General features: G+C 62.4%; 56 protein-coding genes (2 of these 56 running past the window's edge). 22 read left to right on the forward strand and 34 right to left on the reverse strand.

Annotated features, from left to right (window positions below; genetic code table 11):
- From AAD018_RS16905 to AAD018_RS16960, 12 genes are all read right to left on the reverse strand, one after another.
- Positions 1–434, reverse strand: the 5' portion of a protein-coding gene (locus tag AAD018_RS16905; protein WP_367315669.1) for a hypothetical protein. Its footprint begins 7 nt before the window's first position; 434 of the gene's 441 nt are visible here — the first part of the coding sequence; the start codon lies at positions 432–434; its stop codon lies beyond the left edge, outside the window.
- Positions 431–1,681, reverse strand: coding sequence for a Zn-dependent hydrolase (locus AAD018_RS16910; RefSeq protein ID WP_367315668.1), 1,251 nt, complete (start codon positions 1,679–1,681; stop codon positions 431–433). The genes AAD018_RS16905 and AAD018_RS16910 overlap by 4 nt, the downstream gene beginning before the upstream one ends.
- A gap of 67 nt (positions 1,682–1,748) precedes the next feature.
- Positions 1,749–3,050: an NAD-dependent dihydropyrimidine dehydrogenase subunit PreA gene (preA, locus tag AAD018_RS16915; RefSeq protein WP_367315667.1), complete on the reverse strand. Its 1,302-nt coding sequence runs from the start codon at positions 3,048–3,050 to the stop codon at positions 1,749–1,751.
- Entirely contained in the window at positions 3,051–3,401 is a 351-nt protein-coding gene (locus AAD018_RS16920) for a hypothetical protein (protein ID WP_367315666.1), read from the reverse strand. It lies immediately after the preceding gene.
- A gap of 61 nt (positions 3,402–3,462) precedes the next feature.
- Entirely contained in the window at positions 3,463–4,791 is a 1,329-nt protein-coding gene (locus AAD018_RS16925) for an NAD(P)-dependent oxidoreductase (RefSeq protein ID WP_367315665.1), read from the reverse strand.
- 169 nt (positions 4,792–4,960) lie between these two features.
- Positions 4,961–6,583 carry a DUF4166 domain-containing protein gene (locus AAD018_RS16930; RefSeq protein WP_367315664.1) on the reverse strand — a complete coding sequence of 541 codons (1,623 nt, stop codon included), beginning with the start codon at positions 6,581–6,583 and terminating at the stop codon, positions 4,961–4,963.
- Between the two features lie 198 nt (positions 6,584–6,781).
- The gene (locus tag AAD018_RS16935; RefSeq protein WP_367315663.1) at positions 6,782–7,411 is read right to left on the reverse strand and encodes an MFS transporter; all 630 of its coding nucleotides are present in this window, start codon (positions 7,409–7,411) and stop codon (positions 6,782–6,784) included.
- A gap of 118 nt (positions 7,412–7,529) precedes the next feature.
- Positions 7,530–8,306, reverse strand: coding sequence for a hypothetical protein (locus AAD018_RS16940; RefSeq protein ID WP_367315662.1), 777 nt, complete (start codon positions 8,304–8,306; stop codon positions 7,530–7,532).
- Between the two features lie 106 nt (positions 8,307–8,412).
- A complete protein-coding gene (locus AAD018_RS16945; protein ID WP_367315661.1) occupies positions 8,413–8,670 on the reverse strand; it encodes a hypothetical protein in 258 nt (85 codons plus the stop codon).
- A 227-nt stretch (positions 8,671–8,897) separates the two neighbouring features.
- Positions 8,898–10,781 carry an acyl-CoA synthetase gene (locus AAD018_RS16950; RefSeq protein WP_367315660.1) on the reverse strand — a complete coding sequence of 628 codons (1,884 nt, stop codon included), beginning with the start codon at positions 10,779–10,781 and terminating at the stop codon, positions 8,898–8,900.
- A 189-nt stretch (positions 10,782–10,970) separates the two neighbouring features.
- The gene (locus AAD018_RS16955) at positions 10,971–11,492 is read right to left on the reverse strand and encodes an SRPBCC family protein (protein ID WP_367315659.1); all 522 of its coding nucleotides are present in this window, start codon (positions 11,490–11,492) and stop codon (positions 10,971–10,973) included.
- Between the two features lie 53 nt (positions 11,493–11,545).
- On the reverse strand, positions 11,546–11,743 hold the full coding sequence (locus AAD018_RS16960) for a tautomerase family protein (RefSeq protein WP_367315658.1): 198 nt from the start codon (positions 11,741–11,743) through the stop codon (positions 11,546–11,548).
- A gap of 102 nt (positions 11,744–11,845) precedes the next feature.
- Between AAD018_RS16960 and AAD018_RS16965 the strand changes: the two genes are divergently transcribed.
- Positions 11,846–12,427 carry a TetR/AcrR family transcriptional regulator gene (locus AAD018_RS16965; protein ID WP_367315657.1) on the forward strand — a complete coding sequence of 194 codons (582 nt, stop codon included), beginning with the start codon at positions 11,846–11,848 and terminating at the stop codon, positions 12,425–12,427.
- A gap of 146 nt (positions 12,428–12,573) precedes the next feature.
- Here the strand turns inward: AAD018_RS16965 and AAD018_RS16970 are convergent, their stop codons facing one another.
- Positions 12,574–12,930, reverse strand: a complete 357-nt coding sequence (locus tag AAD018_RS16970; RefSeq protein WP_367315656.1) for a cupin domain-containing protein — start codon at positions 12,928–12,930, stop codon at positions 12,574–12,576.
- Positions 12,931–13,141: 211 nt separating this feature from the next.
- Between AAD018_RS16970 and AAD018_RS16975 the strand changes: the two genes are divergently transcribed.
- The 10 genes from AAD018_RS16975 to AAD018_RS17020 all read left to right on the forward strand — a co-directional run bounded on the left by AAD018_RS16975 (position 13,142) and on the right by AAD018_RS17020 (position 22,452).
- On the forward strand, positions 13,142–14,218 hold the full coding sequence (locus AAD018_RS16975; RefSeq protein WP_367315655.1) for a hypothetical protein: 1,077 nt from the start codon (positions 13,142–13,144) through the stop codon (positions 14,216–14,218).
- A gap of 108 nt (positions 14,219–14,326) precedes the next feature.
- Complete coding sequence (locus AAD018_RS16980; RefSeq protein WP_367315887.1) at positions 14,327–15,442, forward strand: hypothetical protein; 1,116 nt, start codon at positions 14,327–14,329, stop codon at positions 15,440–15,442.
- A gap of 120 nt (positions 15,443–15,562) precedes the next feature.
- Positions 15,563–17,185 carry an ArnT family glycosyltransferase gene (locus AAD018_RS16985; RefSeq protein WP_367315654.1) on the forward strand — a complete coding sequence of 541 codons (1,623 nt, stop codon included), beginning with the start codon at positions 15,563–15,565 and terminating at the stop codon, positions 17,183–17,185.
- A 44-nt stretch (positions 17,186–17,229) separates the two neighbouring features.
- The gene (locus tag AAD018_RS16990) at positions 17,230–19,167 is read left to right on the forward strand and encodes an AAA family ATPase (protein WP_367315653.1); all 1,938 of its coding nucleotides are present in this window, start codon (positions 17,230–17,232) and stop codon (positions 19,165–19,167) included.
- Positions 19,164–19,481, forward strand: coding sequence for a hypothetical protein (locus AAD018_RS16995; protein WP_367315652.1), 318 nt, complete (start codon positions 19,164–19,166; stop codon positions 19,479–19,481). The genes AAD018_RS16990 and AAD018_RS16995 overlap by 4 nt, the downstream gene beginning before the upstream one ends.
- Positions 19,482–19,485: 4 nt before the next feature.
- A complete protein-coding gene (locus AAD018_RS17000) occupies positions 19,486–19,803 on the forward strand; it encodes a hypothetical protein (RefSeq protein ID WP_367315651.1) in 318 nt (105 codons plus the stop codon).
- Positions 19,790–20,140 (forward strand): hypothetical protein, encoded by a 351-nt coding sequence (locus AAD018_RS17005; protein ID WP_412005311.1) that lies wholly within the window; start codon positions 19,790–19,792, stop codon positions 20,138–20,140. Before AAD018_RS17000 ends, AAD018_RS17005 begins: the two co-directional genes overlap by 14 nt.
- Positions 20,141–20,177: 37 nt before the next feature.
- Positions 20,178–21,521 carry a DUF6638 family protein gene (locus AAD018_RS17010; RefSeq protein ID WP_367315649.1) on the forward strand — a complete coding sequence of 448 codons (1,344 nt, stop codon included), beginning with the start codon at positions 20,178–20,180 and terminating at the stop codon, positions 21,519–21,521.
- Positions 21,522–21,524: 3 nt separating this feature from the next.
- Positions 21,525–21,806 (forward strand): hypothetical protein, encoded by a 282-nt coding sequence (locus tag AAD018_RS17015; protein WP_367315648.1) that lies wholly within the window; start codon positions 21,525–21,527, stop codon positions 21,804–21,806.
- 7 nt (positions 21,807–21,813) lie between these two features.
- Positions 21,814–22,452, forward strand: a complete 639-nt coding sequence (locus AAD018_RS17020; protein WP_367315646.1) for a DUF1523 family protein — start codon at positions 21,814–21,816, stop codon at positions 22,450–22,452.
- Between the two features lie 80 nt (positions 22,453–22,532).
- On the opposite strand, the gene AAD018_RS17025 is transcribed toward AAD018_RS17020, so the two are convergent.
- The 3 genes from AAD018_RS17025 to AAD018_RS17035 form a co-directional block, all read right to left on the reverse strand.
- Positions 22,533–24,872 (reverse strand): aldehyde dehydrogenase family protein, encoded by a 2,340-nt coding sequence (locus AAD018_RS17025; RefSeq protein ID WP_367315645.1) that lies wholly within the window; start codon positions 24,870–24,872, stop codon positions 22,533–22,535.
- 60 nt (positions 24,873–24,932) lie between these two features.
- Complete coding sequence (gene deoC / locus AAD018_RS17030; RefSeq protein WP_367315644.1) at positions 24,933–25,931, reverse strand: deoxyribose-phosphate aldolase; 999 nt, start codon at positions 25,929–25,931, stop codon at positions 24,933–24,935.
- Between the two features lie 76 nt (positions 25,932–26,007).
- Positions 26,008–26,853, reverse strand: coding sequence for a helix-turn-helix transcriptional regulator (locus AAD018_RS17035; protein WP_367315643.1), 846 nt, complete (start codon positions 26,851–26,853; stop codon positions 26,008–26,010).
- 128 nt (positions 26,854–26,981) lie between these two features.
- Between AAD018_RS17035 and rpe the strand changes: the two genes are divergently transcribed.
- The gene (gene rpe / locus AAD018_RS17040; RefSeq protein ID WP_367315642.1) at positions 26,982–27,659 is read left to right on the forward strand and encodes a ribulose-phosphate 3-epimerase; all 678 of its coding nucleotides are present in this window, start codon (positions 26,982–26,984) and stop codon (positions 27,657–27,659) included.
- A gap of 673 nt (positions 27,660–28,332) precedes the next feature.
- Here rpe and AAD018_RS17045 read toward each other — a convergent pair.
- Entirely contained in the window at positions 28,333–29,415 is a 1,083-nt protein-coding gene (locus AAD018_RS17045; RefSeq protein ID WP_367315641.1) for a hypothetical protein, read from the reverse strand.
- Between the two features lie 125 nt (positions 29,416–29,540).
- On the opposite strand from AAD018_RS17045, the gene AAD018_RS17050 reads away from it, so the two are divergent.
- Positions 29,541–30,215 (forward strand): response regulator transcription factor, encoded by a 675-nt coding sequence (locus tag AAD018_RS17050; RefSeq protein WP_367315640.1) that lies wholly within the window; start codon positions 29,541–29,543, stop codon positions 30,213–30,215.
- Entirely contained in the window at positions 30,181–31,155 is a 975-nt protein-coding gene (locus tag AAD018_RS17055; RefSeq protein WP_367315639.1) for a sensor histidine kinase, read from the forward strand. The genes AAD018_RS17050 and AAD018_RS17055 overlap by 35 nt, the downstream gene beginning before the upstream one ends.
- Positions 31,156–31,244: 89 nt before the next feature.
- Here AAD018_RS17055 and AAD018_RS17060 read toward each other — a convergent pair whose 3' ends face one another.
- From AAD018_RS17060 to AAD018_RS17075, 4 genes are read right to left on the reverse strand one after another with little or no spacing between them, the layout of a single operon-like run.
- On the reverse strand, positions 31,245–32,090 hold the full coding sequence (locus tag AAD018_RS17060) for an NAD-dependent epimerase/dehydratase family protein (RefSeq protein ID WP_367315638.1): 846 nt from the start codon (positions 32,088–32,090) through the stop codon (positions 31,245–31,247).
- A gap of 12 nt (positions 32,091–32,102) precedes the next feature.
- Positions 32,103–33,284 (reverse strand): NAD(P)/FAD-dependent oxidoreductase, encoded by a 1,182-nt coding sequence (locus tag AAD018_RS17065; RefSeq protein ID WP_367315637.1) that lies wholly within the window; start codon positions 33,282–33,284, stop codon positions 32,103–32,105.
- Positions 33,281–34,897 (reverse strand): hydantoinase B/oxoprolinase family protein, encoded by a 1,617-nt coding sequence (locus AAD018_RS17070; RefSeq protein WP_367315636.1) that lies wholly within the window; start codon positions 34,895–34,897, stop codon positions 33,281–33,283. Before AAD018_RS17070 ends, AAD018_RS17065 begins: the two co-directional genes overlap by 4 nt.
- Entirely contained in the window at positions 34,894–36,954 is a 2,061-nt protein-coding gene (locus AAD018_RS17075; RefSeq protein WP_367315635.1) for a hydantoinase/oxoprolinase family protein, read from the reverse strand. Before AAD018_RS17075 ends, AAD018_RS17070 begins: the two co-directional genes overlap by 4 nt.
- Positions 36,955–37,222: 268 nt before the next feature.
- Here AAD018_RS17075 and AAD018_RS17080 point away from each other — a divergent pair, with 268 nt between their 5' ends.
- Entirely contained in the window at positions 37,223–37,708 is a 486-nt protein-coding gene (locus tag AAD018_RS17080; protein WP_367315634.1) for a hypothetical protein, read from the forward strand.
- A gap of 140 nt (positions 37,709–37,848) precedes the next feature.
- Here AAD018_RS17080 and AAD018_RS17085 read toward each other — a convergent pair whose 3' ends face one another.
- From AAD018_RS17085 to AAD018_RS17095, 3 genes are read right to left on the reverse strand one after another with little or no spacing between them, the layout of a single operon-like run.
- On the reverse strand, positions 37,849–38,442 hold the full coding sequence (locus AAD018_RS17085; protein WP_367315633.1) for an Isoquinoline 1-oxidoreductase subunit: 594 nt from the start codon (positions 38,440–38,442) through the stop codon (positions 37,849–37,851).
- A 10-nt stretch (positions 38,443–38,452) separates the two neighbouring features.
- Positions 38,453–40,597, reverse strand: a complete 2,145-nt coding sequence (locus AAD018_RS17090) for a xanthine dehydrogenase family protein molybdopterin-binding subunit (protein WP_367315632.1) — start codon at positions 40,595–40,597, stop codon at positions 38,453–38,455.
- A 3-nt stretch (positions 40,598–40,600) separates the two neighbouring features.
- Positions 40,601–41,062 (reverse strand): (2Fe-2S)-binding protein, encoded by a 462-nt coding sequence (locus tag AAD018_RS17095; protein ID WP_367315631.1) that lies wholly within the window; start codon positions 41,060–41,062, stop codon positions 40,601–40,603.
- Positions 41,063–41,305: 243 nt separating this feature from the next.
- Between AAD018_RS17095 and AAD018_RS17100 the strand changes: the two genes are divergently transcribed.
- Positions 41,306–42,919: an alpha-glucosidase gene (locus AAD018_RS17100; RefSeq protein WP_367315630.1), complete on the forward strand. Its 1,614-nt coding sequence runs from the start codon at positions 41,306–41,308 to the stop codon at positions 42,917–42,919.
- Between the two features lie 3 nt (positions 42,920–42,922).
- On the opposite strand, the gene AAD018_RS17105 is transcribed toward AAD018_RS17100, so the two are convergent.
- Both AAD018_RS17105 and AAD018_RS17110 read right to left on the reverse strand, forming a co-directional pair.
- Positions 42,923–43,291: a histidine triad nucleotide-binding protein gene (locus AAD018_RS17105; protein WP_367315629.1), complete on the reverse strand. Its 369-nt coding sequence runs from the start codon at positions 43,289–43,291 to the stop codon at positions 42,923–42,925.
- Positions 43,292–43,309: 18 nt separating this feature from the next.
- Complete coding sequence (locus AAD018_RS17110) at positions 43,310–44,887, reverse strand: DUF5928 domain-containing protein (protein WP_367315628.1); 1,578 nt, start codon at positions 44,885–44,887, stop codon at positions 43,310–43,312.
- A 139-nt stretch (positions 44,888–45,026) separates the two neighbouring features.
- Between AAD018_RS17110 and AAD018_RS17115 the strand changes: the two genes are divergently transcribed.
- Positions 45,027–45,848 (forward strand): sulfotransferase family protein, encoded by an 822-nt coding sequence (locus AAD018_RS17115; protein WP_367315627.1) that lies wholly within the window; start codon positions 45,027–45,029, stop codon positions 45,846–45,848.
- Between the two features lie 144 nt (positions 45,849–45,992).
- Positions 45,993–47,588 carry a DUF4034 domain-containing protein gene (locus AAD018_RS17120; protein ID WP_367315626.1) on the forward strand — a complete coding sequence of 532 codons (1,596 nt, stop codon included), beginning with the start codon at positions 45,993–45,995 and terminating at the stop codon, positions 47,586–47,588.
- Here the strand turns inward: AAD018_RS17120 and AAD018_RS17125 are convergent, their stop codons facing one another.
- Together AAD018_RS17125 and nth are read right to left on the reverse strand one after the other, a co-directional pair.
- A complete protein-coding gene (locus tag AAD018_RS17125) occupies positions 47,589–48,581 on the reverse strand; it encodes an adenosine kinase (protein ID WP_367315625.1) in 993 nt (330 codons plus the stop codon).
- Entirely contained in the window at positions 48,578–49,246 is a 669-nt protein-coding gene (nth, locus tag AAD018_RS17130) for an endonuclease III (protein ID WP_367315624.1), read from the reverse strand. Before nth ends, AAD018_RS17125 begins: the two co-directional genes overlap by 4 nt.
- A gap of 106 nt (positions 49,247–49,352) precedes the next feature.
- On the opposite strand from nth, the gene AAD018_RS17135 reads away from it, so the two are divergent.
- Positions 49,353–50,207, forward strand: a complete 855-nt coding sequence (locus AAD018_RS17135; RefSeq protein WP_367315623.1) for a methylated-DNA--[protein]-cysteine S-methyltransferase — start codon at positions 49,353–49,355, stop codon at positions 50,205–50,207.
- Positions 50,208–50,340: 133 nt separating this feature from the next.
- The gene (locus tag AAD018_RS17140; protein WP_367315622.1) at positions 50,341–50,997 is read left to right on the forward strand and encodes an OmpA family protein; all 657 of its coding nucleotides are present in this window, start codon (positions 50,341–50,343) and stop codon (positions 50,995–50,997) included.
- A gap of 263 nt (positions 50,998–51,260) precedes the next feature.
- Here the strand turns inward: AAD018_RS17140 and AAD018_RS17145 are convergent, their stop codons facing one another.
- From AAD018_RS17145 to AAD018_RS17165, 5 genes are all read right to left on the reverse strand, one after another.
- Positions 51,261–51,827: a F0F1 ATP synthase subunit B gene (locus AAD018_RS17145; RefSeq protein WP_367315621.1), complete on the reverse strand. Its 567-nt coding sequence runs from the start codon at positions 51,825–51,827 to the stop codon at positions 51,261–51,263.
- Positions 51,824–52,348, reverse strand: coding sequence for a F0F1 ATP synthase subunit B' (locus AAD018_RS17150; protein WP_367315620.1), 525 nt, complete (start codon positions 52,346–52,348; stop codon positions 51,824–51,826). The genes AAD018_RS17145 and AAD018_RS17150 overlap by 4 nt, the downstream gene beginning before the upstream one ends.
- A 74-nt stretch (positions 52,349–52,422) precedes the next feature.
- Positions 52,423–52,659, reverse strand: coding sequence for a F0F1 ATP synthase subunit C (locus tag AAD018_RS17155; RefSeq protein ID WP_109757214.1), 237 nt, complete (start codon positions 52,657–52,659; stop codon positions 52,423–52,425).
- Between the two features lie 37 nt (positions 52,660–52,696).
- The gene (locus AAD018_RS17160; protein ID WP_367315619.1) at positions 52,697–53,482 is read right to left on the reverse strand and encodes a F0F1 ATP synthase subunit A; all 786 of its coding nucleotides are present in this window, start codon (positions 53,480–53,482) and stop codon (positions 52,697–52,699) included.
- Positions 53,482–53,817 carry an AtpZ/AtpI family protein gene (locus AAD018_RS17165; protein ID WP_367315617.1) on the reverse strand — a complete coding sequence of 112 codons (336 nt, stop codon included), beginning with the start codon at positions 53,815–53,817 and terminating at the stop codon, positions 53,482–53,484. The genes AAD018_RS17160 and AAD018_RS17165 overlap by 1 nt, the downstream gene beginning before the upstream one ends.
- A 210-nt stretch (positions 53,818–54,027) precedes the next feature.
- Between AAD018_RS17165 and AAD018_RS17170 the strand changes: the two genes are divergently transcribed.
- On the forward strand, positions 54,028–54,363 hold the full coding sequence (locus AAD018_RS17170) for an ArsR/SmtB family transcription factor (RefSeq protein ID WP_367315616.1): 336 nt from the start codon (positions 54,028–54,030) through the stop codon (positions 54,361–54,363).
- Between the two features lie 126 nt (positions 54,364–54,489).
- Here the strand turns inward: AAD018_RS17170 and AAD018_RS17175 are convergent, their stop codons facing one another.
- A complete protein-coding gene (locus AAD018_RS17175) occupies positions 54,490–55,377 on the reverse strand; it encodes a LysR family transcriptional regulator (RefSeq protein WP_367315886.1) in 888 nt (295 codons plus the stop codon).
- A 144-nt stretch (positions 55,378–55,521) separates the two neighbouring features.
- On the opposite strand from AAD018_RS17175, the gene AAD018_RS17180 reads away from it, so the two are divergent.
- Positions 55,522–55,939, forward strand: partial view of an FMN-dependent NADH-azoreductase gene (locus AAD018_RS17180; RefSeq protein WP_367315615.1) — the 5' portion only. The gene runs 158 nt beyond the window's last position; only the first 418 of its 576 coding nucleotides appear in the window; it begins with the start codon at positions 55,522–55,524; its stop codon lies off the right edge, out of view.

A 55,939-nucleotide genomic window follows, 5' to 3' on the forward strand; every position in this document is an offset into this window, starting at 1 on the left:
TGGCTCCAGTAATCGTAGAAAGCTTGAGGTTCTCGCCGCTCGGCACGGCTCCCCATTCCTCCCCAGGACCAGTTTCCGCCGGTCCGAAAGGGTCCTGGGACTAAATAGGCATCGAATTCAAGATAGTATCTGAGCGCTACTGATGCCGGCGGCTTCTCTTCTGCTCGCAATCCTTCCAGCGATTGTTGGACGTCTGACACTTCCTCAGATGTGAAGAACGCGTCATACGATTGTCCGTCGACAACAGGTCCCTGCGGTTCGTCGACGTCCACCGGCGAGAATTCCTCCACGATATCTTCGGCGATCTCACCTGCTTCCCAGCGATACCAAAACAGGTACTCGTCGGGAGATCGAGACGAAAGGAGATCGGGTACAGCACAGACTTTGGACAGATTTGTTTTGCGTCTTTGCCCCTGGATCAGTGCGTCAGTCACTCCACGATCTCCGCCGTTTCGACTACCGCGTGGAAGAGCACGTTCGCCCCGGCTTCGGCCCATTCGGGGGAGATCTCCTCGGCCTCGTTGTGGCTGAGACCGTCCACGCAGGGGCACATGACCATGGCGGTGGGGGCGACGCGGTTGATCCAGCAGGCGTCGTGGCCCGCGCCCGAGATCAGGTTCATATGCGTGAAGCCCAGCCGTTCAGCGGCATTTCGGACGGCGGTGACGCAGCCCTCGTCGAACTTGACCGGATCGAAGCCGCCGACCTTTTCGAACTCAACCGACAGACCCGCCGCGTCGCAGATGGCTTGCGCCTCTTTGCGCAGGCGGGCCTCCATATCCTCGATCACCTCCAGCTCGGGCGAGCGGAAATCGACGGTGAAGACCGTTTTGCCGGGGATCACGTTGCGGGAGTTGGGATAGACGTCGATATGACCCGCCGCGCCGACCGCGTGGGGGGCGTGGCTGAGCGCGATCTCGTTCACCTTCTCGAGGATCCGCGCCATGGCGAGGCCTGCATCCTTGCGCATCGGCATGGGAGTGGAGCCGGTATGGCTGTCTTTGCCGGTCACCGTCACCTGCGTCCAGGAGAGGCCCTGACCGTGGGTGACGACGCCGATCTCCTTGCCTTCGGCGTCGAGGATCGGACCCTGTTCGATATGCAGCTCGAAGAAGGCGTGCATCTTGCGGGCGCCGACCTCCTCCTCGCCGCGCCAGCCGATCCGGTCGAGTTCATCCCCGAAGCGTTTGCCCTCGGCATCTGTCCGGCCCTCGGCCCAGTCCTGCGCATGCACGCCCGCAAAAACGCCGGAGGCGAGCATGGCGGGGGCAAAGCGGGTGCCTTCTTCGTTGGTCCAGTTGGTGACGACGATGGGATGCCTAGTCTTGATGTCCATATCGTTGAGCGAGCGCAGGATCTCGAGCCCGCCAAGAACGCCCAGAACGCCGTCGTATTTCCCGCCCGTCGGCTGGGTGTCGAGATGCGAGCCGACATAGACCGGCAGCGCGTCGGGATCGATGCCGGGGCGGGTGGCGAACATGTTGCCGAGGCTATCAAGACCCATCGTGCAGCCAGCTGCCTCGCACCAGCTTTGAAAGAGCGCGCGGCCTTCGGCATCGGCATCGGTGAGCGTCTGGCGGTTGTTGCCGCCCGCGATGCCGGGGCCGATCTTGGCCATCTCCATCAGGCTGTCCCAGAGGCGCGCGCCGTCGATCTTGAGGTTTTCGCCGGGGGCGGGCATGGGCAGGTTCCTTCTGGGCTGGGCCGCGCTACGCTATCAGCGGGCCTAGGGCAGTCAAGCGGGGGGCTTACTCCGCAGCGCGCGCGGCCGGGTTGTTGGGGTGGGTGGTCCAGTTGGCGTAGTCCGCCTCGACCGTTTTGCCGGTGCGCGGATCGACCGTGCCGGGGGCCAGCTCCTCCATCGTGATGCAGTTCTCGACCGGGCAGACATCGACGCAGAGGTTGCAGGCGACGCATTCGGCGTCGATCACCTCGAAAACGCGGCCCTCGCCGATGCTGATGGCCTGATGGGAGGTGTCCTCGCAAGCGGCATAGCAGCGGCCGCATTTGATGCAGGCGTCCTGATCGATGCGGGCCTTGGTGACGTAGTTGAGGTTGAGGTGCTGCCAGTCGGTGACGTTCGGGACGGCGCGGCCCATGAGGTCGGGCAGGCTCAGATCCTTCTCGTCGAGATAGGTGGAGAGGCCCGCTGTCATCTCCTCGACGATCTTGAAGCCGTAGGTCATCGCCGCCGTGCAGACCTGGACCGTGCCGCAGCCCAGTGCGATGAATTCGGCCGCGTCGCGCCAGGTCGTCACCCCGCCGATGCCGGAGATCGGCAGGCCGCGCGTTTCGGCATTGCGCGCAATCTCGGAGACCATGGACAGCGCGATGGGCTTGACCGCCGGGCCGCAATAGCCGCCATGGGAGCCTTTGCCGTCAATGGTCGGCTCGGGCGCCATCAGGTCGAGATCAACGGACGTGATCGAGTTGATCGTGTTGATGAGGCTGACCGCATCGGCGCCGCCCCGATGGGCCGCTTCGGCAGGTTTGCGGATATCGGTGATGTTTGGCGTGAGCTTCACGATCACGGGCATGCGGGTGTTCTGCTTGCACCAGCGGGTGACCATCTCGATATATTCGGGCACCTGCCCGACAGCAGAGCCCATGCCCCGTTCGCTCATCCCGTGGGGGCAGCCGAAGTTCAGCTCGATCCCGTCGGCGCCGGTCTCTTCGACGCGGGGCAGGATCGCCTTCCACGCGCCCTCCTCGCAAGGCACCATGAGTGAGACGACCATGGCGCGGTCGGGGAAATCACGTTTGACGATCTTGATCTCGTCGAGATTGGTCTGGAGCGGGCGATCGGTGATGAGCTCGATATTGTTGAGGCCCAGAAGGCGGCGGTCGGCGCCATAAATCGCGCCATAGCGAGGACCATTGACGTTGACGACGGGCGGGCCTTCCTCGCCGAGGGTCTTCCAGACGACGCCGCCCCACCCCGCCTCGAAGGCGCGGCGGACGTTGTATTCCTTATCCGTCGGCGGCGCGGAGGCGAGCCAGAAGGGATTGGGGCTTTTGATGCCTACGAAATCGGTGGTCAGGTCGGCCATTCAGCTGTCTCCCTCTATCGGTACGTCGCAAATCTGAAATGCGTTCTGATACTGCCCGATATTTTCCTGATTGAAGGCCGCAACCTTCTCTTGTGTCATATCGTCAAGCGGCACATCGGCGATTGTCGACATATCCAGCATGCCGGGCAGCGTCTCGGCGAGACAATCGCAGCTTGCGCGGCACTGGGCATCCTCTTCGCCGCAATAGGCAAAGCAGGACTGGCTCAACCCGTTGGCGATGCCTCTTGCGAACCCGTCCAGATCGTCTCCGATCCTGTGCTGATCCGCATGGCTCTCGGGAGTTCCAAACGCCAGTGTCACGATGGCCAATAGCAAGACATGCACCTTCATCTGAACGCTTTCCCGGACAAAGACAGGCCCGCGGGGCGTCGTGTGGGTTGTCGGACGGAATTCATGCCGTCAGTGCCACGTGGATGCTCTCTGCCGCGTCGCGGCCTTCGGCGACGGCGGTCACAGTCAGATCGTTGCCGCCTGCGGCGCAGTCGCCTCCAGCCCAGACACCATCTAGCGAGGTGCGTCCGGCGGCGTCGACGGCGATCTTGCTGCCGTCGAGCGTCAGGCCATTGGGCGCGCCGTCGAGGCGCTGGCCGATGGCGCGGAAGATCTGGTCGGCGGCGAGGCGCAGGATCTCTCCGGTCGGGGTCAGGCCCGCCTCGGTCTGGGCCGTATATTCCAGTTCGATCTCGCGGACGGCGCCGTTGCCGTGGATCGCCTTGGGCTGGACGTTGAACATCAGGCGCACGCCTTTCGACGCGGCGAGGTCCTGTTCGTAGCGGCTGGCGGACATCCGGGACTGATCGCGGCGGTAGGCGATGGTGACGGTTTCGGCCCCGAGCAGCTTGGACTGAACGGCGGCATCGACCGCCGTCATCCCGCCGCCGATCACTACGACGTTGCGGCCGACGGGGAGCCGGGTCAGATCATCGGCCTGGCGCAGATCGGCAATGAAATCAACGGCGTCGCGAAGGCCGTCCTTGTCCTCCCCCTCTGCGCGCAAGGCGTTCACGCCCGAGAGGCCGATGCCGAGGAAGACGGCGTCGTGGCTGTCCCGCAGGGCGTCCAGCGTGATCTGCTGGCCGAGCGCATGTTCCGTCTTGAGGGTGATCCCGCCAATCTGGAGGAGCCAATCGACCTCTTCCTGCGCGAAATCGTTCGGGGTCTTATAGGCGGCGATGCCGTATTCGTTGAGCCCGCCCGGCTGGGGTTTCGCATCGTAGAGCGTCACGTCGTGGCCATGCATCGCGAGGCGGTGCGCGCACGCCAGACCGGCGGGCCCCGCGCCGACGACCGCAACCGATTTGCCGGTGGCGGGGGCGCGGGTGAAGGGGTGCTTGCCCGAGGCCATGAGCGTGTCGGTCGCGTAGCGCTGGAGGCGCCCGATCTCGACCGGTTTGCCTTCGGCCATCTCGCGCACGCAGGCCTCTTCGCACAGCTCTTCGGTCGGGCAGACGCGGGCGCACATGCCGCCTAAGATATTGGCATCCAATATGGTTTCGGCTGCATTTTCGGAATGGCCCGCCTGAATCTGGCGGATGAAGAGCGGGATGTCGATCGCCGTTGGGCAGGCCGTGATACAAGGCGCGTCATAGCAGAAATAGCAGCGGTCGGCGGCGACGGCGGCCTCGTGCGGCGCAAAGGGCGGGTGCAAGTCCGAGAAGTTGCGGGCGATGTCTTCTTCGGTGATGCGTCCGGGGGAAATGCCGGGGGCGCGCGCGTCCATTCCGTGGCTCCTCTTGCTGCGGTCGGAGTGAAGAGACTGACACAGCGGGAAAAATGTGCAAATGGTAAATATCAAGCAGGTTTAGAATTGGAGCGGCGGCCTACGAGCGGGGTACAGGTGCCCATGGAAAGGTCAGTTCTGCTGATCTTTGTGCGCTTTCTAGGCGATGTCAGACCGGCTTGAGATATCCCTGATAGCGGACGACAAGCTCTTTCGTCAGCGGTGCGTGGATGGCGACGTCGAACTGGAAAACACCATCTTTTTCCGTTTCGCTGGCGTAGCTTACAGGCAGGCTCCATGCAGGAAGCGGGATGTGACCGGGCAGGAATGCCGCTGTCACGGGCCAGCTGAGGCGGTCCGTTTGCGGGGTCAGATCGATGGCGAAGATCATCGGGCCGAAGCGTTCGGTCAGGCCGCCGGCCCAGCGCGACAGATGTGATGAGAAAGAGCGAGCCCCGAAGGTGCGGGTCCAGGTCTCTCCTGTCTCGGTGGGCGTTTTGACGACGCTGACCGGAACGTCCTCCGATGCGTCCGGAAAGCGGAAAAGCAAAGCGATCAGAAGGGGATAGAGGCCCTGGCCGCGTGTGATCGAGGCGCGGCCCTCGAACCGGCGCGGGGCGTGGACCCGGTGGCTGTCCTTGACCGCGTCAGGAAGCGTGTCGAAGGCAGGACTGAGGAGGCGCGGGATCAGCGGGGCGGTTTGCGCCGAGTGCGTTTCGAAGCGAATGGCCAGATCGGACATGGCGGCGGTGTAGTCCTCGAGCGGGCGTTCGGCGAGGGCGGGACGCGCGCCGGGCGGGATTTCGTGCAGGTGGCGCAGCAGGGTGCGGGCGGGGATGGCGGGAATGTAAGGCCCCTCCCCGGCTTCGGCGAGAAGGCTCCATGTCTTTGTTTTTATGTCGTTATCTTCGCGCCCCGTCACCGTGACGACCATCCCACCCTTGTCCGATCCGAAGGGGGCGAGGGCCTTTGCCGCAAGCTCCATCAGGCGGATGACCCAGCCGGGCATGGGCGCTTTGGTGGCCGCCCTGAGGCGGGAGATGAGGACGAGGCCGTGGTTCATGATGGGCAGTTCGAGGCCTGCGCGGAAGGTGCCGGTTTGGGCGTCGAAGGCGTCCGGGAGGAGGCGCTGGTCGGGGGTTTCGATCCACCAGCCCCAGCGTTTGAGGCCTCCGGGCAAAGTGTAGCTTTTTCGGGAGGACCAGCTGCGGAAGGGGACCGTCTGTCCGGCGATGCGGTGGGGGCGGGAGGTGCCCACCTGAGAGAGGATGCTAGCCATGACGGAGCGGCCGCGCGGGGCGCGGTTTCCTGGCAGGATCGCGGTATCTATAGTGTTGATTTTGCTCATATCTTTGGCGAGATGAGCGACGGCCGAGGAAGAGAGGGCAGGGGTGCTGGAGACGCCGGAGAGGGCGATGCATCCGGCGGTCTTTGCGGTGTCGTCAAGGGCGCTGATGCCCGCGCAGAACTCGGCGTCGTCGGAGAGGTCGAGGTAGTGGATCCCGCTTTGCAGGCAAGCGCGGGGGAGAGCGTAGGGGTCGTCTCCGTAGGCGTGGAATGGGCCTGCGGCATCGACGAGGGCATCGATGAAGAGGCCGTCCAGCGCAGAGAGGTCGGGCCCGCGATGGAGCTGAATTGCCTTTTTGTTCAAGCGTTTGGCTGTATCCCGGGCGCGCTGGAGAGAGCGGCCTGCGATCCAGACGGTGTGACCGTCGTGCGCCAGAAGCTCGGCCAGGCGGGAGCCGAAGACCCCTGCCCCGCCGAGGATAACGATGTTCAAAGACCGGTTCATGACCGCGTTGTTAAGGCGGCCAGTGGCGGATGTCAGGCGGGTTTGGACGTCTTGAGCGAATCGAAGGTAAACGCCTTTTGTTTCACCGATTTGGGCCTTCGGTATCCGGTCGGTATTGCGTCGGTATCTGGTCGGTGGATTTTCGACATGGGTCCGCGTTAACGATGCGTTCCCAGAACTGGTGGCGCAACGGGCCGATCAGGCGGTTTTTTGCGGCGCTGTCCACCTTAGGGCGAGGACAAGCGCGGCGAGGATCGAGAGGGCGGAGAGACCCGCAAGCGGAGCGAAGCCTGCCGTTTCGAAGATCGGTTTGTAGGCGGCGGTGCCCGCGAACATCGCAGCATAGGTGACGAAGCTGTTGAGGCCCATCACCGCGCCCCGGCGGGCGGGGTCGAGCGCGGTCAGGTTTCCGATCAGCAGGTTGAGCGCGAGGTGATTGGCCGCGCCCCAGATCGGGCAGACCGTCAGAAGAAGCGCGGCGGTCCCGGAGGCGAGCGCGGGCAGGATGCCGGGAATGGCGAGAGCGCGGATCGGCGAGGTCGCGGCGCGGGCGGTTTTCGGGTCCTCCGCGCGCGCCAGCTTGCGCAGACCGAGTGTCGTCATCAGGCTGGTAGCGATCAGCGTAACGTAAACGGCGCACCATCCAGCCAGATCGGCGATCAGGGCCGAGATCGTGACACCGGCCACAGGGCTAAGGGCCCAGCCGGTCAGAACCGTGCCGAGCGTCCGGCTTTCCTTCCCTTCCGGCGCGATCTGCGCAGCGAGACTGTAAACTGAAGGAAGGGCCAGACCGGCGGCGGCTCCGGCGAGGGTTTGGGCGACGATCACAGAGCAGCAAGGAGGCGACAGGGCTGGCCGCAAGGCAAATCGTCAACGCGACCAACGTCAGATAGAGCGCGCGGTGACATCTCGCACCGAAGCGATGGAGAGCACAAGGGTCAGTCTCTCACATAAGCGAGATGTCGAAATACTCTTCGAGCCATCTGATCTTTGCAATGAAGTCCTTGTCCGACTTTAACTCCCCTGCTTCTGAAGCGGTGATCCCCGGCCGCCTTTTCTGGTCGGGGGTTCGATTGCTGCCAGTGGTCTGCTCGATCGCAAGCGATGCCTCTTCTCGGGATTGCTCAAGCCCTATCGGGGCATATAGTTTCTCCTGCACCCACTGGGGGCCGTCGGACGTCACGAAGCCGTCCAGGTGAAGCGGCCGTATGTCGAAGAAATCGTCTTCGACCATTTTCTGGAGTCCGGAAATGGATGCGGATAGCCGCGTTTTGTAGTGCGGGATTGTGTAATCGAATGCTCCGGCCAGCGAATTGAAGTTCGAATAGATATTTCGCAAGCAGTAGAAATGGGTTACCGATCTATTGGACGGCCCAAACAGCGCCTTCGTGTCCTGATATGACCGTTCTATAAGAGGCTTTTTCAGCCCAACTACTTTCAAATCACCCCAGTCGACCTTGTCGTTTCGGCTGGTCTTCGAAAACAGTCGATACGCTTCAATAACGGCTTCGTTGCGGCGCTTCGCATAGCCCTTTTCCATCCGCCGACCCACGTAATTCTCATCGACCGTCTGAACGAACTGAGCGAGCATCTTGTAGGAGGTGGGATCCATTTCGCCTTGTATGCGGCATCCCGGCACGTGGTTCACAAGATTGCAGAACTGCCTTGTACCGGCCCTCGGGAAGCCGCCGATGATTACAATGCGTCGGGTCTGGGGGGGCATGGCATGACTTCGAGAACGTTCTGAACGCCTCATTAGGTCAACCGAAAGGCGTTGGGCAACCTCGACCTGCTGTTCTGTGCCCCCGCCGTCCGGCCAAGACGCCCGCCTAGTCGCGACCTTTCTTGCGATCCTCTTCGGGCAGGTTCTCCCACCACTCGGCGTAGGAGGAGTTCCAAGGCGCTTTGCGGGTTTCGTCCGGCGCGCCGTCGGTCCACCAGACATCGCCCCGTTCGCCCAGCGCTTCCTTGGCGGATTGCACGCCGTCGCGGGCTGTCTTGAGGTCATCTTCGGTTTGTGCATCCCGGACGGCGCGGCGCGCGGACATGAGCGCCTTGACGTGACCATGGCGTATGGTCTCGCTCATGCTGGGATCGGTTTTCCGCCACAACCTGCCCTTGGCGACGAAGTAGCGTCCATCCGGCGTTTCTGGAAAACTCTTATCTGACATGCCCGGAAAAACCGGCTGTCCCAGTTTAAGTTCCTTGGCCCATCCCCTTTATTTTCATAGTGCGGCAGCATGTCGCGCGGGCAGTTTGTGGGGAACCTTTCGGGTGATGGAAAAGCCCGGCGGGGTCCGCCGGGCCTGCGAGGTCAGGCCGCCCAGTCCCAGGGGCGGGTATAGTCGCCGAGCACCTTCGTGACGGCGGCATCGTCGACCTCGCCCTTTTTGGAGAGCTTGGCGACCAGTCCGCGCTTCTTGTCCTCGACCACCTCCGTCACCTCAGCGTTGAGGTTCGCCTCGGTCAGGGCGTGGTTGTAGATGCGTGTGATCGCTTTTTTGCGCAGGTCCGGCTTGAAGATCTTGCCGACAGCGGTCTTGGGCAGCTCGTCCATGATCTCCAGATATTTGGGATAGGCCGCGCGTTCGTGGATGTGGCTTTTCGCGTATTCGATCAGCTCGTCCTCGGTGACCGTCGCGCCGTCGACAAGCTCGACATAGGCGCATGGCAGCTCTCCGGCATGGGCGTCGGGCTGGCCGATGGCGCCGGCGAAGGCGACGGCCTCGTGCCCGGCCAGTGCCTCTTCGATCTCGGCGGGATCGAGGTTGTGGCCGCCGCGGATGATCAGATCCTTGGCGCGACCGGTGATCCAGAGATAGCCGTCTTCGTCCAGGCGGCCCAGATCGCCGGTGCGCAGGTAGACGTCGTGGTGGAAGAGGTCATGGTTTTTGTCGACCTCGGTATAGGTCGATCCGGCATAGACGCCGGGGCTGTCGATGCAGATCTCGCCGATCTCGTCGGTGGCGCATTCATAGGGCCCCTCGGCGGTGTGTTTGAGGATCTTGACGTTGGTATGCGGGAAGGGGATGCCGATGGAGCCGACCTTCTTCTCGCCGTCCGGCGGGTTGATCGAGACGAGGCAGGTCGCCTCGGTCAGGCCGTAGCCCTCGCAGATGGTGACGCCTGCGGCCTTTTCGAATCGCTTGAACAGCTCGACCGGGAGCGGGGAGGAGCCGCAGAAGGCGGTCGTCATCTTTGAGATGTCCGCATCGACGGGGCGCTGCATGAGGGCCGACATGGCGGTCGGCACGGTGATCATGAAGGTGATGCCGTGGCGTTCGCAGAGCTTCCAGAAGTTGTCGAAGACGCCGTCCCCCCGGTAGCCTTGCGGCGTGGGGAAGACGATATGCGCACCCGATTTGAGCGATGCGCCGAGGACGACGATGGCAGCGAAGACGTGGAACATCGGGAGAGGACACATCAGCGCGTCCTCTTCGGTGAAGAGAAGCCGGTGGCCGAGCCAGCCGTTATAGACAATGCCGGAGAACCGGTGCTGGGCGACCTTGGGCGTACCGGTGGTGCCGCCAGTGTGGAAATAGGCGGCGACGCGGTCCTGGGTCGCGTCGGGGAAGTCGAGCGTTGTGTTCTGCTTGGCGCATTCGGCGGTGAAGCTGGCGACCTTGGCGTTGTGCGAGACCGGGTTTTTAGGGCGGATGAGCGGGACGATCAGCTTTTTAACGCCGGTCAGGTAGCGGTGCAGATCGACCTCGAGCACGTGTTTAACATTGGGCGCGAGCTTGACGGCTTCAGCGGCCTTTTGCGCGACGTCGGTCTTGGGGAAGGCGCGCAGCGTGACGAGGACCTTGGCGCCCGTCTCGCGCAGGATGGCGGCGATCTGGTCGGCATCGAGCAGCGGATTGATCGGGTTGACGATCCCCGAGACCTGACCGGCCACATAGGTCACGACCGTTTCGTTGCAGTTGGGCAGAAGGTAGGCGACGACGTCGCTCTCCCCCACGCCGAGCGAGCGGAAGAGATTGGCGGCCTGGCAGACCTGCCCGTGAAAGTCAGACCAGGTCAGCGTCTCGGCCTTGTCGGTCGGACCCGAGAAAAGCTGATAGGTCACTGCCGGACGATCGGGGAACTTCGCGGCGGTTTCGCTGAGCATGGCAAAGGTCGTCTTGGGAACGTCCCGCGCCTCCCATTCGCTTTCAGCCTCAATGGAATCGCGGTCTGCGACGGACGCAAATGTCATATATATCCTCCCAAGCGGCCACTGCAGCGGCCTTGTTCTCCTCAGAGCCCAAAGTGGGTTGATTTGCCGCGCGCCGCAAGTCTGACGCCGCGAAAGAGGTGGATTGGAGTGGTGAGGGAGGTATCGAGATGTCCGCTTTGCGTGCGAGGCTGCCGTTCGATCTGGTGAGTCAAACGGCAGCTTGCCAGATCAAGCGAATGTTTCGCGAGCTTTCATAGCTTTCTTTGATGCGTCGGCCTTTACCTTGCGCAGGTGCGGCTTCCCTGTCTCGGCATAGTGTTTCAGTTCCTCAGTCGCCTCCCGCAGAACTTTGCCGAACTGCAGCTTCATCACTGGGCCCATCAGGATGCTGAAAGGGAAGGCGATATCGGCGTTGAGCTCCATGTCGACTTTGCTCTTGTTCCCGGAAGGATGAACGGTCCAGCTGTTCACAAGCCGTTTCACGAAGCCGGGCATTTTGTCACCGGTAGCAGAGTAGGCGACATGGCGTCTGTTGTCATCAAACGCTTCGATGGTCTCGGTGAACGGCCCGAGCGAGGTCTGGCACACCCGTCCCGCAACGGGAGCGGCTGGCACCTTTGGCGTTCCGGGTCGCGCATGCGAGGCGTAGACGCTCGATGCCCAATCGCCCGCGTTGGTGTAATTCGGGCCCAGAATGTCCCAGACCCTTTCTGCGGGCGCATTGATGGTGATGGTTTTGCTGATTTTCATGGTTGATCTCCTGAAGATGATGGGAGCGGGCCCAGCCCACCCCCCCTGATCGGTTAGCCGATCACATTTCCGCCCATCGCGTATCCGCCCTCGACGGTCTCCTCGATGTGCACGTTGATGTATTGCTTGATGTCGCCTTTGCCGCTGTCGGACGCGACGGTATTCAACCCATCCGTCAGCGTGCTGACGATCTCGGCCTTTTCGTCTTTGGTCCATGCGGATTTCGGAACTGTAACTCGAATAGTCGGCATGTGGTCTCCTTTGATTTCGCTGAGGTGTTGCGTTTTGCATCACATAATGTATTTTGCACCGAACGACGTATAATGCAACACATGATGTAAAATAAATTGGATATGGCCAGACCACGTAAATTTGACGAAAACGAAGCACTTCAAAAGATGGTTCAGGTTTTCTGGCGCCATGGCTTCGACGCGACCACCACAAGAATGCTGGAGGACGCCACAGGGATCGGTGTACGTGGGATCGCCAATACTTTTGGCGATAAGGAAGAGATTTTCCTCAAGGTCCTTGGCGCTTACACCGAGATGGCACGTGGGGTAGTAAAAACGGTTTACGATCCGCCGAGGTTGGAGGCCGCCCAGATATTGTTTCAGAGCCTTGCGCAAGCGACAGATGATCCCGATGACGTGACGAATTGCGGGTGCCTGATGGTAAACACCGTCTTTGAACTCGGGCGAGCCAGCCCGCGCGTCCGCGATGCCGTGGAGGCCTACCGTTCAATGTGGCGCGAGGCGTTTCGCAAAGCTGCGATTGCAGATGGAGTATCCGACCCGGATGCACGCGCGGAATTTCTCTTGGGGCTACTATGGGGCGCGCTTAGTCAAATACGCTTGATGGGGTCCACAACAGCGGCGGCACCGATGGCACAGATCGCCGTCGAGACAATCGAGGGCTGGAAGCGACAAATCGCCTGATCTTGCGGAAGATGACGACTAAGAGAGAATGCCCCTCAGTGCCAACTGCCGACATTCTTTAGCTCTGCAGCAACTTGGTAGGTATGGGCTCGAAGCGGACATTCCTGGGATTAAGAGTGATCCTCTAGGTGGTCTGGCCCCGCACCTCAAATCGAGGGTTTCGGGGCGGCCGTCGTAGGGTCTCCGGTGTTGGGGGTGCCGGTGGGTTCGATGAGGAGGATGTGGGCTTCGCCTCCGACGGAGCGGGGGCGGTGTTCGATGCCGGCGGGGACGACGAAGAGGTCTCCGGCTTTCATGGCGACGGGGCCGTCCGGCAGGTCGATTTCGATCTCGCCCTTGATGACCAGAAAGAAATCGTCGGTGTCCGGGTGGGAATGCCAGTGGAACTCGCCTTCGAACTTGGCGACCATCACGTCGTTGCCGTTGTAGGTGGCGACGATGCGGGGGCTCCAGTGCTCGTCGAATTGGGCCAGTTTGCGGGTTAGCGTGACGGGGTCGGGCATTCCTGGATCCTTTTTCGGCGCCCGTCGAGCAGAGCATGCGTAGATCCGGCGGGCAACCGGGCGGCGATGATGGTCTGTAACAGGATCCATCTTCGCCAGCGGGCTAAAATGCAACGCCCGCCCTTCAAATGCCTACTTCTTTGATGAAAAGCGCGATAACCTGCCCCATATCTCCACCCGAGGACACAGTTGCGAAGGGACGACTTTTCATATGGCCGATTTCGAGACCCAGATTAAGACCAGCCAGGCCCAGGTGGCCGAAGCGCAGAGCAAGATTTCAGAGCTGACCAGCCGGATCGAGACGGCCCGCCAGAAGATGGCGAACGGCACGGATATTTCGGTCGATATCGAGAATGCCTCGCTGGAAGATGTGCATGCGCATACCGATGCGATGAACGCCAACATCGCCGAGCTGATCATGGGTCTGGACGATGTGACGTCGCAATTCTCGAAGGATTTCGACGAGATGCGCAACAAGACGGGCTGGGAAAGCTTTGTCGGTGTCTTCGCCAAGGCCAAGGCGGAATCGATGCGTCAGGAGCGGATGCGCACCGCCTCGGTTGATGACAAGCTGCAGGATCTGATCTCGAAATCCGATACGATCGTGTCGCTGCTGCAGGGGCAGCTGGATGTGCTGAACGAGCAGAAGGTGACGGTCGAGAAGAACCTCGTCGGCACGCTCGAAGAGCGCGAGGCCGTCGTGGGCGAGCTGGAAGGGCTGCGGGCGGAAATCCAGGGCATGGATCCCAAGATTATCGAGCTGGAGAACAAGATCTCGGTCGAGCAGGATGCGGCGACGCGCACGCAGCTGGAGACCGAGCTGGCGGCGCTGAACACCAAGTACAACGAGATGGTTCAGCAGGAGCAGGTGCAGCTGGCCAAAAGCCAGACGCTGGAGCGGTATATCGAGAAGGGCAAGACCTGGACCGACAGCCTGCAGAACCAGGCGGCGACGCAGATGGTGCTGATCAACAAGCTGCAGACGGATACCAAGCAGCGCGTGGTGCTTTACGATGCGCTGACCAAGTCGCTGAAGACCGCGCAGCAGCAGGACGTGGCGCACCGGATCAACGAGATCGGCGTGCAGACGGACCAGGAAGCGCAAACGGCGATGGCCGCGATCGGATCGGCCACCAATACGCGAATGGCCGAGATGATGGAGGCGCATGAGGGCCACATGGTCTTTGCCCGCGAGATCCTCGAGGCGAAGGCCAAGGCGGATGAACGCTTTGCCCGGCGGTTCGAGAAGATCGTCGAGAAGCACGACAAGAACCTTTATGGCGGCTGAGGGCGGCGCGCCTGACCAGGGGCTCTGCCCCCGCCGCCCGGGGGGCGGCTCCCCCGAGGTATTTTTCGCAAGATGAGGACGCCCCTTGACCGTCCGGCAGAGTTCGACATGACCGATGCGTCCCAGGAGACGGCCCTGCACGACACCCGTGTGACGCGGCGGTATTTTCGCAAGTTCGAGGCGATCACCCAGCATCTGGGACGCGTCGCCGCGACGATGGAGGCGGAGGATCGGCTGTCGCGCGATGACGTGGACGTGCTGGCGCGCTATCTCGTGGGGCTGACCTATACGTTCAAGGCGCTGGGGCTGAAGTACCTTTTCGCGGGGCGCACGCCAGAGGCCTCGCAGCTGCGGATTGACCGGGACGAGAGCGGGTTTCCCGTCTTTTCGGAGCTGCTGGAGATGGCGTCCGACGCGGCGCAGGCCGAGCGGCATCTGGGGCAGGGGCGCGATCCGGAGGCTCTCAAGGACGAGATGATGCGGGTGATCCTGGGCGATCTGGAGATCCCGACAAAGCTGCAATTCGCGATGAGCCAGCGGCTTTACTACGAGGAGATGGCCAAGGGGCAGCTGTTCTGGGCGCGCAACGATCCCGAGGCGATCTGGCGCGGCACGGAAGGCGGCAGACGCCGGTTCCTGATCCACTGGGCGGTCTATGACAGCCAGATCAACCTGCCCACGATCTATCTGATGGAGCTTGAGGATTCGGGGAAGGTCGCGCTGCCTAAGGACGACCGGCGCTGGCCCGCGGCGCAGGCTCACTTAAGCGCGCAGGCGATCGCGCATCTCAAGCTGGTGACGATCGCGCGGGGATTTGACCGGGATTTCGACGATCTGCATCCCAAGCGGCTACGGCGGTTTCATATCGGGCCGATGTATTCGAACGCCTTCACCAAGCAGACCGGCCCGTTGAGCGAGGTTCTGGCGGCCGCGCGCGCACCCGCAGGCCAGGACTGGGCGCTGGCCTGGACCGAGGAGGAGCTGGTCAGCGAGCGGGTCGAGCACGAGAAATCAGGCTGGTTCGGCACGGTGGAGCGGGAGATCTTCGCGCTCGACATGTTTGCGCAGCAAGGCGCCGTCGATATCGGCGCCAGCTCGGTCTCGCGGTCGGTCATCCTGCCGCAACGGGCCTATCAGGTCCTAAGCGAGCGGCGCCCGCCAGGCTTTTCCGAGATCCGAAAGTTCGTCGTCTCGCCCAAGGGGCGGGTATTGAGCTACAGGTGAAGGGCGGGATTTGAGTATTTTTAGCCAGATGAAGGGGATCGCCCCGATACCGCTTGTCTATCCCTGCTGTTTCGCTTGTCGCATAACGCGCGGAGCCGGTTCGAAAGCCGAGGGTACAGTATGAGCGGAACTAGCGATCAAGCGAGCGCGCGTGACGAGGCCCCGTCGGCGCGATCGGTTTCGTCTGCGCGTGAGCAGAAGACCGGCTGGTGGAGCGACGGCATCGCGATTGCGCTTGCTGTCCTCGCCCTGCTTTTCGGCGTGGTCAAGCACAGTCCCTTTTTCGTGGATGATGCCTATATCTCGCTGAGATATGCGGAGAACCTTGTGTGTTGCGGGGAGCTGACCTGGAACATCGGTGAGTATCACGAGGGCTATACGAACTTTCTTTATGTACTGATGTCGGCCGCCCTCATGGCGGTCGGGCTGGAGCCGATTGTTGCTGTACGTCTGCTTAACGTGGTGGCCGCGGTCTTTTTGATCGCACTTGTGGCCTGGGGGCTGCGGCTGGTGGCGCCCGGCCGCGCGATGGCTTTGGCCAGAGGAGCTCTTGTCCTAACGATCGGTCTGACGCCTGGTATTGCGATCTGGGTTCTGGGCGGGCTGGAGCCTGTTGTGCTTGGCGCGTTTCTCACGGGAGGAACAGTCAGTTTGCTTCTTGTCCTTCGGGACGGTTTGACTTGGCGCAATGGTTTGCTGACGGCTAGTGCGTTCTCCTTTGCCGTGCTGACGCGGATGGATGCGGCGGTTTTCATCGGCGCGACCGGGTTGAGCGTCTTTGCGGCTCTAGACGGATCGTGGCGGCGGCGGTTTGTGATCGCTTTCATTGCAGCGGGGATTCCAGCGCTTGTCTCGTTCGGGCATATGGCCTGGCGCATCTCGTATTATGGTGAATTTTTCCCGCTGACATTCTATACCAAGACTGGGGTTCCACAGGAACTGAGGGTGTTAAGTTCCGCCCTTTACAGCCGCTCAGTGATGCGGTGGGCACCCGCGATCCTGATCGCGATCTTTTCTCTCGTTCTGCTGGTCACACAGCGACGGCGCGACGCACGGCTTGCCCTGCTGGGCCTGCCTTTGCTCGCTCAGGCGATCTATATCACCTGGTCTGGCGCCGATCATATGATCGGTGCCCGGATGGCGGTGCCTTTCATGGGTGTTGCGATGATCTTTGTCGGTGCGCTCGCAGCGTCGTTTGCGCCGAAGATAAGGGCGCTTCTTCCGGCTCTTGCTCTGGGAAGCAGTCTCGCTATGAGCATCGTTGTGGCGCCTGCCGGGCCGGATCGTGTGGTCTCGGATGCGCGCGCGATCGGGGCTTATATTGAAAAAAACTGGGCTCCGGGTCAGATCATCGCACTTCATACGGCAGGAGCGATCCCGTTCTATGCGGATAAGCATACATATATCGACCTGCTTGGACTGATCGATCCGGTGATCGCCAAGCGGGAGGAGTTTCCCATTGTAACCCTTGCCCAGATCGTGCCGGGCCACAGCAAGGGATCGGGGAAGTACGTTTTGTCGCGTGACCCCGATATCATCATCGCCGGGCTTGTGCGGGGTGGCGTGATCGAGGATCCGGCTTTCCTGACGGATGTGGAACTGGCAGATTTGGAAGAATTTGCGCGATGCTACGTCCTGCGCGAGGTCGAGGTGCCATATCGTCGCCGTGTACTTGGAACTGACTGGACTGCGCCGGGGCACTTTACATTCCGGTATTACGAAAGGGTTTGCGAGGGGAGTTGATCCTTGCGGAAAGGTACTTAGAGCAAGATGTTGAAGGAGATCCAATGACCCAATCGAGCGATCAGATGGAGCTTCGGGAAGAGGCGGTGGCGGGGCAGTATGGGGCGGCGATGGCGCTGCTTGATGGGTTCGATCATTCGCCCCGGATCGCGGCGGCCAAGGAGGTTGCGCCGCGGCTGGAGCGGTCTACGGGGATCGGGACGCGGCGGCGGTTTCGGTCGACGACGCCGGGGCTGGTCACGCAGCGGACGGCGCGGCCCGAGGGGGTGCATCTGATCGAGCGGATCGAGGGAGCGGATGCGGAAGATGCGCTGACCTCTCCGGTGCAGGCCGCCGTGCTGCAGGATCTGCGGCGGGCGATCGCGATCGCGCTGGCGCTCGGCGACGAGCTGTCGGAGCGGACGGGGCTGGCCGATCTCAAGCGGGCCAATCTGGAAGGCTCGCTCGGGGCGGACAAGAAGCGCGACTTCACCGAGATGCTGGCTGCAGAGGCGCTGGCCGTGACCTATGTCTTTGCGTCGGCGACGGCGTTTTTGCTGGCCGATCATGCGGGATCCGAGACGGTCGAGATTGGCGAGGTCGAAGAGCTGCTTGTCGAGAATGCGCAACTGGCGCTGCACGGCGTGCTGTGGGAGCTTGACCAGGATCTGGGCCTTTTCGCGAGCGATGACGCCAAGCTGGTGGCGACGGTTCTCGCCTTTGCCGAAGCGCTTATGGAGAAGGTGGCGCAGCGCGCCTCGACCACCGGGCGGCTGGAGCCGTTCGTGGGTGCCTCCTGGCGGGTCGAGGCCGATGATTTCGCAATCAACGGGTTTACGCCGGCGCGGGCGGCCAAGGGCTCGACCCTGACGATGACGTTCAAGAAGCCGAACGAGGTCGTGGGCAACCATATCGCGAAATATCAGGCGCTGCGGCTCAGCAAGATGCTGATGGCCTATGATTTCGAGCGGCGATTGAACCCCTTTGCCGATCTGGGCGGGTTCATCTTTACCTTCATGGGGGACGGCGCTCCCGGGACGGGCAAGACGACGTTGATCCAGATGATGGCCGGGCTGATTTCGGGCTATTGCGAGACGGCGGGCTATCCGTTCCGCTATCAGAACCTCAGCACCGACAATATCGACAGCTATCAGGGCAAGTCGGGGCAGAATGCGAAGGCCTTTATCAACAACGTCATCGATCCCGGCGTGATCGGCTTCGGGACGATCGACGATATCGACCAGCTGGCGGGCAAGCGGGGGGACCGGCAATCCTCGGCGGGGCAGCTCGAGATTACCGCCGTGCTGATGGAGAGCTTTGCGGGCGCCAATACGGTCGTGCGGGGGAATTGTACGTTCGGGATGTTCTCGAACTATCCGGAGAATGTGGACGACGCTCTGCGCCAACGGGCGGGGGCGCGGTTCCTCGTGGACGGGCCGCAGACCCGGGAGGATTACATCGACATCCTTCATCTGCTGATGGGCCGGAACCACGATATTCCGGTGGGCGATCACGAGGTATTCGAGGCGCAGGAGATCAAGAAGGCGGTGTCGGCCAGCTTTGCCAGCCATTCAAAGCCCCACGAGGAGGGGCTGGTCCGCGTCTTCGACCGGGTGCAGGGCGAGATCGGAGATCTCGATACGATTGCCAAGCTGGGCACGTATCTGAAAGCGATCCAGGAGGCGGATGAGCGGTTCACCGGGCGGGCGATCAAGAACATCACCGATGCGGTGAAGGTCCGGGCGATGGATTTCGAGCTGCCGGATGAATGGATGGAGGAGCCGGATCTGTTCCTTTTCAAATCCTATGACGACAAGAAGGCGATGATCGAGGAGCTGCGCGTTCCGATCACCACTGAAATGGTGATCCAGGAGATCAACCGCTACGCGGACAGCGAATTCCGCTATGCCGACAAGTCCGACGAGGTCGCCATCGACAATGCGGTGCGCGACATGGATCGGATGGAGGAGGCCAAGCGGCGCTACCTGGAGACGCGGGGGTGAGCGAAGAGGCGATTCGGATCGGGATGGCGGGGCTGTGTGCGGCCGTGTTCGTTCTGGTGGGATCGGACAGGCTCAAGAATCGGGAGGGCGCGCCGCTGGGTCAGCCTTTGTATACGGCGGGTCTGATCGGGGCGATCCTGATGGTCGCGATTGCGCAGATCCTGTCCTTTCTCGCGCTGCGGCTGATGGGGGAGGATCCGGGGCCGCTTGCACAGACCCCCGGGCAGGCGGCGCTTGCCATCTTTGGTGCGGCGGTCGTGGTCGATGTCGTGCTCGTCGCCTTGCGCGAGCGGCGGCGGCGGCAGGCGGAGTAGCGGGATGGCTGTCCTTGTCACCTTGCTGCTGCCCGTGGCGATCGGGATTGCCGTCACGATGGCGACCGAGCGGCGGATCGGGCTGGAGGATCTGGGCCTTTGGCGGGATCTGGTCGCCCTTGGCGCGGGTTTTTTCGCGGTGGCCTTCTACTATGCTGCAACAGTGGCGGTTTTTGACGGCGCCTCTGGTTTCAATTCGGCGCTTGAGGCCACATTTTATATACTGAGACTGACGGGACTGACCCTCGCGCTTTGGGGTCCGGGGGCGCTGATCCTTCTGGCGCTCAGGCCGCAGTCCCCCTGGAGAGATGACGATGATTGACAGCTTCACCACCAGCCTGTTGGGACCGGCGCTTATCCTTGCGGCGATGGGATGGATGGTGCCGCGCGTTCTGGGGCAGATCTTTCCCGAAGGCGTGCGGCCTTTGGTCTGGCTGACGCTGCTTTCGGCGGTGATCCTGTTCGGGCTGAGCATCGTCGCCTTCGTCGTTCTGTATCTAGCGCAGGATATCCCGATCGGCACCCTCTTCGAGCCGGGCGGGATCGAGACGATGGTGCATTTCTCGCGCATCGCGGCCCTGTCCGGGCTCTTCTGGGGGCCGGTCCTGCTGCTGACCGTCTCCTCGATGCCCCGCCGCTGGAAAGAGGCGGAATGGTGAGGTCCCGGCTCTTTCGCCAGGGCAAAGGCGGCGGCCTATGAGGCGGCTAATCGAGCGCGGGCTGATGTTCGGCAATCTGGTGGAGGTCTCTTCTCCGGTACTGGTCGAGCGGTACAATCGCGCGCTGGAGCATCTGACGGGGCGGCGGACCGAGCTGACGGAGTTCCATATCGATCTGTCGGGCTATTCGCCTGAGATCGGGCATGAGCTTGGCGATGAGATTTACCTCAACCACGAGGGCGTGAACCGGCAGTTCATTCTGCTGACCACCGATCAGAAGACCGCGCCGCTGCTGAATGTGAAGTTCTCGACCTCGCGCGGGGTGTTGCGCAAGTTCATCGAGGAGAACGAGGCGCAGCTGTTCGCGCTGACCGCACGGGATGCGGTGGCCGGGGAGCTGGTCAATTCCATCTACGGGGCCGAGACGCCCGCGCGGCTTTTCGATATCCGCAAAGTGAAGGTCGAAGCCGACACGACAGGCGGCGCCGTCCGGCAGGCCGCACGTCTGCGCGAGAAGATCCAAAAGTTTCGCACCGTCGAGGATGCCTGGTACGACGATGTCCTGATTGCCGAGATGATCGATATCGCCAAAGCGACGGGCGATGTCTCGCGCAATCCGGTGACGCTGAGCGAGATGGAGTTCGAGCAGGGCAACTTCTGGACAGCGCATTTCGGCGGGCTTTACGTGATGCGCGATGTGGCGCATCCGGCGGTCATCGCGGCCGGTCCCCGGGACGGTCTGGAGGACCTGCCGGTGGAGCGGGTGCTGGATTTTTCCGAACGGACGGGGATTGCACAGTTCCTGCAGGAGAACGGTCTGGCGGAGTCGCTCATCGAGGCGCGGGGCCTCGATGCGTCGGCGGTTCTGCGGCAGAAGATGGATTTCATCATCGTCGATATTGCAGGGCATATGGGCGCCGATCTAAGCCAGACGACACGGGCGGATATGCGTGCGTTGGCGCGGCGCTACCGCGACCGGTTGCCCGAGGCGTTCCATGGCCTCTCCGCATTGTTGCGCTGGGCCGAAAGCGACGGGCCCTGGCCCACGATCACCAGCGAGCATCCGGCCTATTTCTACACGCTGCGGGCAGCGCGCCATCCGGATGCGGATCTGGTCAACATGCTTCTGGCCGAGCTGTGTCCGCTGGATATCCGGCAGCTGTTCATCTGCCACAAGGAGGCGTTTTACGCCGCCTATGCGGACTGGCCGGAGGCCAAGAAAGAGTACGTCGCGCGGTTCCTCGAGAGGGAATACGCGGTCGACAAGGCGGGTGCGCGCGATGCGCTTTTCGGGCATGACGCGCCGATGGAGGAGCCGCAGCAGATCAAGGCTCCCGACCTTATCGAGCGGGTCGGTCCCTGGGGTTCGGTGAGGAGATAGGTCATGGTGTTCATTCGGTTTCTCGTCATCCTGCTGATCGTTCAGACGGTGGTTTTCGTGTGCCTGTCGATCTATTCCCGGCTGGCGCGCCGCGAAAAGCTGGAGACCGAATTCGAGGCGCGGCGGGCCATGGATCCCGCCTTGACGCCTGCGGCCAAGGACAGCTTCATCCGGGACGGGCTGGCCGAATATGACGGATCGATGCGGCGCAAGCTGATCCTTCTGGTCTATGTGGTGCCCATCGCGGCGATCGGCACTATCATCTACACCGTGAACCACATGTGAGGCGGCAATGGTCTTTTATCTAAGATGGATCTTCTGGGGGAGCGTGGCCGTCATTCTGGCGTCGTTCCTGTACTACACGCTGCCGCAGACCGATGTGGTCCGCGTTGTCGAAACCGAGGTGCGGCGCGTCGATCTGGGCGGGGAGAACACGCTGTTCTGGTCGCAGCCCGATAGCGGTCAGGCGGTCAACGATACGCGCGACGTCTTCTTCATCCAGACGGTGCAGCGCAACGGCAAGCCGATGGTCTATCGCAATGAGGATACTGGCTGGAGCTGGCCGCCCTATTTCAAGTTCGACACGGCCAACCTTCAGACCGAGGCGAGTTCCCTCCGGTCACCCGATCCCAATAACGCGCAATGGGCGGCTATTGGGCATTACGGTGTGCGGATCCCTTACCTCTCGATCTATCCCAATGCGATCTCGATCCGTCCTGTCTCCGGTCCCGATGTCACGATCGTGCCGTGGATCGCGATCATTTGCTGGTTCTTCGTGATCTCGTTCATCTGGTACGTGACGGCGCGCTGGATCCGCTTCAAGCGAAGCCGGATCTCGCCAGCGCTCGACCGGCTGGATGCAAAATACGACGATACGACCGGTCGGATCTCGCGCTGGCTGGGGACGTGGCGCAGCAAGCCGCGGGGGTGAAAGGATTTTCTAGAAAATCCTTAAGAGCAAAATCTTCTAGAAGATTTTGAGGTCCAGATTTTTCTAGAAAAATCTGCCGCCTAGCCTTCGCCGTAGGGAGTCCAGATCGTCTTGATCTCGGTCGCGGCCTCCAGGAAGGGGCGCGCGTCGCTCAGGTTCCAGTCGCGGGTCTTGCCGTGATTGACCCAGCTGCGCTTGAGATTGCCGGCGGAGGCCTTTTCGATCTCGGCCGAGATGTCGGAGGAGGAGAAGCTCCAGACGGCATCCACATCCATGTGGCTGGCGAGCGGTCCGGCAAGTTCAGTGTGGCTGCCGGTCAGGATATTGACGACGCCGCCGGGCACGTCGGACGTCTCGAGCACCTGGATGAGCTCGCGCGCGGCCAGCGGGAAGGGCTCGGAGGCGACAAGCACCGACCGGTTGCCCATGGCCATGGCCGCGCCCATGACGCTGACCAGCCCCAGAAGCGGCGCGTCATCGGGGCAAAGCGCGCCAATCACGCCGACCGACTCGCGCATCGCAAGCGCCGTGCCGCGCATCGGTACCGGTTTGGCCGCGCCGTCAAGCTTGTCGGCCCAGGCAGCATAGGTGAAGAGCCGCTGGATAGATTGCTCGACCTGCGCTCCGCCGCCTTTGCCGCCTTGCATGGCGTCAAGCACCGAGGCGATCTCGGCCGCGCGGGCGGCGAGGTTTTCGGCGATGTAATAGAGGATCTGCGCCCGCAGATGGGCGGTCGTCTTGCTCCAGCCCTTGGCGGCATGGGCCGCTTCGACGGCATTTCGCACGTCCTTGCGGTTGGCGAGCGAGCTGTGCCCGAGCAAAGCGCCCTTGGGCCCGTGAACCGCGCGGGAATAGCCGCCATCGGGCCGGGCCTGCTTGCCGCCGATATAGAGCTTCGCCGTCCGGTCGAGTGCCCCGGTGCCTTCGTCCTTGCCTTCGAACGGCGTAATCGGCTCAAGCGATTTGCTCTTGCCGACAGGCCGGGTGTAGGCCGCAAGCCCTTCCCATCCGCCTTCGCGTCCGAAGCCGCTTTCGCGCACGCCGCCAAAGCCTGCGGCGGCGTCCATCATGTTCGTGCCGTTGATCCAGACGATCCCGGAGACGAGCTTGGGCGCGATATCGAGCGCGAGGTTAATGTTTTCGGTCCAGATCGTCGCGGCGAGGCCATAGCGCGTGTTGTTGGCGATCTGGATCGCTTCGGAGGGCGTGCGGAACGTCGTGGAGACGAGGACGGGGCCGAAGATCTCCTCTTGCATGAGTGGATCGGCGGGCGAGAGGCCAGAGATCAGCGTCGGCGGATAGAAGGCACCGTCGGCGGGCAGCGGCGTGGCGGCGCGGTGGATGTGACCGGCCGTGTTGCTGTCGACCATGCGGGTGATGGCCTGAAGCTGGACCGGGTCGATGATGGCGCCGATATCGATCGCCTTATCGAGCGGATCGCCAATCCTGAGCCCGTCCATCCGGGCGCGCAGCTTGGTGTGGAACCGCTCCGCGATATTCTCCTGCACCAGAAGGCGCGAGCCTGCGCAACAGACCTGGCCCTGATTGAACCAGATCGCGTCAACCAGCCCTTCGATGGCGGAATCCAGATCGGCGTCGTCGAAGACGATATAGGGAGACTTGCCGCCCAGCTCGAGCGTCAGGGCCTTGCCGGTTCCGGCGGTCTGCTCGCGGATCCGGCGGCCGACTTCGGTGGAGCCGGTAAAGGCGATCTTGTCAACCTCAGCCTCCACCAGCGCGGCACCGGTCGAGCCGTCTCCAGTAACGATATTCACGACGCCCGGGGGAACGCCCGCCTCTGCGCAGATCGACGCGAAGAGGAGCGCGGTTAGCGGCGTATATTCCGCCGGTTTCAGCACGACGGTATTACCCATGGCCAGCGCTGGCGCGATCTTCCAGGCGAGCATCAGGAGCGGGAAGTTCCAAGGCACGATCTGCCCGCAGACGCCCAGCGCCTCGCGGCCCGGAAGCTCGTCTTCCATCAGCTGCGCCATGCCTGCGTGATAGTAGAAATGCCGCGTCGCGAGCGGGATATCGATGTCCCGGCTCTCGCGGATCGGTTTGCCGTTATCGAGCGTCTCTAGCACCGCAAAGAGCCGCGACTGCTTTTGCAGGATCCGCGCGATGGCATAGAGCACCCGCGCCCGTCCGTGCCCACCCAGAGCCACCCAGTTCGGCTGCGCCTTGCGGGCGGCCTTGACGGCGGCTTCGATATCCTCGGCCTTGCCCAGCGTGACCGCCGCGAGCGTTTTTCCCGTTGCCGGGTTCTTCGTCTCGAAGGTCTCGCCCGGCTCGGTGAAAGCGCCGCCGATGAAATGACCAAACCGCGCGCCATTCCGATTGATCCACGCCAGCGCTTCGGAGGCGCTTTCGGGCGCGGGGCCGTACTCCATCGTCTCGAAGATTTCCTTGACGGTCATGGCGCAGCTCCCTGCTTCATCTTGTCATAAATATGCAAATCCGGCGTTTCAGTCTGCGCCTCACCCGATCGCATGGCGCCACCCGGCGGAATAGGCGCCGGTCACATGATGCTCGAGCTGGCGCTCGATATCGCCCAGAAGGGAGGAAGCCCCGAACCGGAAGAGATCGGGCTGCAGCCAGCGGTCCCCGAGCTCGTCTTTCATCATCGCCTGATAGACGAGAGCGTCCTTCGCCTTTGAGATCCCGCCCGCGGGTTTGTAGCCGACGCGGATCCCAGTGCGCTCGTGATAATCGCGGATCGCGCGGATCATCGTCAGCGTTACCGGAAGCGTGGCGTTGACCGGCTCCTTGCCGGTGGAGGTCTTTATGAAGTCGGCCCCCGCCATCATGCAGACAAGGGAGGCGCGGGCTACATTTCGGAGCGTTCCCAGCTCTCCGGTGGCGAGGATCGCTTTGACATGCGCTTCGCCGCAGGCCTCGCGAAAGGCGCGCATTTCGTCATAAAGCGCTTGCCAGTCGCCGGTCAGGACATGGCGGCGCGAGATGACGATGTCGATCTCGTGGGCGCCTGCTTTGACGCTTTCCTCGATCTCGGCGATCCGCAGATGCAACGGAGACAGCCCTGCCGGAAAGCCGGTCGACACGGCGGCAACGGGAATGCCGGTGCCGTGCAGGGCCTCGACCGCGGTCTCTACCATGTCGTGGTAAACGCAGACCGCACCCGTCGTGATCCCGTCCATGCCGAGCGCCTCGAGCAGGTCGGCCCGCACCGGTTGGCGGGCTTTGGCGCAAAGCCTGCGGACGCGGCCGGGCGTGTCGTCCCCCGCCAGCGTGGTCAGATCGATGCAGGTGATCGCCTTGAGCAGCCAGGCCGCTTGGTAGTCCTTCTTGACCGACCGGCGCCCCGGCAAGGTCGCGGCCCGACGCTCGATGGCCGACGTATTGGCCTGCACGGCCCGCACCCAAGACAGGTCCAGCGGCAGGCCGGGATTGCGAGTCTCGACGGGCTGCGGAAGATGGGATGAGGCGGTCTGAAGCGCGGTATCGGTTTGCGACATGGGAGGCGGGGTCCGGCCTGGAAGGAATGTCCAACTCTTTCACGGCCCGTCCGCCACTTCAAGATGAGCCGCGAGGTCAGACCGGCGTCACAAGGTGCCGCTGCCGCTGACGTCTGTAGGCATGGGGCGTCAGGCCGTGCTGGGCACGGAAGAGCCGGTGGAAATGGCTGAGATTGGGCAGGCCGCATTCCTCGGCGATCTCGGCCAGGCTGTCCTCGGTTCCAACGAGGCGGCGGGCGGCATGCTCCATCCGGATCCGGTTGATGTATTCCGACGGGCTTTGTCCCAAGTGGCGACGCGCCGTGCGGCTGACATGGGCATGGGCGCGGCCGCTGGCGCGGACGAACCCGGCGGCGCCGTCGCGAAAGACCTTGGGATCGCGGGCGGCGGCGCAGGCATCGATAAGCCAGTCGGGCGCACCTTCGCTCACCCCGCTCGCAGCGGGCATCAGGTCCCCAAGAAGCGGCAGGAGAAACGCCTCCGCCTCGAGCGGTGTGCGCGCGCCGGTTTCCAGCATCAAAGCGTTGCGCGACAGATCGGCCAGTTGGCGGCTGTCACGGCGATGCCGTGCCGGCAACGTGTCCTCGGACCAGAAGAACCGGCCGTTCAGACTGTCATGACGATGCCGCAGTGGGGTCAGGACCGTATCGGCGAGGATGAGGTTGACCATATGCGTCTCCTCCCCCCGCCCTTGCAGTCCGTGTACGTCACCCGGTCGGATGAAGATGAGATCGCCTTCGTCCAGCTCCTGGACCTCGCCGTTGATCTTGTGCCGGGCGCGGCCATGCTGGATCCAGAAAACCTCGTGGAAATCATGGCCGTGCAGGCGAGTCTGACGGGTGCGCGGCAGGATGGACCGGCTGAAATGCAGCGCATCCCCGGGAGCGAGGATATCCTCGCTGAGAATCTGGATAATCGACATGGTGTCAGGCTATAGCACTCGTGCTGGGGTTGTATCAGACCCGGTGCGACATTTCGGCAAGGCGCCGCCGGTCGTGACAATCCGGCTGAGACATCGCACAAGGTCAGGGTCTGATTCAGGGGGTTGCCATGCCATTCGATCGTTCGCTCAAGATCGCGCCGTCCATTCTGGCGGCGGACTTCGCCAATTTCGGAGCGGAGTGCCGGGCGGTTGAGGATCAGGGCGCCGATTGGGTGCATATCGACGTGATGGACGGCCATTTCGTGCCGAACCTGACCTTCGGCCCGCCGATGGTCAAAGCGTTGCGTCCGCATGTGAGAACGGTGCTGGACGTGCATCTAATGATCGCGCCGGTCGATCCTTATATCGACGCCTTTGCCGAGGCTGGAGCCGATATCATCACCGCCCATGTCGAGGCCGGTCCGCATATCCACCGCACGCTCCAGGCGATCCGCGGCGCGGGCTGCAAGGCGGGCGTGGCGCTCAACCCCGGCACCCCGGCAAGCGCGGTGGAGCATGTTCTGGATCTTATCGATCTGATCTGCGTCATGACGGTCAATCCCGGCTTCGGCGGGCAGTCGTTTATCCCGCTCGAGAGCAAGGTCGCGACCCTGCGAGAGATGATCGGGGACCGCGAGGTCCATATCGAGATCGACGGCGGCGTCACACCGGACACCGCTCCCGGGCTCGTGGCGGCGGGGGCGGATGTGCTTGTTGCCGGATCGGCTGTCTTCAAGGGCGGATCTGCCGAGAGCCCCGGCCCCTATGGTGCGAATATGCGTGCGATCCGCGACGCTTGCGGTTGAAGGCAGCCGGTTCGGATCCTCTCGATGAGAACGCCACCGATATGTGCTGAACATGCTGCACAAGATCTCATCCAGCCCGACATTGGCCACTGATCTATCCACGCATAATCGCGGGGTCGGTTAACCTTAAAATCGGTTAAGGTTAATACATTTCGAGATAGAGGACCTGAGTATTATACTCTGCGCACCTCTCTTTCGACCTGTCCGTTTCCTCGGTCTTGACGCTACTTCTATTCTCGTTTCCCGGCCTCTCTTCCCGACCAATGACCGCATTAACTTAGCGCGCACTAGTTGCCGCGCAGAGTGACCTCAACGCAGGGCGCTCTGTACGGCCTCTTGTTCATCAGGCATCGCTTACTCGCAGCAAACCGATGCCACTCACGCTCTGAATTAACCTTAATGCGTCGATAACCGGTCGAGCCTCGAAGACCTCCAAGCTGCACCTCCAGCGTCGCCGCTGACCTCGGCACAAATTAACCTTAATGCCCGCGCCTGCCGCGTCGCATCGAGGTCACTGCCGACGGTACCACCACATATTAACCCTAACGCCTCACTTCGAGAAACAAGAGCCACGCTCTGTCCTCATCTTGCTTGAAATACCTCGGGGGGCGTCAGCGACAGCTGACGTGGGGGCAGAGCCCCCTCCCCGCTTGCCGCTTACAATCCCGCACAATCAGGGCGCTTCCCAATCGGTGCCAGCCAAAAGCCGCTCGGCCTTTGGACTGGGAACCGACACGGAGGGTCTGGTCCGGTTATTCCCTTTCCAGTCGGTCGAGATCCCTCTGCAATGCAGGTATCCGGCCCTTGGCGTTACCGAAAGCGGCGTCGGCAGGCCCTCGATGTCATGTATGTCCCAGCTTTGCCGTCCAAGCAGACTGTCCGGACGCAGCGCGTATTTCGTCGGGCTGCCGGGATCCTTGGCGCGCTGCCGGATATGGTCCTGGTGGCGATAAGGCCCTTCGCTGTCCTGAGGCGGGCTGTGCCAGAGCCCCTTGAACCGGACAAGACCCAAGCGGCTTTCGGCGGCGCGGTCGAAGATCGAGCCACCCTCGCTCCAGACCAGTTCGTCGATATCGCATTGCAGCACGGCCCGCGCCTGTCCCAGAAACCGCAGCCGCGCGATATTGAGCAGCGCGGTCTGCAAGAACTTCGTGCGCCGCGCATAGGGCGGCGTGCCGCGAGGGCCGTAGGGGAACGGGGCGGGCACGACGAGCACCTCGCGCAGGCCGGTGGCGCGGAGCGTCGTCTCGATCTCCTCGATGCTGGTGGCCGTGGAGCCGTTATCGAAGAGCAGCATCGCCTCTAGACCGTGATGCTGGATGTGAAACCGCGCAAAATCGGCGAGCCAGACCAGATCGTTATCCTTGGAGATCGCGACATGGGCGTTCAGGCCCGCGAAACGGTCCGTTTCGAGCGGCGAGATCGGGCAGGTAAACCCGTGATCGCCCGCCTCGAGCGCCAGTTCGGATCCGGTTCCCTCCAGCTCGACCACATCGTGCCTGCGATAGCTTCGGATACGCAGGACCGGCGCCGCCTGCCCGTCGATACGCATCATCACGCCGCGCAGAAGATCTTCGAAATTCAGCAGTTTGGGGCAGACAAGCCATGTCCGGTCTGGACCTGCAATCGCGTCATACCAAAGCGTCGTCGCATCGAACGCGGCCTCGTATCCCTCCGTCCGGTGACTTTCCGGGACGGGGATGTCGCGGCGCAGATCGGTGCCATCGAGCGAGGCGCTGGAGAGGGTCGGGCTCATGGGCGTCCGCCTAGCATGCCTGCACGAAATTTGCACATCCGGCACGGGCGCTTTTGCAAAACATCTTGCGCACTTTCCTTGGCAGACAAAGCGCGCCACTCTGCGCCCCGTAAAGGACCCCGCCCGTGACCGAAATCCTGATCGTCGACGATGACCCGGCCATCCGCAACGTCTTGAAGATCGCCATCGAGCAGGCGGGCTATGGCACGTTCGAGGCCGCCGATGGCGATGCGGCTCTGCGGTTGGGCCAGAGCGGGCGCGCGGGGCTGATCGTGCTCGATATCGGGATGCCCGAGCGGGACGGGCTCGAAGTGTGCCGCGAGCTGCGCAAGAGCTCCGATGTGCCGATCCTGTTCCTGACCGCCCGGCAGGACGAGATCGACCGGATCGTCGGGCTCGAGATGGGGGCCGATGACTATGTCTCCAAACCGTTTTCGCCGCGTGAGCTGGTGGCGCGGATCAAAGCGATCCTCAAGCGAGGCCAGCCAACGGCCGATCCCATCCTGCGCCGGGGGCGGCTGACGCTCGATCCGCACCGGCATCTGTGCGAGATCGGCGGGGCCTCGGTCACGCTGACCGCGCGCGAGATGGAGATCCTGGCCAAGCTGATGAGCCATCCCGACCACGTCCTGGCCCGGCCGCAGCTGGTCGATGCGGTCTACGGCACGAACGTGAATGTGAGCGACCGGACGCTCGACAGCCATCTGCGCAACCTGCGCCACAAGCTGGACGAGGCGGGCTGCATCGATGCCATCGAGACGGTGCATGGCGTGGGCATCCGGATGGGGCCGTGCGCCTGATGCGCTGCCGTTGACCGAGATCCGCCGCAAATGGCGCCCGTCGCTGGCAATCGTTCTGGGCGGCACGCTTCTGGCGGTGCTTGGCACGCCGTTTGCGGGCCTCTATCTGGCGCGCCTGCTCTCCTATCCCATGACCTGGACGAAGGCCTATGCGGTCCTTGCGGTGGGGCTTTTGATCACGGCGGTGCTAGGCTTCCTGCTGTGGCGGCTTCTGCTGCGCCCGATCCGGGAGCTGGCGACGCGCGCCTCTGCGATCAGCCGGGGGGCGCCGATCGCGCCGCTGGATCATTACGGGACGTCCGAGCTGCGTGATCTGGGCGGGACGGTCCTGCGGATGGGGCATGTCCTGCAGAACCGGGAGGCGACGATCCGCGCTTATACCGATCACGTCACGCACGAGCTGAAATCGCCGCTGACGATCGTGGCGGGAGCGGCGGAATTGCTCGAAGGGGATGTGGACGAGGCAACGCGGATCAAGCTGGCCGGTCAGATCGCGGAGGCCGCCACCCGGATGACGCGACTTGTCGATGTGCAGCGCGACTGGGCGCGGGCGACCGAAGGCGCGCGGGGGTTCGCGCGGTTGTCGGAGGCGATGACCGGGCACGCCCTGCCGATCGAAGTTGCGCGCGATGGCGAGGTGCCGCTCTCGCCGGAGGCATTGATGCTGGTCCTGACCCATCTGGCGCGCAACGCGGCGGAGGCAGGCGCGAGCCGTCTGACGGCAGGGGTCGAGGATGGGCTGCTGTGGGTCGAGGATGACGGGCCGGGGATTTCGGACGGCAATCGGGACCGGGTCTTCGATCCCTATTTCACCACCCGGCGCGACACTGGCGGCACAGGGATGGGCCTTGCGATCCTGAGGCGGCTGATCGATGCGCAAGGTGGGCAGATCACGCTGGCCCCGTCGCAAGGCGGTGCCCGGTTCGAGCTGACGTTTTGACCGGGCGGAACACGCCCCGGACTTGATCCGGGGCCTCTACCTGTCCTCGCGCGCGGAGGTCCCGGGTCAAGCCCGGGACGCGACAGTCCTCAATTGGACTGCTCGCCCAGCTTCTTGATCATGGCGACGCCGCTTTCGCCCAAAGGCACGATGGCGAAAGGGCCGCCCAGCCGCATCTGGGAGGGGTCTTGCGGATCGGCCGGGCGCGCGGTGGCGATGACTGTCTCGTAATAGTCCTCGGCGTTGTCCTGCGGTTTGTAGCCGAGATAGGCCGCTTGATGGTTGTTCACCGGCGACCGGTCGTTGTTGGAGACGCCGTAGACCGGCGTAAAGCCAACGGTCGGCGTGTTGAGAGAGCGCTCCACCAGCCGGATCAGGTCACCGTAGCTGAGCCAGGTGCCCAAAGCGCGCATATTGGCGGGCTCTGGCTGGCAGGAGAAGATGCGCAGGCACACCGCCTCGAGACCGCGTTTTTCCCAATAAAGACGCGCCAGATCCTCGGTGAAGCATTTGCCGAGGCCATAGAATGTATCGGGCCGGTGCGGCGCGGTCAGGTCGATCCCGTCGGCTGAGGGATGCATACCGACCGCATGGACCGATGAGGCATAGACGATCCGGCGCACGCCGTGCTTATGGGCGGCCTCCCAGATGTTGTAGGAGCCGACGATACTGGGGCCGAGATGCTTCTCGAACGGCGCCTCGTCGGGGATGCCTGCAAAATGGACGACCATGTCGGCGCCTTCCATCAGCGGCAGGACCTGATCCATCTCGCCGATATCGGCCTGAGTGAAGGTCTCGCCATCGTGCAGATCCTCGGGGCAGTCCGAGATATCGACGGACAGCAGGTGATCGGTCATGCGCGAGAGCGGCTCGCGCAGCTGGGAGCCCAGCGCCCCGCAGGCGCCGGTCAGGACGAGTTTCTTGAAAAGCGGCATGGGCAGGGTCCTTCAGATGACGGCAGGTTCGAGAAGCGGTTGGCGCGCGGCGATCCGGTCGTAGCCGAGCGGCGCAAGGTCCAGCGTCTGGTAGCTGCCGGTTGCGATCAGCTCGGCCAAGCCGCGGCCCATGGCGGGCGATTGCTGAAGGCCGTGGCCGGAAAAGCCGTTGCAAAGATAGAAGTTCGCAAGATCCGGCGTAAGCCCGACGATCGCGTTGTGATCGAGTGTGTTGAGCGCGTAGTGACCGACCCATTCGCTGGAGACCTTGATCCGCTCGAACGGCGGAATGCGCGCGGCCAATGTGGGCCAGACATGGTCCATCCAGATATCCGGATCCATGTCGAAATCGTCATAGGCCGCCCCGGCCCCGGCCTTATCCATGCAGCCGGCCAGATAGCGGGTGCGGCTGTCAGGGCGGACATGCACGCCGTTGGGGGTGATGGTGAGGGGCAGATCGACGGGGAGCGGCTCTGCGGTGTCGAAGACGAAGGAATAGGCCCGGCAGGGGGCGACCGGCACGTCGATCCCGGCCATGTGCGCCACTTGGGCGGCGCGCGGCCCGGCGCAGTTGACGAGGGCGCCTGCGTCGATCCGGGTTCCGTCGGCCATTACGACGCCTCTCACGCGGTCGCCGTCGCGCGGGATCTCGACCACCTCGCCTGTCCGGCGCTGGACGCCCGCGGCCTTGGCCTGCTCGCGCCAGATGGCGAGGATGCCGTGGCCGTCGAAATAGCCTTCACCGCTGGCGCCAAGACTGCCCATGACGAGCCCTTCCGTCGACATGAAGGGGAAACGCTCTTTGATCTCCTGCGGCTCGAGCAGGAGGGTATCGGCGCCGAGCAGGACCTGAACGGCGTGGTTGCGTCTGAGTTGCCCGGCGAACTCTTCATCGCCTGCAAGATAGAGATAGCCGAATTCGCGGAATGGCATATCCGGGGCGTCCGCGCCGAGATAGTCGCGGGAATTGCGGATGAAATCGACGCCGAATTGCGAGACGCGTACGTTGATCTCGGTTCCGAATTGCTGGCGGATGCAGCTGTTGGTGTGGGTCGTCGAGGCGAATTCGTAGGTCGGATCACGTTCGACGATCAGGATGGATCCGTCGAAATCCGGATGGCGCGAGAGCCACCAGGCGACGGAGGATCCCATCATCGCGCCGCCAATGATGACGATATCGTAGGTGTCGCTCATGGCTCTTCTCCATAGGTGCGGCGCGCGGCTTCTGCCGAGATATAGCCGCCTTCGATGTCCCGCTCTATGGCCTCGCGCGGTCGCTCTGCCGGAGGACCGTAGCCGCCGCCGCCAGGGAAGGCGAAGCGGACGGTCCTGCCTTGCGGGATCCGCTGTTTGCCTTTGGCGCGAAGCTTTGTTCCATCGCTCAGAGCGATCTCGGTCGGCGCGCCGTTCCTGCCGCCGTCCCGGCCACGCGCGGGGTGACCCACGCGGTCGAGCATGGCTGAGAGATCCATTTGCCAGCCGTCGCGGGCGCCGACTTCCATATATTGCCCAAGGCCGCCGCGTTGGCGCCCGGCGCCGCCGCTATCGGGGCGCAGCTCCTTGCGGTGGATGATGACGGGACCGGCCTGTTCGGTCGCCTCGACGGGCATGGTCATCACGCCGGAGGGGAAGGCCGTCGCGTTCAGCCCGTCATGGGCGGGCCGCGCGCCGGAGCCACCGGAATTGAAGGTCAGGATTTCGGCGCGGGCATTGTCTGGCCCCTGCAACGAGAGCTGGAAGTTGCAAAGCGCCCCTGCCCCCTCGGCCGGGATCTGACCCGGCAGGATCTGGGCAAGCGCGTCGAAGACCGCGTCGGGGATCAGGTGCCCGATCACGTGCCGCAAAGAGACCGGCGCGGGGCGCGGCGCGTTCAGGATCGACCCTTCGGGCGCGGTGATGCGAAAGGGTTCGAGCGATCCGGCATTGTTTGGGATCTCGGGTGCGATGGCGCATTTGAGCGCGTAGCAGGCATAGGCCTTCGTGTAGACCATCGGCACGTTGATCCCCTTGGGGTCAAGGCCGGAGGTCCCATCAAAGCTGCAGGCGACATGGTCGGCTTGAGTGCTGAGCTGCACCTTCAGATCGACCGGAGCGGCATAGCCGTCGATCCGCATAGCGCCGGTCGCCTGTTGCCGGGGGAGCGCCGCGATCCGCTCGATGGTGGCTGTTCGCGAGGCGGTCCGGATGTGGTCCGAGATTGCGGTGAGATCGGCGATGTCGAACTCGTCCATCATGCCCAGAAGGCGGGCCATGCCGACATCGTTGCAGGTTGCCAGCGCGTGCAGGTCGCCGATCAGTTGGTCCGGCACACGGGTATTGGCGCGGATCAGCGCCAGCAGCGTCCGGTCGGGGCCTGCCGCCGTGGCGAAGCGCATGATGGGGATCTGGAGCCCTTCCTCGTAGACTGAGTTGCCATCGGCTCCGAAGCCGCGCCCGCCGACATCGACGACATGGGCGGTGCAGGCGAAAAAGCCGACGAGGCCGCCGCGAAAGACCGGGGTGACGACGGTAATGTCGTGCAGGTGCCCGGTGCCCATCCAGGGATCGTTGGTCAGATAGACGTCGCCTTCGGCCATTTCGCCGATTTCGCGGATGAAATGGGCGACCGCGTCGGCCATGGCGTTCACGTGGCCCGGGGTTCCCGTAACCGCTTGGGCGAGCATGCTGCCTTGCGCATCGTAGACGCCTGCGGAAAGGTCGCCTGCCTCGCGGACGGACGGGGAGAAGGCGGTACGGATGAGCGCCTGGGCCTGCTCCTCCACGATGGAGATGAGGCGGGTCCACATGACCTGATGGGCGATGCTCATGTGGTTCTCCGGATGTCGATTGTGCCGTCGGCGCGGCCTGTGGCGGTAAAGCCTGCAGGGACGACGATGGTGGTTTCGCGTTCGGTCAGGAAGGCGGGGCCGGCGCAGGACGCGCCGTCGGTGAGGGCGTCGCGCGGGACGACCTTGGCGGTGGCCGCGGCGCCGCTGGCCGGGTCGATGAATGTGCGGAGCGACTCCGGTTTGACTGGCGCACCGTTCATGGCGGCGGGCACGGGCGGAGCTTCGGTTTGTGCGGTGCGGACTTCGACCGCCCAGGAGGTGACCTCGACCGGCAGGTTTTCGACGGTGCGGGAGAAGAGCGCGCGGTAGGTTTCTTCGAAGGTCTCCGCAATCTCTTCGACCTTGGGCGCAAGGCCGGGCAACCGCACGGGGATATCCCAGCCTTGCCCGACATAGCGGACTTGCGCCGTCACCAGGCGCTCGACCTCCACCCCGGGCGCACAGGCCTCGACGATGGTGCGCGCCTCGCGATTCAGGTCGTCCAGCAGGTCCGCCACCGCGCCCGCATCGAAGCTGTCCAGCCGTTCGGGCCGGGAGCGCGCCGCCTCGAAACTGACCGGCGCGCGCAGGAACCCGATGGCCGAGCCGACGCCTGCGCCCTTGGGCACCAGCAGCCGGTTGATGCCTAGCTTTTCGCATAGCCGCCCGGCATGGAGGGGGGCCGCGCCGCCGAAGGCGATCATCGTGTAGTCCGCCGGATCTTCTCCATTCTCGACGGCGTGGACGCGGGCGGCATTGGCCATCGTCTCGTCCACGACCTCGGCCATGCCGCGCGCGGCTTCGGTCGCCTCAAGGTCCAGCGCCGTTCCGATATGCGCGGTCATTGCTGCCTCGGCGCGGTCCGGATGCAGACGGATCTCGCCGCCCGCGAAATTCTCGGGGTCGAGCTTGCCGAGGAGCAGGTCTGCGTCGGTTACGGCGGGGCGCTCTCCGCCCTGTCCATAGCAGGCCGGGCCCGGTTCGGATCCGGCGCTTTCGGGACCGACCGCGATGCGGCTCAGCGCATCGACCGATCCCAGAGAGCCGCCGCCTGCTCCGATCTCGACCATGTCGATCACAGGGATCGAGATCGGCATGCCCGACCCTTTCTTGAACCGATAAGAGCGCGCGACCTCGAAAACGCGCGCGGTCTTGGGCGCGCCGCCCCGGATCAGGCAGATCTTGGCGGTGGTCCCGCCCATATCGAAGCTGAGCACGCGGTCCAGACCATGCCGCCGCGCCAGATCGGCGGCGAAGATCGCGCCGCCCGCCGGGCCGCTTTCCACCAGCCGGACGGGGAAGAGTGCCGCCTGATCCAGCGCCATGATCCCGCCGCCTGAATGCATGAGAAAGACCGGGCAGCCCGCGCCCGCCTCGGTCAGGCGCCCGGCGAGGCGCGTCAAATAGGCTTCCATCAGCGGGCGGATATAGGCATTGGCGCAGGTGGTGGAGAAGCGCTCGTATTCGCGCATCTGCGGCGAAACTTCGGACGAGATCGAGATGGGAATGCCGGGGAGGGCTTTGCTGAGCGCTTCGCGCAAGGCCTGTTCGTGGGCGGGGTTGGCATAGGCGTGAAGCAGACCGATGGCGATGCTCTCGTAGTCCTTTAGGCGCTCGGCGAGGGCGGGTACGGCGTCGAAATCCAAGGGCGTCAGCTCGCTGCCATCGGCGAGGAGGCGGCCCGCGATGACATGGCGATCCTTGCGTGGGATCACGGGATCAGGAAGGACAAGGTTCAGATCGTATTGCTCGAACCGGCTTTCCGTCCGCATCTCGAGCACGTCGCGGAAGCCTTCGGTGGTGACGAAGGCAGTTTTTGCTCCGCGGCGTTCGATCAGCGCGTTGGTCGCGAGGGTTGTGCCGTGAATGATCCGCGTGAGATCGGAGGGTGTGATCCTCGCTTCGCCGGTCAGACGCGCGAGACCGGCCATGATTGCATCGTCGGGCGCGTTATGGGTGGTCAGAACCTTCAGCGTCCGCGATGTGCCCGCGCCCTCCAGGACGAGGTCGGTGAACGTGCCGCCGATGTCGACGCCGAGATGCCAGTCTTCCGCCATGCCGCGACGCTAGACCGGGGCGCGGGCGGAGGAAAGATGGTTGCGGCTTCGCGTGGCAATGACTGCGTTTAATCTTCTAGGCGACAGCATTGAATGATCGATGGTCGCTGGCTTCAGAGCGCGATTTGATGCCGATCCGTTTGCGACTTTGGGTCAATTGCACAGGGAGCTCGCGCAAGGAATATCTCGAATGCCTCCTTCGCTCATCGGTGGCTCGTGATGGAAGAGCGGGCTTTTGAGCGTCCTCCGCTAAGGCTATCCTACCCATATGAATAAAATTTTACGTTATTGCGCCTTCGGGGGCCTGCTCTCTGCTGATCTTGCTCTGGCTTGCCAACCAGATCCTGATTTCGCTTATGACGAGGTTGCCTCGCAGGATATCTCGATCGCCATCGCGTCCGTTGTCGATGTCGAGATCGTGGGCACGGACGCATCGTGCTGGCTGGTTGAATACGAAAAGGCAGAGTACCTGTTCGGCTTGGGTGATCAGGCGTTTTCCGTGGCGACGTGTGCAGATGAGTTCTTTCAGATCGAAGCTCTGACGTATGAGGCCGAAGGTCTGGAGTATCTTGGCTTCGTCCCCGGCGCAGACGTGCTGCTTGGACTTGTGAAAGCCGGGGAGGATGCCAAAGATCTGAGATATGCGGTTCCTTCCTGCTGGGGACCGCTTCATTTCAATTTGGATAAGCTGTCGGACGAAGAGCGGACTGCGTTGCTACAGAACATCCAGACTCAGATTGAAGGGGCTCGTTGAACGTCTCGTCCGCTCAACGGATATCGATGACTGCCGTGATAAAAGCTGGAACCGGTTGGAATCTGCGTACGATTTCAAATGGATCGCAGCATCGTGTGGCCTGCCCCCCGAGACTGTCGCCTTGGGGGGTTGGGGTTAGCTTAGCTTGGGCAGACGGCTCCGGTGTCGATCCAGGCTCGGGTGAGGTCGCCGAATTCGGCTTGGCTGCCGGGGGCAGGGGTGCGGCCCTCTCCGGGGTCCCAGGCCCAGCCGACGAGGCCGTCATTGGCGTTGTGATCGTGGATATCCTCGAGCGAGCGGTCGCCGTTGCGTGCGGGGTCCTTGAGCTGGGCGCAGATCTCTCCCGGGGTCAGGCCAATCCAGCCCATAGAGGCAGGCGCGAGGTGCCAGGGCTCATGGCCGGGGATCGAGCCCTCGGCGCCGGTGAAGGACACATTGGACGCGCTGTGGCAGGTCGAGCATTCCATCCCGACGATGCCCATGCCCGCCTGACCGCCACGAATGACGATCGGATGGTGAATCTCCATGTCGTCGCCCTGACGGGGGTTTTCGCTGACCGGGTGGCAGTTGAGGCAGCGCGGGTGCTGGATCACCTTGGTCATTTCTTCGAACAGCGCGACCGAGCGGTCCGCCTCGTTCTCGATCCCCTCGAACTCGGAGACAGGGCGAAGGTCTTGCGCCATGGCGGAGCCTGCGGCCAGTGCGAGGCCGAGCGCGATTGTGATGACTTTCATGATCTTCTCCTCACACACCGGCGTCCTGAAGCGGCAGGCGGCGCGGTGTTGCGCCGGTCAGCGACCTCCAGGCATTAGCCATGGCGGGTGCGATGGGCGGCAAACCCGGCTCTCCGACGCCAGATGGATCGTTCTCGGAATTCACGATCGCGACTTCAACCTCCGGCATGTCGTAGATCCGCATCATCCGGTATTGATCGAAGTTCGACTGACGCACGCGCCCGCCTTGTTCGATCGTGATCTCATTGTAGAGCGTCGTGCCCAGGCCGAAGCCGATGCCGCCCTCCATCTGCGAGATCACCACGTCGGGATTGACGGCAAAGCCGCAATCGACGGCGCACCAGACCTTGGTCGTGAAAGGATGGCCGTCGCGATCCTCGACCTCGGCGATCATCGCCACGTAGGAGCCGAAGCTTTCGTGGAGCGCGATGCCCATGCGACGGTCGCCCGTGCCGGGACCAGACCAACCCGCCATGTCGGCCACGCGTTCGAGCACGGCGCGGTCGCGGCCAGCCTCGGCGCTAAGAAGATCGAGCCGTCCCTGCACTTGGTCCTGACCGCCCATCTCAAGCAGTTCGTCCAGGAAGGTTTCGGTCGAATAGGCTGTATGGGTGTGCCCCACCGCCCGCCACCAGAGGACCGGCACCTGGCTTTCCATCCGCGCCCAAGAGACGCGGTGCGCAGGCCAATCGTAGGGCATCTGGGTCGAGCCTTCGTAGGAGGTCGGATCGAGCCCGTCCTGCATCATCTGCTCGAACGGGGAGCCTGCGATGATCGACTGGTTGGCGATGGTGTTCTGCCAGCCGATGATCTTGCCCTCGGCATCCAGCGCACCTTTCAGATGATGGACGGTCAGCGGACGGTAGTTGCCGCCGCGAATGTCATTCTCCCGCGTCCAAAGAAGCTTGTAGGCGCCCGGACCAGCGGCGGCTGCGACATTTGCCAGCTCTGCCGCAAAGTCGGATGCAGGCTGGGCGCGGCGACCGAAACTGCCGCCCGCATAGACCGTGTTGAGCGCGACATTGGCTTGATCCATCTGAAGCACGCCTGCGAGCGTGCCGTGATCGACCGTCTGAAGCTGCGAGCCCATCCAAACCTCAGCCTCCCCGTCGCTTAGCTGGATCACGCCGTCGAGCGGCTCGAGCGGAGCGTGAGCGAGGAAGGGGAAAACGAACTCCGCCTCGTGGGTGGTGGCAGCGTTCGCGAAGGCGGCGTCGACATCGCCGGATGCCTCGACCTCGCGGGCATCGCCGCGGGCCGCTTCGGCCCAGACTTGCGCCATTTCGGCCGAAGAGCGGGTTTCGGCGCCGCTTTCGTCCCACTCCACCTCGAGCGCGTCGCGGCCCTGGAAGGCGGCATAGGTATTGGTTCCGTAGACGGCGACGCCTGTCGGGATCTGGGCGACGCGGATGACGCCGGGGATTTCAAGCGCAGCTGTATCGTTCACGCTGGCCACGGTCGCACCGAATTTCGGCGGATGCAGGATGGCCACCGTCTCCATCCCGTCGAGATAGATGTCGATGGTGAATTCGGACGTGCCATCGCTTTTACCCGGGCTGTCGAGCCGGGTGAGTTTCTGGCCGATCAGCTTGAATTCGGACGGGTCCTTGAGCGCGGGATCGGCGGGCACTTCGCTGTCCAATGCAGCCTCGGCGAAGTCGCCGAATGTGCCGGTCTGGCCATCAGGGCCGGTCAGGGTCCCGGCCTCGACCGTGATGGCGGAAGCGTCGACACCCCATTCGCGGGCGGCGGCCTCCACCAGCATCGCGCGGGCGGCGGCGCCGGCCTTGCGCATTTGCGTGTAGGAATTGGCCAAGCCCGTGGATCCGCCGACGCCCTGAATGCCGAAGGCGAAATTGGTGTAGAGGGCGGTATCGGCGGGCGCGCTTTCGGCGCGCATCTGGGCCCAGTCTGCATCCAGCTCTTCGGCGACGAGGGAAGCGAGGCCGGTATTGGCGCCCTGTCCCATCTCGAGATGCTTGATAAGGACCGTGACGGTGTTGTCCGGTGCGATGCGGATGAAGGCGTCGGGCGCGAAGTTCTGCTCTCCCTGCGCCTGCGCGGCAGCGCGGCGGGCCTGAGGAAGCGCGACCGCGATCACGAGACCGGCGGTGCTGGCAAGAAAGGCGCGGCGTGTGGGTTTGATCAATGTCATGGCTCAGCCCTCCAGCGTGTCGGATGCCTGACGGATCGCAGAGCGGATCCGGGCATAGGTGGCGCAGCGGCAGACATTGCCGGCCATCGCATCGTCGATTTCCTGATCGGTGGGCTTGGGGATCGCCTGAAGCAACGCGGTGGCGCTGACGACCTGACCAGACTGGCAATAGCCGCATTGCGGCACGTTCAGCTCGACCCATGCGGCTTGGATCGCTTCGGCCTCGGGGCCGTCCACGGCTTCGATCGTCGTGATGTCGGTGTCGGTGACGGTATCGACCGGGGTCACGCAGGACCGCGTCGGTTGGCCGTTGATCATGACGGTGCATGCACCGCATTGGGCGATGCCGCATCCGAATTTCGTGCCGGTCAGCCGCAATTCGTCGCGGATGACCCAGAGAAGGGGGGTGGCGGGGTCGACATCGACCTCTCGGGTGGTGCCATTGACGGTGAGGGACAGGCTCATCGGGGGCTCCTATGGGCTGGCGCGCCGGGAGAATGCCCGGCAACTGGCACTCTTAATAGTGGAGCCCCGCGACACCTTGTCCATGGCGGGGCGGCTATAAAAATCCGGCTAAGCCCCCTTATTTCGGTGCTTTTAAGTCTTGACTGGCAGCTTTCCGCAACCCGCTGCGAGTCGTATCAAACCGTTAGCGCAACCATTCGAATGGTGCGACGTTGGCTCCCGAACTGGGCGAAGGAATCGATTATGAACGAGTGGTGGCGTGGTGCGGTGATCTACCAGATCTATCCGCGAAGCTTTCAGGACAGCACTGGCGACGGTATTGGCGATCTGCCCGGGATCACGCGCCGTCTGGGCCATGTTGCCGATCTTGGTGCGGATGCGATCTGGCTCTCTCCGGTCTTTACTTCGCCGATGCAGGATATGGGTTATGACGTGTCGGACTATACCGATATCGATCCGCTGTTCGGCACGCTTGAGGATTTTGATACGCTGGTCGAAACTGCCCATGGGCTGGGACTGAAGGTCATCATCGATCAGGTGATCTCGCATTCTTCGGACAAGCATCCGTGGTTTGAGGAAAGCCGCCAGTCGCGGGACAACCCGAAGGCCAACTGGTATGTCTGGGCCGAACCGCAGCCCGACGGCTCGCCGCCGAATAACTGGCCGTCCGTCTTCGGTGGCCCGGCCTGGGAATGGGAGCCGCGGCGGCGGCAGTATTACCTGCACAATTTCCTGATCTCGCAGCCTGATCTGAACTTCCATGAGCAGCAGGTTCAGGACGCGATGATCGAGACGATGCGCTTCTGGCTGGATCGGGGCGTCGACGGGTTCCGGTTGGATACCGTGAACTACTATTTCCACGACGACCAGCTGCGCAGCAATCCCCCGGCGGAGTCGGGAAATTGGGAGATGGCGACCGAGATCTACGGGATGCAGACACACCTTTATTCCAAGACGCAGCCCGAGAATATCGCCTTTCTGGAGCGCCTGCGCGCTTTGACGGATGCGTTCGATGCCCGGATGATGGTGGGAGAGGTCGGCGAGGATGGCGACCGGTCGATCGAGATCATGGCCGATTACACGCGCGGTGCGAAGCGGCTGCATATGGCCTATTCCTTTGCCCTTCTGGGGCCGCGGTTTTCGACCAAACATTTCCGGACCTGTATCGAGGGGTTTCTTGAAGGCGCGCCCGATGGCTGGCCGTCGTGGAGCTTTTCCAATCACGACGTACCGCGCCATGTCACCCGCTGGGCCGAGCATGGGGAGAGCCGCGAGGCGCTGGCCCGGCTGACGGCTGCGATGTTGCTGAGCTTTGAGGGGTCGATCGGGATTTATCAGGGCGAGGAGCTGGGCCAGACCGAGACGATCATGACCTATGACGAGCTGACCGATCCCCCTGCCCTGCGGTTCTGGCCGGAGGTGAAGGGGCGGGACGGCTGCCGCACGCCGATGGTCTGGGAGGCGGATGCGTCCCATGGCGGCTTTACCAAAGGCACGCCCTGGTTGCCGGTGAAAGAGCCGCAGCTGGCCCATGCCGTCGACGGTCAGGAGGCCGCGAATGACAGCGTCCTGCACGCCTATCGCGAGATCATCGCCTTTCGCAAAGGCAGCCCGGCTCTGGGTCTGGGCAAGACGTCTTTCCTCGATCTGAACGAGGCCGTCTTGGGTTTCACGCGGACAGCCGATGAGGGCGCGCTGACCTGTCTTTTCAACCTGTCGAAGGAGCCTCAGAGGCTGACCGTTGGCGGTAAGACTGCGCTGACCGGCCCGTACCGGGCGGATCTTGACGGAGAAGTCCTGACGTTGCCGCCCAATGGCTTTGCTTGGCTGGAGGGCGCGGTAGAGGTGACGGTCTAGCCGTCAGGACGCGGGCTGGAGCATCCGGCCCAAAGGCCGTCCGCCGATGATATGGACATGCAGGTGGGGGACCTCCTGCACGCCGTTTCGCCCCGCATTGGAGATGGCGCGAAAGCCCTCCTCCTCCACCCCTTCGAGGCGGCAAACCTCGGCGATGGCGCGCATGTAGTCGAGCACTTCGGCATCGCTTGCCTCGGCCGAGAACTGGGCGAAATCGACATAGGCCCCTTTCGGGATCACCAACACATGCACCGGCGCCTGCGGCTGGATATCGCGGAAGGCCAGCGTATGCTCGGTGTCGAGCACGGTGTCATTCGGGATCTCGCCCCGCAGGATCTTGGCGAAGATGTTCTGGTCGTCATAGCTGCGCATCTGGAGGCGGCCTTCCTCTTAATCGGTGAACAGGTGATCGGTCTGCGCGATGCGCTCGGCGACATCGGCGGGCACCTCGAGAAACTCCGACAGAGCTTCGGCGTTTTTGTCGGTCGGGGCGCTTTCCCGAATTCGGGTAAAATGCGGGAAGTTCGCATCGCGCAACGCGTCGCTTTCGTAGATGACGTCATATCGGATGGTCGGAAGAAGACGCTCCAGCGTTTCCTCGCCGGAATTTTCCCCCGCGAGCCCAACCCGCATCGCATGTCCGATCAGATAATCGTCGCTGAAATCGCACTCGATCTCGAGCACTTTCATGGTCGACCGGTCCGATCCGAAGTCATGCATCAGGTCCAGATTGCTGGGATCGAGGCAGATCAGGAGCCGGTCGGTGTCGTAGTAGTCAAAAAGCATCCGAAGCAGGGCCCGGCGGTGCCTGTTCCGCTTTTCCAGCGTCGTTTGGATCCCGCCCAGATCGGGAAGCGGCGTGTGCTCTTCGCTGAATAGATAGTCGATGGTCGGAATATTTGCATGATCCTGGATCGAGCCGAGAAGCCGCTTGGCGACATGCCATTTCTTGCAGGTGACGATCAGCAATTCCCGCTCGCGCCCGAGGGAGGATTCATTCTCCCAGAACCGGGTTGCGAAGCGCCGCCCCTCCCGGCCGCGCCCGACAAGGAAGGTGAAAAGCTTCTGCCCCTCGTTGGAGATGACGAAATCCTCGCGATCCGAGGCATAGAGCGCGCCGAGCCGCTCTTTCAGTTCGGCAGCTTCGGGGCTGATCTTGCGGGCGAAGAGGAAGTCCTGGCTGAGTAGCATATCGTAGTGATCGTTGTAGAACGTCACCGGCATTCCGTAATCGCTGAAGATCAGGAAGGTCAGGGTCCGCGTCCGGATTTCGTTTTCCGGCACCAGATGGCGCACAAGTGTTTGGAAGAAAGTCTCGTCGGGAATCCAGGTCGTCTTGAAGAACCGGATCACATCCGGGCGGCCTTTCAGAAAGGAGAGGATCGCCTCGATCGTCTGACGCCTGAGGCACCACCACTGGCTGCCGATCATCATCTGCAGATCGGCGGGGATCTCGCGTTCGAGCTTAAGCTTTTTCTGGAGCTCCATCGAAGTGTAGAAGAGCGTCTTTTGCGTGCGTTCGTTGAAGACATGGCGGTAGATCAGCCGCTCTTCTTTCATGCCCGTCTTGATCCAGTCGCTTTCGAAGTAATCAAAGCTCTCGATATAATCGACATCCTCGCCATCGAGCTTTGCATGGGCATAGCGGGCGGATTTGATCGCGGCGCAATCGCCTGAAACCATGTAGAAGTGGGTGGCGTGATCGAAGGCGTCGACAGCGGCCTCAACCGCGTTGAGCGTGGCCTGAACCAGGCTCCAGGCGCCCCAGCCGCATTTCACCCGGGTCTTGGCAAAGGTCACGCGCGGATTGTCCCTGAGCGCCGCGGTGATCCGGCGATAGTCGGTATCAGAGGCACGACCGTCGAAATGGATTGCCATGCAGTCGCCTGCATCGGTCAGCTGCTGGGCCTGCTGAATGACCGCATCGGGGTTCTTATGACAGAGCAGAATGAAGGCGATCTTGGCCAATGGTGTCGTCCTACTCTCGCAATGGTCGAAGAGATCACGTCTTCTTAGTGCGACGTGCCATTGAATACAAAGGTCAGATTTGCTTGATATCAAGCAGTGACCAGACGGATCGTCGGCACGTTATGGAGAGGCAGATCAGATGACAGGCTTTAACGGAACCTGGATGACCACGAGCGAGAGCATGGTCTATCGCCCCGTCCCCAAATGCGCCTGCTCGACCATCGGGCAGATCATGTTTTACTCAGACAATCACGACTTTTTCGACGGCGACATCCATGATGCCGAAGGCGGGATGCACAAGTGGTCCTTCGAGGGAAGTCAGGCCGCCATTGCCGACAATGTGTCGGCCCATCGCAGCTATGTTTTCAGCTTCGTGCGCAACCCGTATACGCGAATCCTCAGCGCCTTCTTTGACAAGGTGTGCGGAATCCAGCGAAACGGCGGTCGATACCGCGGCGATCTTTTGCCGAAGATGCGCCAGAAGTACGGGTTTGAATTCGGTCCCGATCCTGAGACAGGAGAGTTCGACCAGATCCAGTCGTTCCGCCGGTTCCTGCTCTTTGCCCGCGACACGATCCGGTTTCACCGCCCGATCAAGCCGGACATTCACTGGTCGCCGATTTGGACCCATCTCGTTGGCCTTGTCGAGAACGGCGGCACCTATGACGGGATCTTCTGGACCGAGAAGTTTAATGACGGGATGCAGCAGGTCCTCGATGCAGTGGAGACGCCGAACCCGATCGATTTAAGCGAGATCCCTCGCTTCAACGAAAGCGAAGGGCATGGCCCCAAGCGCGCCCATCCGGTCGAGGATTATTTCGACGATCTGTCGATGCATCTGGTCTTCGAGATCTACAAGCGGGACTTCGAGCTTTTTGGCTATGATCGCGAGGATCCCTCGAACAAGATGCCGGTCCGCGAGATCGACCTCGATCAGGTTCACAAGGTTCTCGCGGGCTGACGGGGGCGCCGTAGTCTCGCTGCGCCTGTCGTTCATTTCAGTTCAGCAAGTGGGCCAAAGACCAGGAGCTAACGGCCCGTATCTAAAATAGATCCTAATTTTCAGACGATATTCTGCACGCTCAGAAAGAAGACAGATTAAGCTATGAGACGGTTTATACTTTCGATTTTGTTCATCTCGGCTCTTGCGGGACCGGGCGAGGCCGATCCGATCTTGGACGAAGTCAGAGACTTTATCGACACGCGGGACTACGATGAACTGGAGCGCACCTTCGAAGCGGAGTATCAGCTGGCGCGAGAAACTGGCGAGTTCTCAGACATCAGGGATGCGTTCGGGATTATTTTCGCGTCGGCTCACCCCGAACGTCTTAAGGCTGTTCAGATCTGGATGGAACGTCACCCTGGCTCCAAGCATGCCAAGACGGCATCCGCATGGCAGCACTATCAACTTGAACGGGACAATAGGCGCGCATTTCGAGGAGGTGTTTCGAGCCCTGGGCTCATGCTTCAGGTTGCGGGTCATAAGAATAAGAGAGCGCGTCTTGCGCGCGAGGTATTCGAGAGCGATCCCGAATATCTGCCGGCAAGCGATGCCCTTCTCATATCCCCGCGCCCGTTCGACGACGAGTTTTCGCTGGGGGTCGTGCTTGACCAAGCGCTTGAAGCAAGACCCAGTATCCGGAGTATCAACCTCGCCATGACCGAGGCGATCCGCCCCGAATACAACGATTTCGATCGGCGGACACGCATCTGTCTTGCCTATGCGGATCGTGTGCCAACCTATTCAGTTGATCTGTGTACGGCGACTATCATTGCCAAAAGCTATGGCGCGGCGACCTATCGAGAAGATGCCGTTGCTCTTGTTCTGGCGGCCCGTCAACCTGATCTGAACCATGTCCGCCACGAGACGATCTTGCGATATTTCGGCAACCAAGGGCTTGTCGATATCGATGAAGACGAGTTTGGCGAAGTCAGACGTCTCCACCTTCGCGCCGCGAAATGGAAGGGGTGGAGGGAATATGTCGGTGGAACTGTCGTCTTGGCCGATAAGATGGGCGATCCGTTTCTCAGAAGCGAGGCCTTCGAGGCCAAACTCGCAATGGCCGAGCAATTCGTTATCGATAACCCGACCTCGGCATATTACATTCGGGAGTATATCGGGTTTCGACACTATCTAGAACAAGTCGGGATGTCGGAGGCGATGACTGATGCGGACCGCGAGGACATGCGCCGTCTTTGGAAACGCGGCCTGTCCGCTCCGCCGATCAACTCGGAATACTGGCAGATGGCAACATATCTGTCCTCGCCGGACGACGGCATCGAGCACAACTACGCGCTGCTTAAACCCATACTAGAACAGATGATTGTCTTAGAGGCGAGCTTCCCGATCAATCCGGTCTCTCAGTTTTTTCGCACATTGAACCGATGGCATCACGATATCGAAAAAGCGGCCGCCGGGATAGGGGAAGATGTTCCAGAACCTGTCTGGCAGGCTATTCAATGCGACCGGCTCGCGATGGCGCGTCTCGTTACAGAGATATGCAAATCGGACGGTCGCGGAGATTATTACGAATGCAGGGATGACGGTTATTCCGCGTCCTCGGTCGCGAGAAAAATCCTTTCCAGTTCGGACGAGCTGGGCTCCTGTCCCTACGTGATGAACTCGCCGATCAGGGCGCTGCTGCCTGATCTGAGATCGACAAAAGATATATCGTCAAGCGGTCCGATTGCGGACTGGTAGCTAGACCAACCCGTGACGTTGGAAAAGCCCCTTGAGATCCGCTTCGGGGCGGGGGCCGACATGGCTAATCACCTCGGCGGCCGCGACCGCTCCCATGCGTCCGCAGGTATCGGCTGCGCGGCCTTCGGCCAGACCATAAAGGAACCCGGCGGCGAACTGGTCGCCTGCGCCTGTGGCATCGACCGGGACGACCTTCTGGATGGGAACGTCCGCCCGCTCTCCGTCCTTGAAGACGATGACCGGATCGCCCGAGCGGGTGAAGGCAAGCGTCTGGCAGTCCTCCATCGCATGGGCCAGCGCCTGTTCGACATCCGTCACCTGATAGAGCGACTTCCACTCGTCCTCGTTGCCGATCACGAAGGCCATCTCGTCGCGGACCAGTTTGCGGAAATCGTCCCGATGCCGGTCCACGCAGAACGGATCGGAGAGCGAAATCCCCGGAGCGCCGCCGCCTTTACGACAAGCGGCGGACGCGGCATTGAATGCCGCTTTGTTGTCGTCCTTGTCGAAGAGATAGCCTTCCAGAAACAGGAACCGCGTCGCTTTCATCACCTCGGTGGGGACATCCGCTGAGCCAAGATAGGTGCTCTCGCCAAGAAAGGTGTTCATCGACCGCTCGCCGTCGGGAGAGACGAAGATCATCGACCGCGAGGTCGGCAGATCGGCCCCTGCCGTCGGTGCGTTGACGAACTCGGTCCCGCCTTGGGTCATCGCATCGGCATAGAAGCGGCCCAGTGCATCATCGGCCACTCGCCCGACGAACCCGGTCTGCAGACCCAGCTGTCCCAGACCCGCCAGCGTGTTGGCCACTGATCCGCCCGGCGTTTCCACCCGGCTTTCCATCGCGGCATAGAGAACCTCGGCCCGGTCCCGCTCGATCAGCTGCATGATGCCTTTCGTGATCCCCATATGGTCCAGAAAGGTGTCCGAGGCCGGAGAGATCACATCGACCATCGCATTGCCGATGCCGACGACGTCGTAGGTGGAGGTCATGAAGATCCCTTCGGTGCTGGGGCTTGGGTTTTCTCGTCGAACGGGCAAAGGTCCTCGATCAGGCAAGTCGGGCACATCGGCTTGCGGGCCTTGCAGTGATAGCGACCGTGCAGGATCATCCAATGATGCGCGTGCAGCTGGAACTCGGCCGGTACGTGATCCTCGATCGCCTTTTCGACTGCGACGACATCGCGGCCCGGGGCGATGCCCGTCCGGTTGCCGACCCGGAAGATATGCGTATCGACCGCCTGCGCCGGGTGACGCCACCACATGTTCAGCACGACATTCGCCGTCTTGCGCCCAACGCCCGGCAGGCTTTCCAGCGCCGCGCGGGAGCTGGGCACCATCCCGGCGTAGTCCTCGACAAGAATGCGGCTCAGCTTCATGACATTGCGCGCTTTGTTGCGGTAAAGCCCGATCGACTTGATATGCTCGATCAAGGCTTCCTCGCCCAGATCCAGCATTTTCTGGGGGGTATCGACGGTCCGGAACAGGTCCTTCGTCGCCTTGTTCACGCCCGCATCCGTAGCCTGCGCCGACAGGGCGACGGCGACCACGAGCGTATAGGCGTTGAGGTGATCGAGCTCGCCTTTCGGCTCGGGGTCAGCGTCCTGAAATCGTTCGAAGATCTTGTGGATCGTATGATAGTCGAGTTGCTTTGACATGCCTGCCCCTATGCCCCGGCGGGCCCGATAGCGCAATATCCGGGTCGAGGGGAGCCCGGCCCTCCTCTAAATTGGTGTTAGCAGCAGATCCACGAGGAGACCCGTCATGCTCCAGACCCCGCTCGACGCCGAAGGCAGCTATCATTACCACGTGATGCGCCGCGCCATCGAGGCGATCGACGCCTCATCGGAGGACCAGCCGAGGTTGGAGGATCTGGCCGCCCGTATGGATATGAGCCCGGCGCATTTCCAGCGGCTCTTCTCGCGCTGGGCCGGCGTCTCTCCCAAGCGCTACCAGCAATATCTGACGTTGGGTTACGCCAAATCGCTGCTTGAGGACCGGTTCACGACGCTCGAGACCGCGAATGCGGTGGGCCTATCGGGATCGAGCCGTTTACATGATCTCTTCCTGCGCTGGGAGGCGATGAGCCCTGGCGAATATGCCCGCCGTGGCGACGGCCTCGTGATCCGCTATGGCTGGTTCCAGAGCCCATTCGGCGATACGCTTGCCATGGCGACTTCGCGAGGGCTCTGCGGGATGGCCTTTGCCGAAGAGACGGGCCGCGAGGCGGCGCTGACCGACATGCAGCGCCGCTGGCCCAATGCGGTCTTCACCGAAGACAAGGACGCGATCCGCGACTGGACGCTTGCTGCCTTCGGTCTAGGCGGTGAAGCGTGGCTGCATCTGATCGGCGCGCCGTTCCAGATCAAGGTCTGGGAGGCGCTACTGCGCATCCCGTCGGGCCAAGTCACGACCTATTCCGAGATTGCGAGCGCGATCGGTCACCCCAAGGCCATTCGCGCAGTGGGTACAGCGGTGGGCCGCAATCCGGTCAGCTGGCTGATTCCCTGCCACCGGGCCTTGCGCAAATCCGGAGGTCTGGGCGGGTATCATTGGGGGCTGCCGGTCAAGCGCGCCCTGCTTGCCTATGAAGGCGCACGAGCGGACAGCCCAGCCTGACGACATCAAATATGAGCCGAAATTTGCCGGAACTCCCCTATCATCGCGGTGTTATTGCATATCAGGTGTCCGTATCGCACATCGGGCATTGATGCGGCGATCTGCCCGCACATGAGAAAAAGAAAGAGAGATCATGGCTTCGATCAAGACACCCTTCATTCTGGCGACGGCCGGCACGCTGGCCCTGACCGCCTGCGCCCCGCTCACCGATCCCAACAACCCCAATCGGAACACCCAGCAGGGCGCGCTGATCGGCGCAGTCGGCGGCGCGGTTATCGGCGGACAGATCGGTGATAGTGAAGAAGAGCGTCGCCGTAATGCCGTCGCTGGCGCGGTTCTCGGCGGCGGTGGCGGCGCGCTTGTCGGCAACCGCCTCGACCAGCAAGAGGCCGCTTTGCGCGCCCAGCTTGGCAATCAGGTCGATGTCCGCAACACTGGCGAGCAGCTGATTGTCACACTGCCGCAGGATATTCTCTTTGCCACCGATAGCGCCAACCTGCGCCCGGATCTGCAACGCGATCTGCGTGCTCTGGCCTCGAACCTGCAGCAATATCCGAACACCCGCGTCAATGTGATCGGTCATACCGACAATGTGGGCGAGGCTGCCTATAATCAGGGCCTTTCGGAACGCCGTGCACGATCTGTTGCGAATGTGCTGATCAATTCCGGTGTCTCCTCGTCGCGGATCGCCGCTACTGGTCGCGGTGAAAGCCAGCCGGTCGCGACGAACCTGACGCCCGAGGGCCGGCAGCAGAACCGCCGCGTCGAAGTGGTGATCACACCTTTCTAGGGTATAGCTCTTTCGAGCAGGCGCTTCGGACATTCGAGGCGCCATCGGGGCCGCTTCCTCTTCAGGGAGTGGCCCTTTTCGATGCCGTGGCCTCTCTGTCCCTCGCGTCGAAGACATCCCGCACCGGGCGCCCGCATTGGCGGCCGCATCGCCCGAAGGGCGCCCCCCTCTTCGTTCAAAATTCTTCGGTAGAAGAATTTTCCCCGCTCAACGAAAAAGACCCGGCGCAGGGCCGGGTCCATTATCTGAAAACCGGAGCTGTATCAGTGCAGCTTGGCCTCGACCGTGCCGATCGCCTCGTCTGTCAGCTTGTTGCGCTCATCCGCGCTCATCTGCTTGGCGATCACGTCGCGGGCGGCGGCGATGGCGACAGCCACGGCCTGATCGCGCACATCCTTGACTGCGGCAGCGCGGGCGGCCCCGATTTGCTCTTCGGCGGCAGCCAGACGGCGTTCGACGGAGCGCTTGATCTCGGCCTTCGAACTCTCTGCCGCTTTGGTCGCCTCGTCGCGCGCATTGGCCACGATCCGGTCTGCTTGCTCGTTCACTTCACGGCTCTTGCGCTCATAAGAGGCCAGCAGCGTCTGGGCTTCTTCGCGCAGCGCCCGCGCCTCGTCGAGGTCCTTGCGGATCCCGTCGGCCCGAGCATCAAGCATCTTGGTGACCATCGCCGGAACCTTGAAATAGACCAAGATCCCGATGAAACAGATAAAGCCGATCAGTACCACGAAATCGGTGTTCTGGAGCGAGAAGAACGGCTTGCCGGCTGCCATGGCGGGGCTCGCCAACATAGCTGCGCCAAGGGCCAGGCTGAAACGCTTCAGGCTCATGACGTCATCTCCTTCTCGACGGCCGTGTCGACGGCCGACTGATCGGCATCGCGGCCCAACGCGGCGACGATGGCCATCGCCGTGTCCTTGGCGACCTCGCGAACGCTGTCTTGCGCGCCGTCCCGGATTTCAGCAATCGCGGCCTCGCTTTCAGAGGTGCGCGCCGCGATCTCGGCATCGGCCTTGGCCAGCTCTGCATCAAGCTCGGACTGGATCTCGGCCTTGGTCTCTCCGACGATGCGGTCCGCTTCGGCGCGCGCATCGGCCAGCGCCTTGTCGTAAGCGGCCTCGGCGGCGGTTGCCTTGTGCTTGAGTTCTTCGGCGGCGGCGATATCGTTTGTAATCGTCCCCTGCCGTTCAGCCAGAACCGATCCGATCCGGGGCAATGCGATGCGCGACAGGATGAAATAGATCGCAAGAAGAGCGACGACGAGCCAGAAGATCTGGTTGTCGAATGTCGAGAAATCCAGCTGTGGAAGACCGACTGAGTCCTCAGCAGCTCCGGCAGTTTCGGTCGCCATGATGCCTCCGCGATAAAAAGATGAGATCCGGGGCGGCCTGGCGCCGCCCCACCCTCAAAGATCGTGATATTGCCTTAGACGGCGAACATCAGCAGCAGAGCGACGAGGAACGAGAAGATCCCGAGCGCTTCTGCGAAAGCGATGCCGATGAAGAGCGTCGCGGTCTGACCGGCAGCAGCCGAGGGGTTGCGCAGGGCACCGGCCAAGAAGTTGCCGGCCACGTGGCCCACACCGATGGCGGCGGCGCCTGATCCGATGGCGGCCAGGCCGGCACCGATGAATTGACCCATATTTGCGATATCGCCTTCCATGACGTGTACTCCTTGAGGGTTGGAAGTTGCGTTGGTGTTAGTGATGTGGATGCAATGCGTCCTTGAGATAGACGCATGTGAGAATGGTGAAGACGTAGGCCTGAATAAAGGAAACCAGCACCTCCAGCCCGTAGATCGCCACGACGCCGAAGATCGCGATCGGCGCGATGGCTGTCACCTGGGCAAAGCCTGCGAAGACCTTGAGAACGGCGTGACCGGCCATCAGGTTACCGGCCAGACGAATGGAGTGGCTGACGGGCCGGACGAAATACGAGATAACCTCGATCAGGGCGAGGACGGGCCGCAGCACCAGCGGTGCCGAGCTGACCCAAAAAAGACCCAGGAACGACGCGCCGTTCTTGACGAAGCCCAGAACCGTCACCGCGATGAAGACCCCAAAGCCCAGAACCGCCGTTACGGCGATATGCGAGGTCGTTGTGAACGACGTCGGGATCAGGCCGAGGAAGTTGGCCATCACAATGAACATAAAGAGCGTCATGATATACGGGAAATACTTGAGGCCTTCGCGGCCCGCGACATCCTCGACCATCTTATGGATGAAGCCGTAGGCCAGCTCTCCGATCGATTGCGAGCGGGAGGGCACGACTGCGCGGTTGCGTGTGCCCAAAACGAGCATCGCGAAGACCGCGAGGACGGCAAGAGCGAGCCAGAGTGTGACATTCGTCAGCTCGTACCACGCGATGTCATAGGTGCATTCGTTGATCGCTGTCTCGGCGTCGTCCGAGCAGAACAGACGCGTGACGATGAACTGGTCCATCGGATGAAAGGAAAGAGCGCCGCTTTCTTCACCGCCTGTCGCCATCAGTCATCGTCCTCTTCATCGCCCACATCCCGACCGGATGCCTGTTTGACCTGAACCTCTTTCGCGGTGCGCATCATCACGTTGATGCCGGCCGCGAGGCCCAGAAAGATGAACACCACCATCAGGATGGGGCGGGTGCCAAAGAGGGCATCCAGCCCGTAACCAATCCCGAACCCGATCCCCAGACCGGCGACAAGTTCGATCACCATCCGCCAGGCCAGCTGTGCCTGGGAGTAATGCTCTTCCGAATGGTGCTTGACCTTTGGTACGCCTTTCGCGGCTGCGATCCGCGCTTCGAGGTCCCTGAGCCGGTCCTTCGTGTCGCGATCGTCCATCGGTCATGCCCCCTTCGGACAGTTTGCATCGGATAGAGCGCGGACAGGCGCGTGTCAACGCTCCGCATCTGTTGCGAATTGAGCGCTTAACCCGATGTTTCAAATGCATATTTTTGACAAGATGAAGCTGGGGAGTCGCAGGGGCCTTAACGGGTCTCATTCAACCATTTGGTTGACTCTTTGCCTTCGCACCCCCAAGGACGCGCGATCATGACGCAGCGCCTTGACATCGTTTTTGCCGCCCTGGCCGATCCGACCCGGCGGGCGATCCTGTCGATGTTGCTGGAAGACGACATGGCCGTGACGGATGTCGCCGAGCCGTTCGAGATGTCGCTGGCGGCCATTTCGAAGCATCTTGCGGTCCTGACAAAGGCCGGTTTGATCGTTCAGGAAAAGCGCGGCCGGGTGAAGTGGTGCAAGCTGGATCCGCAGGCCCTGCGGGCCGCGTCGATCTGGATGCAGGGCTTTGGGCAGTTCGAAGCCGTCAATCTAGACGCCTTCGAACGCTTCTTGGAAAGCGAGACGATTTCTCAGAGTACGAACTGAACGATCGCGAGAACGATCACGACCAGGCCGACGAGATAGATGATATTGCGCATTGGGCGTTCCTTTATGCCAAACTGCCGACCCAACGCGGCAATCCGCCGCGCGTTCCATCAAGCGTTTGAGGAATCATCCCCATTTCTCTGCCCAGTCCCGTGCACGCTCTTTCAAATAGGTTAAAAAAGCCTGTACTTTCGAGGTCCGGTGCAGGTCCACATGGGTCACGAGCCAAAGCGGCGCTTCCCAGTCGCTGAGTGCGGGCAAAACCTCAATCAGATCAGGATGGCGGTTCATTTCCCAGACCGGGACAAACCCGATCCCGGCCCCGGACAGGACCGCATCGCCCATAGCGCGGTTGTCCGTGACGCGGAAGGCGATGGCGTCGTCCGGGACATGAGTACGCAGCCAGATATTGAAGGGCGCCCGCGATGTGGCGCTGTCGTGACCGATGATCCGGTGTTCGGCCAGATCGCGGACGCTTGCCGGTTGTCCGTTTGCGTCGATGTAGTCCTGCGTCGCGACCATGCGCATCGCCTGTTTCATGAAAGGCTGGACCACATTGTCGGGCTGATCGGGCGCAGCACCGGCGCGAATGGCGACATGGGCCTCTCCGTATTCAAGCCGAAAAAGCCGGTCTCCGGTCAGGTAGCGGATCCGGACATCTGGGTTTTGCTCCTGAAAGTCGGCTAGAACTGGTGTCAGCAGCGAGGACAGTGAGGTCAGGGAGGTCACCACGAGGTCGCCTGTCACGCCCTCCCCTCGTCCGCGGATCCGGCCCAGAAGCTGAGTGAACTGATCATCGGTCGCGCCAGCGACCTGGAGCAGGTCTTCCCCCGCCTCGGTGGCCGAGTATCCGCGTGCGTGGCGTTGAAAAAGCTTTACCCCGAGCCGTCCTTCGAGTGCATCGATATGGCGGATCACCGTTGCATGATGGACGCCCAGCGCTTGCGCTGCGCCCGAGACGGTGCCTTCGCGCGCCACATGATAAGCGGTCCGGATCTCGTCCCAGTTATTGATCGACATGTCTGCTCTCCTGCCCGTTCTTCGAGGGAGGTCTATTAGCAAATTTGCACAGAGTCATCTTGGATTTCGCGGAATGGCGCGGAGGCGCAAAGCTGCTTAGCTCGTGGTCAATCGCCAGACACCCACAGGAGAGCTTTCATGACGACCCTTCGTATCGATGCATCTGCCCGCCACGACGATTCAATCTCGCGCAAACTGACCGACCGTATTACCCGCAGATTGGGCGGCGATGTTATTCATCGCGATCTGGCAAAGACCTCACCGCCCCTTCTGACCGAAGGCATGATCGGGTCCTATTTCACGCCACCCGCTGATCGCACGGCGGAGCAAAAGGCCCTTATCGGCGCATCGGATGCCATCGTCGCAGAGCTTCAGAAGGCAGATACGATCGTGATCGGCATGCCGATCTATAATTTCGGGGTTCCCGCTGCACTTAAGGCCTGGGCCGATCTGGCGGCCCGCGTTGGCGTTACGTTTCAATATTCGGCTGATGGGCCGAAAGGGCTGCTTGAGGGCAAACGTGCGATCATCGCTGTCGCCTCGGGCGGAACCGAGA

The sequence above is a fragment of the Aestuariibius insulae genome (genome assembly GCF_040783535.2).
GTDB lineage: Bacteria > Pseudomonadota > Alphaproteobacteria > Rhodobacterales > Rhodobacteraceae > Aestuariibius > Aestuariibius insulae.

Coding starts and splice junctions, on each gene's coding strand:
- AAD018_RS16910 (WP_367315668.1), bottom strand. CDS start 1,681: ATGCCCGCCCCCGGCGAAAACCTCAAGATCGACGGCGCGCGCCTCTGG.
- preA (WP_367315667.1), bottom strand. CDS start 3,050: ATGGCCGACCTGACCACCGATTTCGTAGGCATCAAAAGCCCCAATCCC.
- AAD018_RS16920 (WP_367315666.1), bottom strand. CDS start 3,401: ATGAAGGTGCATGTCTTGCTATTGGCCATCGTGACACTGGCGTTTGGA.
- AAD018_RS16925 (WP_367315665.1), bottom strand. CDS start 4,791: ATGGACGCGCGCGCCCCCGGCATTTCCCCCGGACGCATCACCGAAGAA.
- AAD018_RS16930 (WP_367315664.1), bottom strand. CDS start 6,583: ATGAACCGGTCTTTGAACATCGTTATCCTCGGCGGGGCAGGGGTCTTC.
- AAD018_RS16940 (WP_367315662.1), bottom strand. CDS start 8,306: ATGCCCCCCCAGACCCGACGCATTGTAATCATCGGCGGCTTCCCGAGG.
- AAD018_RS16945 (WP_367315661.1), bottom strand. CDS start 8,670: ATGAGCGAGACCATACGCCATGGTCACGTCAAGGCGCTCATGTCCGCG.
- AAD018_RS16950 (WP_367315660.1), bottom strand. CDS start 10,781: ATGACATTTGCGTCCGTCGCAGACCGCGATTCCATTGAGGCTGAAAGC.
- AAD018_RS16955 (WP_367315659.1), bottom strand. CDS start 11,492: ATGAAAATCAGCAAAACCATCACCATCAATGCGCCCGCAGAAAGGGTC.
- AAD018_RS16960 (WP_367315658.1), bottom strand. CDS start 11,743: ATGCCGACTATTCGAGTTACAGTTCCGAAATCCGCATGGACCAAAGAC.
- AAD018_RS16965 (WP_367315657.1), top strand. CDS start 11,846: ATGGCCAGACCACGTAAATTTGACGAAAACGAAGCACTTCAAAAGATG.
- AAD018_RS16970 (WP_367315656.1), bottom strand. CDS start 12,930: ATGCCCGACCCCGTCACGCTAACCCGCAAACTGGCCCAATTCGACGAG.
- AAD018_RS16975 (WP_367315655.1), top strand. CDS start 13,142: ATGGCCGATTTCGAGACCCAGATTAAGACCAGCCAGGCCCAGGTGGCC.
- AAD018_RS16980 (WP_367315887.1), top strand. CDS start 14,327: ATGACCGATGCGTCCCAGGAGACGGCCCTGCACGACACCCGTGTGACG.
- AAD018_RS16985 (WP_367315654.1), top strand. CDS start 15,563: ATGAGCGGAACTAGCGATCAAGCGAGCGCGCGTGACGAGGCCCCGTCG.
- AAD018_RS16990 (WP_367315653.1), top strand. CDS start 17,230: ATGACCCAATCGAGCGATCAGATGGAGCTTCGGGAAGAGGCGGTGGCG.
- AAD018_RS17000 (WP_367315651.1), top strand. CDS start 19,486: ATGGCTGTCCTTGTCACCTTGCTGCTGCCCGTGGCGATCGGGATTGCC.
- AAD018_RS17005 (WP_412005311.1), top strand. CDS start 19,790: ATGACGATGATTGACAGCTTCACCACCAGCCTGTTGGGACCGGCGCTT.
- AAD018_RS17010 (WP_367315649.1), top strand. CDS start 20,178: ATGAGGCGGCTAATCGAGCGCGGGCTGATGTTCGGCAATCTGGTGGAG.
- AAD018_RS17015 (WP_367315648.1), top strand. CDS start 21,525: ATGGTGTTCATTCGGTTTCTCGTCATCCTGCTGATCGTTCAGACGGTG.
- AAD018_RS17020 (WP_367315646.1), top strand. CDS start 21,814: ATGGTCTTTTATCTAAGATGGATCTTCTGGGGGAGCGTGGCCGTCATT.
- AAD018_RS17025 (WP_367315645.1), bottom strand. CDS start 24,872: ATGACCGTCAAGGAAATCTTCGAGACGATGGAGTACGGCCCCGCGCCC.
- deoC (WP_367315644.1), bottom strand. CDS start 25,931: ATGTCGCAAACCGATACCGCGCTTCAGACCGCCTCATCCCATCTTCCG.
- AAD018_RS17035 (WP_367315643.1), bottom strand. CDS start 26,853: ATGTCGATTATCCAGATTCTCAGCGAGGATATCCTCGCTCCCGGGGAT.
- rpe (WP_367315642.1), top strand. CDS start 26,982: ATGCCATTCGATCGTTCGCTCAAGATCGCGCCGTCCATTCTGGCGGCG.
- AAD018_RS17045 (WP_367315641.1), bottom strand. CDS start 29,415: ATGAGCCCGACCCTCTCCAGCGCCTCGCTCGATGGCACCGATCTGCGC.
- AAD018_RS17055 (WP_367315639.1), top strand. CDS start 30,181: ATGGCGTGGGCATCCGGATGGGGCCGTGCGCCTGATGCGCTGCCGTTG.
- AAD018_RS17060 (WP_367315638.1), bottom strand. CDS start 32,090: ATGCCGCTTTTCAAGAAACTCGTCCTGACCGGCGCCTGCGGGGCGCTG.
- AAD018_RS17065 (WP_367315637.1), bottom strand. CDS start 33,284: ATGAGCGACACCTACGATATCGTCATCATTGGCGGCGCGATGATGGGA.
- AAD018_RS17070 (WP_367315636.1), bottom strand. CDS start 34,897: ATGAGCATCGCCCATCAGGTCATGTGGACCCGCCTCATCTCCATCGTG.
- AAD018_RS17075 (WP_367315635.1), bottom strand. CDS start 36,954: ATGGCGGAAGACTGGCATCTCGGCGTCGACATCGGCGGCACGTTCACC.
- AAD018_RS17080 (WP_367315634.1), top strand. CDS start 37,223: ATGAATAAAATTTTACGTTATTGCGCCTTCGGGGGCCTGCTCTCTGCT.
- AAD018_RS17085 (WP_367315633.1), bottom strand. CDS start 38,442: ATGAAAGTCATCACAATCGCGCTCGGCCTCGCACTGGCCGCAGGCTCC.
- AAD018_RS17090 (WP_367315632.1), bottom strand. CDS start 40,597: ATGACATTGATCAAACCCACACGCCGCGCCTTTCTTGCCAGCACCGCC.
- AAD018_RS17095 (WP_367315631.1), bottom strand. CDS start 41,062: ATGAGCCTGTCCCTCACCGTCAATGGCACCACCCGAGAGGTCGATGTC.
- AAD018_RS17100 (WP_367315630.1), top strand. CDS start 41,306: ATGAACGAGTGGTGGCGTGGTGCGGTGATCTACCAGATCTATCCGCGA.
- AAD018_RS17105 (WP_367315629.1), bottom strand. CDS start 43,291: ATGCGCAGCTATGACGACCAGAACATCTTCGCCAAGATCCTGCGGGGC.
- AAD018_RS17115 (WP_367315627.1), top strand. CDS start 45,027: ATGACAGGCTTTAACGGAACCTGGATGACCACGAGCGAGAGCATGGTC.
- AAD018_RS17120 (WP_367315626.1), top strand. CDS start 45,993: ATGAGACGGTTTATACTTTCGATTTTGTTCATCTCGGCTCTTGCGGGA.
- AAD018_RS17125 (WP_367315625.1), bottom strand. CDS start 48,581: ATGACCTCCACCTACGACGTCGTCGGCATCGGCAATGCGATGGTCGAT.
- nth (WP_367315624.1), bottom strand. CDS start 49,246: ATGTCAAAGCAACTCGACTATCATACGATCCACAAGATCTTCGAACGA.
- AAD018_RS17135 (WP_367315623.1), top strand. CDS start 49,353: ATGCTCCAGACCCCGCTCGACGCCGAAGGCAGCTATCATTACCACGTG.
- AAD018_RS17140 (WP_367315622.1), top strand. CDS start 50,341: ATGGCTTCGATCAAGACACCCTTCATTCTGGCGACGGCCGGCACGCTG.
- AAD018_RS17145 (WP_367315621.1), bottom strand. CDS start 51,827: ATGAGCCTGAAGCGTTTCAGCCTGGCCCTTGGCGCAGCTATGTTGGCG.
- AAD018_RS17150 (WP_367315620.1), bottom strand. CDS start 52,348: ATGGCGACCGAAACTGCCGGAGCTGCTGAGGACTCAGTCGGTCTTCCA.
- AAD018_RS17155 (WP_109757214.1), bottom strand. CDS start 52,659: ATGGAAGGCGATATCGCAAATATGGGTCAATTCATCGGTGCCGGCCTG.
- AAD018_RS17160 (WP_367315619.1), bottom strand. CDS start 53,482: ATGGCGACAGGCGGTGAAGAAAGCGGCGCTCTTTCCTTTCATCCGATG.
- AAD018_RS17165 (WP_367315617.1), bottom strand. CDS start 53,817: ATGGACGATCGCGACACGAAGGACCGGCTCAGGGACCTCGAAGCGCGG.
- AAD018_RS17170 (WP_367315616.1), top strand. CDS start 54,028: ATGACGCAGCGCCTTGACATCGTTTTTGCCGCCCTGGCCGATCCGACC.